The sequence below is a fragment of the Mycolicibacterium sp. lyk4-40-TYG-92 genome (assembly GCF_030209435.1).
Lineage (GTDB): Bacteria > Actinomycetota > Actinomycetes > Mycobacteriales > Mycobacteriaceae > Mycobacterium.
In genome coordinates this window covers 1-57,671 of the sequence record NZ_JARVRX010000004.1, presented here as the reverse complement: position 1 = coordinate 57,671, position 57,671 = coordinate 1, and the positions used below count along the sequence as shown (strand labels likewise).

The window sequence follows — 57,671 nt, the reverse complement described above, 5'->3', positions numbered from 1 at the left end:
GTGGCCCTTCTTGATGACGTAGTAGTCGATCAGGTTGACGATGCTCCACGGGATCAGCAGGTAGATCAGGATGCTGATGAAGTTGGAGTACTCGACGAGGAAGTCGTCGGAGAAGCCGATGGCGGCGACGAACACCACCGCCGCGATCACGGTCGCCACGATATTCCGGGCCGAGGACTTCGGTGACCACTTCAGTTTGAACGCCTGGATGCAGGTCAGCGTGCACAGCGACGATCCGTACATGTTGATGACGCCGGCGTCGATGGCACCGAAGAAGAACACGAGCATGACGAAGACGAACAGCGGGCCGGGCATGATGCGCGACAGGCTGGCCAGCGAGGCGTCGGAGCCCAGCCCGGCGACGAGGAGCGCACCGACGATCATCGCGCCGACCGCGCCGAGCAGCGTGCCGAAGTACGTGTACCAGAAGGCCGAACGCGAAGACGTCGAGCTCGGCAGATAGCGCGAGTAGTCCGAGACGTACGGCGCGTACGACAGCTGCCAGATGCCGGCGACCGAAGCCATGCCCAAGAACCCGATCCAGTTGAAGGTGCCGCCGGCACTGCCGACTCCCCCGTCACCGTGGCCGGCAGCGACGGCGGTGTATCCGAGGGTCAGCACCAGGGCAAGGCCCGAGAGCCAGACCATCACGCGGTTCATCCGGAGGATGAGCTGATACCCCACGACGACGGTCACCAGCGTTGCGAGAGTGCTGACGGCAAGCGCCACAGTCGTATTCAGCGACGGGAAGACCGCGCACAGCGTCTGCTGTGCCAGCACCATCAACGACACGATCCAGCCGACGTAGGCAAGGATGACGACGACGATCACGAGTAGCGATCCGTACATGCCGAACTGCGCGCGCGCCTGGATCATCTGCGGGACCCCGAGTCCAGATCCCTGCACTGAGTGCAGCGCCATGAAAACGGCACCGACGACGCTGCCGACGATGATGGCGATGACGGTCGATGTGACATCCAGCTTGTAGATCGTCGGTCCGAGAAGGCCGGTCACCACCGCGAGCGGGATGATCTGGACGGTGAACCAGAACGAGAACAGGTGTCGCACCTTGCCGGTGCGCTGCGATTCCGGCACCGGTTGGATGGTCAGATACTCGACCCTCGAGCCACTGTCATGCGGCATGAGACACGTCCTTACACGTTGGGGTGGTGGTGCTTTCGGGATGTTCCGGAGGGAATGGCAGGATCAGCGGATGACGAAGCCTCTGTCGACGACGTGCTCGAGCATGTCGATGTAGGTGTCCATGTCGTCGCGCGCCGCGCGCGGGGCCGCGTCGTAGGGCATCGCGGATTTGACTGCGGGACTGAGGAAATAGGCCCCGGCGGCGAGGACGGTGAGCGCCTCGAACTGCTCGGGCCGCCCGATCGCGAGATCGTCGAGTGCGACCTCGGGGTCCTTGCCGGTGCTGGCATCCAGCGCCGCGGTGAGATCGTCGGCGAGGTCATGCCGGTACCGCAGCACCTGGTCGAGCAGAGCACCAGAGACGTCGGCGGTGGTGGCCGACGGCATGGTGTCGCTGGCCGGGATGAGTGCTTCGGCCAAGGCGGCGAACACCTGGCGCTGTTCGGAAGTGAGCATGGGGCTTCCTCAGAATGCCGTCGGGATACTGGAGCGGGTTTCGGCCAGATGCCGCATGGAGCGCAGGGCAACGGCCATGATCGTGGCGGTGGGATTTATACCGGTCGAGGTGACCATGGTGCTGCCGTCGATGATGAACAGGTTCGGGATGTCGTGGGTGCGGCCCCATTCGTCGACGACGGATGTTGCCGGGTCGGTGCCCATCTTGGTGGTGCCCAGGAGGTGCCAGGCGCTGTGCCGCACAACCGGAACGGGGTGCACCTCAACCGCGCCCGCGGCCTCGTGGGCTTCCATGGCACGGGCAACATTGAAGTCGAGCATCCGCCGGCAGTTCTCGCCGATCTCATAGTGGATTTTGGCGGCGGGGATGCCGTCGGAGTCCGTGATATCGGGATCCAGTGTGACCGTGTTGGATTCGTCGGGCAGGTCTTCGGTGGTGATGCCCCACTCGGTGTAACGACCGAACGTCCGCTTCAAGTGCGGATGGAAGTTCGCGCCGAAAGTGTCGCGCCAGTTGTTGCCCGGCTCCCACAAGGTCTGGGCGAGCGGACCGCCGGTGGGCATCAGGTTCCACTTGGCTCCGCGCACGAAGCCACGGCTGGTGTCGGTCTCGTAGAACTGCAGCGACTGCAGTGCCTGGCCCGCCGGACCGAGCCAGGTCTCCATGTCCTCGTCGTACGCACCGTAGACCGACGCGTAGGGGTGGGTCATGAGCCGCTTGCCGACCAGCCCCGACGAGTTGGCCAGACCGTCGGGCGCTGAGTTCAGCAGCAGCCGCGGCGTGCCGATTCCGTTGGCCGCCAACACCGTTACCCGTGCGCGCTGGTGCTGCAGGGCGCCCATACGGTCGATGTATTCGGCGCCGGTGACCAGGCCCTTCTGGTTCGTCGTCAGGCGGCTCACGCGGGCGCCGGTGACCAACTGCACGCCGAGCTTGATCGCGTCGCGCCAGTGGGTGATGTCGGTGCTGGCCTTCGCGCCGACCGGACAACCGGATTCACAGGCGCCGTAGCGCTGGCAGCCTTCCTGGTTCTTGTACTTGCGGGAGGCGATGGCGTTGGGCGCGGGCCACCAGTGCCAGCCCAGCTTGTCCATGCCCTTGGCGGCGACGAGGCCGTACTTGCCGATGGGCAGTGGCGGCAGCGGGAACGTGTGCGAGTCGGGATACGCCGGATCGCCTTCCAGACCGGAGGCGCCGATGTGGTGGGTGACCTCGTCGAGGAACGGACGCAGATCGTCGTACGTGAACGGCCAGTCCTCAGCGACGCCATCGAGGGTCTTGACCCGGAAGTCCGACGGCATGGGACGTACCCAGTGCCCGGAAAACATGATGGTGCTGCCGCCAACTCCGTTGAACATCAACGGTTCTACCGGGCTCTCACTGCTGTCGATCGGGTAGTCGGCCTGGTTCTGCCGGACATTGGGGCTGGCGTTCCACTGCTTGAGCCGGGTCAGTTCCCACTCGGGCTTGCCGGCGGTGAAATCGTCGGGCAGGTTCCAGCCGCCCTGTTCCAGGCAGACGACCTTGAGGCCCTGCCGAGCCAGTTCGAGGGCTGCCACCCCACCGGACGCGCCGGCCCCGACGATCAGGACGTCGGGCTCGTCATCGATGTTCTGTGTGTTCACCAGTCGCACTCCAAGTCGGTCACTGCTGTTGGTCAATGATGCGTGGATCACACCCGGCCAATGGCCTCGAATCCGCACAAGCCCATGAAGTCGCCTTGTGCAATCGCACAAGGACAGACAACGAGCATCGACAGTTCACGCGTTGCCGCCCATGGAGCTGCGACGGCATTGTGATCAGCACGGCGAACGCCAAGGAAAAGGAAGACAACGATGACCACACTCGTCACCGGCGGCCGCGGCTTCGTCGGCCGCCATCTGGTGGAGCAACTACTGGCCGGCGGCGAGCGGGTCATCATGTACAACCGCGACTACTCCGTAGACCCCCGAGCCGGAGTAGTCGCGGTCCTTGGCGAGCTCTTCGACATCCCACGCCTCACCGAGACCCTGCGCGCCTACGACGTGGATCGCGTCATCCACACCGCCGGCCAGAGCCATCCCGCGCTTTCGATCGAGCTGCCGGTCACCACGTTCGCCGCGAACGCCGATGGCACACTTGCCGTTTACGAAGCAGCCCGGATGACGGGCGTCCGTCGCATCGTCTTCTTCTCCTCGGAGTGCGCCCTGGGCAACATCGCCGAGCCGGGTCCCATCACCGAGGACATCAAGCCCGCGCCGACCACGGTGTACGGCGTGACCAAGGTGACCGGCGAACTGCTGGGCAGTGCCTACAACTCGCTGTACGGCATGGAGATCGTGTCGCTGCGCATCACCGAGGTGTACGGCCCCGGGTTGTGGATGCCCAGCCTGCTCGGTGACATGATCCGGGCCGGGCTGCGCGGCGAGACGTTCACCCTCGAATCCGGTGGTGACCACGGTTTCCAATTCGTGCACGTCGAGGACGTCGCCACCGCGGCCCGGCTGGCATCCACCACCGATACGCTGACCCAGCAGGCCTACTTCGTGTCGGGCGGCGATCGGAGGACGGTGTTCGAGACCGCCGAGCTGCTCCAGAAATACCTGCCGGACGCGCGGTTTGAGATCGGCCCGGGCTACCTACCCGCCTGGGACCGCCAGGTGCAGTTCGATCTTTCCCGCTCCAGCCGCGACCTCGGTTACCAGCCGGCGTGGGAGCTCGAGAAAGGGCTGCAGGCACAGATCGAATGGATCCGGTCCACTGAGCAACTCTGACGGAACGAAGGGACAACGCGTCATGGGAGAGATGACGAACCGCATTGCACTGGTGACCGGAGCCTCGTCCGGGATCGGACTCGCCACCGCCGCGACGCTGGCCCGGGAGGGCGCCGATGTAGCGGTGCTGGCCCGCCCGGAGGACGACCTGTCGGAGGCTGTCCGGCAGGTGAGTTCGCGTGGCAGACGGGCACTTCCGGTGAGTGTCGACGTGCGTGATTCCGCAGCTGTGCGGGCTGCGTTCGATCGCGTCGAAGCCGAACTCGGGCCTATTGACGCCGTGCTCAACAACGCCGGAATCTCCCGTGTCGCACCGCTTGTCGACACCACCGACCGGGATTTCGACGATCTCATGGCGATCAATGTCGCCGGGTCGTTCTACGTGCTGCGCGAGGCGGCCCGGGTCATGCAGCCGCGCGGCACGGGCGCCATCGTCAACACCGGCTCCGAACTCGCTCTCATGGGCCAGCCCGGCTTCGTCGCCTATACCGCCACCAAGGGTGCCATCGTCGCGATGACCCGCAGCGCCGCAGCGGAATTGGTGTCCTGGGGAATCCGGGTCAACTCAGTGTGCCCCGGCACGACCCGGACACCGCTGCTGATGGTCGAATTCTCCGGCAGCGCCGATCCCGAGGCCGAGATCGCCGAAATCGCCTCCAGTGTCGCGGCGGGACGGTTCGGCGAGCCCCAGGAGATCGCCGAGGCCGTGGTGTTCCTGCTGTCCGACCGCGCCAGCTACGCGATCGGCACCCATCTCGTCGTCGACGGCGGACGATCCGCCTGTATTCCCGCCGGCAACATCGGCGTCTCCCAGAACGTCTGACCCGCAAGGAGCGTCACATGACAGAGCAGAAGCCGTCCCGGCTGTACCGGGAGATGACGTGGCCCGAGATCACTGCGGCCGCCCGCGCCGATATCCCGGTGGCCATTCCGATCGGCTCGACCGAACAGCACGGCCATCATCTGCCGGTCTGCACCGACTGGCTGATTCCCGAGAAGCTGCTGGAAGCCGCCAGCGAGCGGACCGATCTGATCGTCGGGCAGTTCGTGCCGTTCGGCTACCGCAGCCGGCCGGGAAGCGGTGGTGGACAACATATCCCGGGAACCCTGTCGTTGCGGGCCACCACCTACATGGCGCTGCTCGAGGACATCCTCAGTGAGCTGAAGCGCGCCGGCTTCCGCAACATCGTGCTCTACAACTGGCACTACGAGAACAGCGGCTTCATCTACGAGCCGGCATTCCTGATCTCCGAGCGGCATCCCGAGCTGAAGATCCTCGTGATGGAGGACGCCAACCCGGAATTCACCGCCGACCGCCAGCACGCCATCTGGCCCGAGGGTTTCCCGGGACTGGCGCTGGAACATGCCGCCGTCATCGAGACGTCGCTGCTGCTTCACCACGCACCGCATCTGGTGCGGCCCCAGCACATCAAGGCCGATTCCCCCGAACGCGTCGTGAACTACGACGTCCTGCCCATCGATACCCGGATGTCGACCGCGAGCGGCACGCTGTCCTCACCCGAGGCAGCCAGTGCCGAGAAGGGCAAGCTGCTCACCGACTGGATGGTGGACCGGTTGGTCGCCATCTTGGACGAGGAGTTCGGGGACCGCCGCGGAGGCGCGGTCTAGGGGCGTTGTCTCGGTCGTGCGGCGGCCGGGCGCGTCGCCTCTCTCTGGGACATGTCGGGCCTGGACCTGTCAGCAATCGCTGACATTGTCAGCATGTGGTGACGATGTCAGCGCATGTTGACGGCTCCCAGCGCGGACCAGGCATGAGAGAGGTGGCGACAGCACGTCCGGGGCGGACATGTCGGCCCCGGCGGGCATACTCGCAGCTCTCCGCCAAGTTGACCGGTCCGGAAGGAACACGACATGACCCCACCGGGTGAGCGTTTGTGGTTCGAGCCCACGCTGCGCCGTGGGACTGGAAGCCGAGATCGAAGCCGCCGCCCGCGCGTACCGAGAGGCAAACGGCATCGAAGACGACGATGACGATTGGTCGTTCGAGGACGAGCCTGCACCGCCCGACCCGATAGCCGCCGACGTGTTCGGCGGCATCAGCCGCCGTGCGCTGGCTCAGGCCCGCGACGATCTGGCCAGCGCCACAACGCAATACGAGCAGGCGGTGCGAAGGGCCCGCGCCAACGGCTGGACCTGGGCCGAGATCGGACGGATCCTGGGTGTGTCACGACAGGCGCTGCACAGACGATTCCGGCAGCACCCGTCGGACTGATCACCCGTGCAGGTGCAGCGGTGCTCCGGCCACTGCCATCAGGGCCTCACCCAATGCCTCGTTCTGTGTCGGGTGGGCATGGACGAAGCGAGCGGCCTCGGCGGCCTTGACGCCCAGGTTGTACAGCAGCTGGGCCTCACCGATCAGCTCGGAGACCCCGGCGCCGATCATGTGCACGCCCACCACCGTGCCGGCGGGGTCGACGACGAGCTTGACCGCGCCGGACGCCTTGAGGATCTGACTGCGGCCGTTGCCCGCCAGGTCGTAAGTGACGGTCTCCACGCCCTCGCCGTACTGTTCGCGGGCGGCATCTTCGGTGAGACCGACCGACGCGATCTCCGGATCGCAGTAGGTGACCCGCGGGATGCCGAGCTCCGCCACGGCCTCGGGATCCCGTCCGGCGATCTGCTCAGCGACGAAGAGGCCCTGCTGAAACGCTCGGTGCGCCAGCTGAAGTCCGGCCACGATGTCACCGATCGCGTACACGGTCGGCACGCTGGTGCGCAGCTTGTCGTCGGTGACCACGAAGCCGCCGTCGAGCTCCACACCCGCCTCGACCAGACCGAGATCCGCGGTACGCGGGCCACGACCCACGGCGACCAACAGCACGTCTGCGGAGAGCACGTCCCCGGATTCCAGGGTCACTTGCACGGACTCCTCGCCGGAGGTGACGCCCGTGACCAGAGCGCCGGTCTTGGCGGTGATCTTGCGGCGACGGAACAGCCGCTCGAGGTACGCCGAGATGGCGGCATCCTCGTTGGGCACGAGCCGCGGCAGGGCTTCGACGATCGTCACCTTGGCACCCAACGACGTCCACAGGCTGGCGAATTCGACGCCGATCACGCCGCCGCCGAGAATGATGGCCGACGACGGTATGTGGTCGAGCTCAAGTGCCTGGTCGCTGGTGAGCACCCGGTCCGAGGTCTCGATGATGCTCGGCACCTTGGGCGCCGATCCGGTGGCCAGGACAACAGCCCCGCCGGTGACCGTGGTGCCGTCGACTTCGACAGTCGTCGGCCCGGTCAGCCGACCGCGGCCGTTGATGACGGTGATGCCCAGGGCCGCAATCAAACCCGTCAAACCCTTGTGCAGACGGGACACCACGGTGTTCTTGAAGCCATGCAGCTTGGTCACGTCTACCCCATCGAACGATGCGGTGATGCCGAATTGTGCTGCGGTACGGGCAGAGTCGGCCACCTCCGCCGCGTGCAGCAGCGCCTTGGTCGGAATGCAGCCGCGGTGCAGGCAGGTCCCGCCGACCGCGGACTCGTCGATGAGCACGACCGAACGTCCGAGCTGCGCGGAACGGATCGCGGCGGCGTAGCCGCCCGGCCCACCGCCCAGGATGACAACGTCTGCCTCGGTCACTACTTGCTCCTCTGTTGTTGAATGACGGTGCGGGCCTGCGCGTAGAGCGCACCCGCCCGGTACGAGGACCGCACCAGCGGCCCGGACATGACACCGAGAAAGCCGATCTCGCGAGCGGCAGTGTCGAGGTCGTCGAATTCGGCTGGGGTGACCCAGCGTTCGACCGGATGATGGCGTGCGGACGGGCGCAGGTACTGGGTGATCGTGACCAACTCGCAGCCGGCCTCACGCAGGTCCCACAACGCCTGCAGCGCCTCTTGTGTGGTCTCCCCCATGCCGAGGATCAGGTTCGACTTCGTGATCAGGCCGGCGCGACGCGCCCGTGTCAGTACAGAGAGCGAGCGCGCGTAGTCGAAGCCCGGCCGGACCCGGCGGAAGATGCGCGGCACGGTTTCCAGGTTGTGTGCCAGCACTTCTGGTTCGGCGCCGAACACCTCGTCGAGCTGATCGGGTGTGCCGGTGAAGTCCGGGATGAGCAGTTCGACACCGGTGCCCGGGCACCTGGCGTGGATCTGCCGGACCGTCTCGGCGTACAGCCAGGCACCGCCGTCGTGCAGATCGTCGCGCGCCACACCGGTGACCGTCGCGTAGCGCAGCCCCATCTGCGCCACCGATTCGGCGACGCGCCTAGGCTCGTCGCGGTCGAGGTCTGTTGGCCGGCCGGTGTCGATCTGGCAGAAGTCGCAACGTCGCGTGCACTGGTCACCGCCGATCAGAAAGGTTGCCTCGCGCGACTCCCAGCACTCGAAGATGTTGGGGCAGCCCGCTTCCTGGCACACGGTGTGCAGATCGTTGCGCTGCACCAGCGCGGACAACTCGCGGTACTCCGGTCCGGTCCGGACCCGGGCCTTCATCCACGGCGGCTTGCGCTCCACCGGGGTCTGCGCGTTGCGAACTTCGAGCCGCAGCAGGCGGCGCCCTTCGGGGGCGATGGTCATGTCAACTCAGCATTCGACGACGTTGACGGTGACGGCGAGGCCACCGGTCGAGGTTTCCTTGTACTTGGAGCTCATGTCCATACCGGTGGCGCGCATGGTTTCGATGACCTGATCGAGGCTCACCCGGTGGGTACCGTCGCCACGCAGTGCCATGCGCGCGGCGTTGATGGCCTTGCCGGCCGAGATGGCGTTGCGCTCGATGCACGGGATCTGGACCAATCCTCCGATGGGATCGCACGTCAGCCCGAGGCTGTGCTCCATCGCGATCTCGGCGGCATTCTCGACCTGTTGCGGTGTACCACCGAGGATTTCGGCGAGACCGCCGGCAGCCATGGATGCCGCCGATCCGACCTCACCCTGACAGCCGACCTCGGCGCCCGAGATGGACGCGCGTTCCTTGTACAGCGACCCGATGGCACCGGCGGTCAGCAGGAACCGGACGGTGGCATCGTCTGGATCAGCCTTGCCCGCCGCGGTGTAATGCAGCGCGTAATACAGCACCGCCGGGATGATGCCGGCGGCACCGTTGGTCGGTGCGGTCACGATGCGCCCACCCGAGGCGTTCTCCTCGTTGACGGCCAGCGCAACGAGATTGACCCAATCCTCCGCGAAGGCCGGATCCCGCTGCGGGTCTTCGGCATTCAGCCGCAGGAACCACTCCTTGGCCCGCCGTCGCACCTGCAGGTTGCCGGGCAGGTAACCGTCCCGGGACATCCCGTTCGCCGCGCAGGCGACCATCACGTCCCGGATGTGCAGCAGTCGGTCCCGCACCTCGCCTTCGGCGCGAGTGGCGGACTCCTGGCGCATCATCGCCGCGCTGATGGAGATGCGCTCGCGGTCGGTGAGCGCCAGCAGCTCCGCCGCTGATGTGAAACCGTTGGCGCTGCCGTCACATTCGGTCGGCCGTGCCATGTCCGCTTCGGTGACCACGAAGCCACCGCCGACCGAGAAGTACGTCTGGCTGTAGAGCACCCCGCCGTGTACCGAGGTGGCGGTGACCGTCATCGCGTTGGGATGGCGATCGAGCTGTTGCGCTGGGTGCAGGGCGATGTCGGATTCGGTGAGCGCGAGGACGATTCGGCCGGCCAAGCGGACCTTGCCGTCGGCCCGCATGACCGCCAGCCGCTGTTCCATCTCGTCGGTCTCGAGGGTCTCGGGGCGGTAGCCCTCCAAACCGAGCAGGATGGCCGGCATGGTCCCGTGGCCGCCGCCGGTGGCGGCCAGCGACCCATACAGGTCGACGCGGACATCGGTGACGTGGTCGATCACACTGCGCGCGATGAGTTGGTCGACGAACATGCCGGCTGCCCGCATCGGGCCGACGGTGTGTGAACTCGACGGCCCGATCCCGATGGAAAACAGGTCGAACACGCTGATCGCCATTACAACTCCGGGTAGAGCGGGAACTGTTCGGCCAGCGTACGCACCTGGGCGGCAAGATGTTCGGTATCGGCGGCACTGTCTGCGACGAGTGCCGCGGCGATGACCTCGGCGACGCGCGCGAACTCCTCATCACCGAACCCGCGTGCGGCCAATGCCGGGGTCCCGATGCGCAGCCCCGACGTCACCATGGGCGGCCGCGGGTCGAACGGCACTGCGTTGCGGTTGACAGTGATGCCGACGGCGTCGAGCCGGTCCTCGGCCTGCTGCCCGTCGATGTCGGCGTTGCGCAGGTCCACCAGCACCAGATGCACATCAGTGCCGCCGGTGAGGACGGTGATACCCGCCGCCTTCACATCGGGTTGGCTGAGCCGGTCGGCCAGGATCTGCGCACCCCGCAGCACCCGCTGCTGGCGTTCGGCGAATTCGGGCTGGGCAGCCATCTTGAAACCGACTGCCTTGGCGGCGATCACGTGCTCCAGCGGGCCGCCCTGCTGACCGGGGAACACCGCCGAGTTGATCTTCTTGGCGATATCGGCCTCGTTGGTCAGGATCACGCCGCCACGCGGGCCACCGAGCGTCTTGTGCGTCGTCGAGGTCACCACGTGGCTGTGCGGCACCGGGGACGGGTGCAGCCCCGCAGCCACGAGCCCGGCGAAGTGCGCCATGTCCACCATGAGGTAGGCGCCGACCTCGTCGGCGATCTCGCGGAACCGGGCGAAATCGAGCTGGCGCGGGTATGCCGACCAGCCGGCAATGATCAACTGCGGTTTGTGTTCCCGTGCCGCTTCGGCGACCGCATCCATGTCGACGAGGTGGTCCTCTTTCGACACCCCATAGGCAGCGACGTTGTAGAGCTTGCCGGAAAAGTTCAACCGCATGCCATGGGTGAGGTGGCCGCCGCAGTCCAGGGACAGCCCGAGGATGGTGTCACCCGGCTTGATCAGCGCATGCATCACCGCTGCGTTGGCCTGTGCGCCGGAATGTGGTTGCACGTTGGCGAATTCGGCGCCGAACAGGTCCTTCACCCGGGCGATGGCGAGCCGTTCGATGACGTCGATGTGCTCGCAACCACCGTAGTAGCGGCGCCCCGGGTAGCCCTCGGCGTATTTGTTCGTCAGCACGGACCCCTGCGCCTGCATCACTGCCAGCGGCGCATGGTTCTCCGAGGCGATCATTTCCAGGCCGAGGCGCTGGCGGTGCAGCTCGTCACCTATCGCCGCGGCGATCTCCGGATCGAAATCAGCGAGCCGTTCATCCAGGATGCTCATGGCTGGCTCTCGTTCCGTGCGGCGTATTCGGCTGCGGTCAGCAGGTTTCCGGCACCGGTGGGCCGCACTTCGAACAGCCAGCCCGCGTCATAGGGATCGGCGGTGATGATGCTGGGATCGTCGACAGCGTCGGAGTTGACGGCCGTGACGGTGCCGCTCACCGGCGGGTACAGCTCGGAGACCGTCTTTGTCGATTCCACCTCGCCGCACGTTTCGCCGGCGGTGATGGCAGCCCCGACCTCGGGCAGGTCGACGTACACCAGGTCGCCCAGCGCCGCCGCGGCGACCGAGGTGATGCCGATCCGAACCGGACTATCGGGAAGTGCCGCTCCGGTAGCGATGAGCACCCACTCGTGTTCCTCGGTGTAGCTGCGGTCATCGGGAATGGTGTTGGTGGCCATGGTGATTCCTTGTCTGAAGTAGGAGTGTCAAGCGCGGCGGTAGAAGGGCGCCGGGGTGACTTCGAACGGTTCTTTGCGTCCGCGAACGTCGACCTGGACCTTGGTGCCGGGCACGGCCAACGCCGCGTCCAGGTAGGCCAGTGCGACGGGGTACCCCAGGGTCGGCGACAGCGTGCCCGACGTCACGGTGCCCACGACGATGTCGTTGCCGTGGTGCACGGTGTAGCCGGCACGCGCGGCCCGGCGGGTGTCACCTCTGAGTCCGACCAGGACCTGCGGCACGGGCTGCTCGGAAAGCTCCTGCAGCGCCGCACGCCCCACGAAGTCCTTCCCGAGCCGCACGACCTTGCCCAGGCCCGCCTGGTACGGATTGGTAGCCAGGTTCAGTTCGTGCCCGTAGAGCGCCATACCGGCCTCCAGACGGAGCGTGTCGCGGCACGCGAGGCCCGCGGGTACGCCGCCGGCTTCGGTGGTGGCTGCGAGCAGTGTCTGCCACAGCGCGACGGCGTGGGCGTTGGGCACGTAGAGCTCGAAGCCGTCTTCACCGGTGTAGCCGGTACGGGCCAACAACACCTCGATGCCGCCGACCTGCGCTTCGGTCACCGCGTAGTACTTGAGGTCGGTGACCGCGACGCGCTGTTCTTCCGGTACGAGTGAGCTGACGATGGCTTCGGACGCCGGCCCCTGCACCGCGAGCAACGCGGTGGCGAGCGACTGGTCGTCGACCTTCGCGCCGAACTGCTCAGCCCGGCCGGCCAATTCACGCGCCACCGTCGGGGCATTGGCAGCGTTGGCGACGACCAGGAAGTACTCATCGCCAAGTCGGTACACCACAAGATCGTCGATGACTCCGCCGTCGGCGTCGCACATCAGCGAGTACTTGGCCCGCCCGACGCCGATCTTGGAGGCTTCACCCGCCAGCGCGAAATCCAGCGCGGCGGCCGACTGCGGTCCGGTGACCGCGATCTCGCCCATGTGCGACAGGTCGAACAGGCCCGCGACCTCGCGCACCGCCCGGTGCTCGGCGAGCTCGCTGCCATACTTCAGCGGCATCTCCCATCCGGCGAAGTCGGTGAAACTGGCTGCCAGGGCACGATGTTCGCCCCGCAGAGGAGAAGCCGGAATCGCGGTCATACTCTTCTCATTCATGCAAAAGCCTCCTCGAGGATGTCGGCGGATTCGATCTGGAACGCTTCAGGAGCGGGGCAGGAACAGGCCAGATTGCGGTCACCGTGGGCGCCGTCGATGCGGCGCACCGGTGGCCAGTACTTGTTGCGCCGCAGCGTCGCAACGGGATACGCCGCGTACTGCCGGCTGTACGGCAGTGTCCACTCGGCATCGGTGACCTGCTCGGCGGTGTGCGGGGCCTGACGCAACGGGCTCCGCTCCAGCGTCCACTCCCCTGCACCGACGCGGGTGATCTCGTCGTGGATGCCCACCATCGCCGCGATGAACCGGTCCAGCTCGGTCAGGTCCTCGGACTCGGTCGGTTCGACCATCAGGGTGCCGTTGACCGGGAAGGACAGCGTGGGAGCGTGGAAACCGTAGTCGATCAACCGTTTTGCGACGTCCTCGGCCGTCACCCCGGTGCGCTTGGTGATCTCCCGCAGATCCAGGATGCATTCGTGCGCGACGAGCCCGGTTTCGCCCGTGTAGAGCACCGGGTAACGGTCGCTGAGGGAGGCGGCGACGTAGTTGGCGGCCAGCACCGCGTTCTTGGTGGCCGCCGTCAGTCCGTCCGGTCCCATCAGGGCGAGGTAGGCCCACGTGATCGGGAGGATGCCGGCCGAGCCATAGTTGGCTGCCGACACCGGTCCGGGACCATCGACGGCGAGCGGATCGCCCGGCAGGAACGGCGCCAGGTGTGCCCGTACCGCGACCGGCCCGACGCCGGGCCCGCCGCCGCCGTGCGGGATGCAGAACGTCTTGTGCAGGTTCAGATGCGAGACGTCGCCGCCGAACTCGCCCGGTTTGGCCAGGCCGACAAGGGCATTCAAATTGGCACCGTCGACGTAGACCTGACCGCCGGCGGTGTGGACGAGGTCGCACACCGCGCGCACGTCGGCTTCGTAGACGCCATGGGTGGACGGATAGGTCAGCATGATTGCCGCGACCCGGCCGGCGTGGTCGACGAGCTTGGCCGCCAGATCGTCGTGATCGATGTTGCCGTTGGGTGCCGTGTCGACCACCACGACACGCATCCCCGCAAGGACCGCCGACGCGGCGTTGGTGCCGTGTGCCGACTGCGGGATCAGGCAGATGTCGCGGTCTGCGTCGCCGCGGGACCGGTGGTAGGCGTTGATGGCGAGCAGGCCCGCCAACTCGCCCTGCGATCCGGCGTTCGGCTGCAACGAAACCCGGTCATAGCCGGTGATCTCGGCCAGCCAGTCCTCCAGGTTGCCGATCAGCTCGAGATACCCGGCGGTCTGCTCAGCCGGAGCATAGGGATGGATAGCGGCGAATCCGGGCCAGCTGATCGGTTCCATCTCCGCGGTGGCGTTGAGTTTCATGGTGCAGGAGCCCAGCGGGATCATGGTGCGGTCCAGCGCGAGGTCCTTGTCCGACAGTTCACGCAGGAACCGCAGCATCGCGGTTTCGGAGCGGTGCGCGTGAAACACTGGGTGCTGCAGGTATTCCGAGGTACGGAGCACCGCCTCGGGCAGCGCGACCGCGTACGAGGAGACAGGCTCCGCGCCGAAGACCGCGAGCACCTGCCGGATCACATCGTCAGTGGTGCACTCGTCGCAGGCGACGGCGACGTGATCGGCGTCGACGAGGCGCAGGTTGATGCCGGCGACATCGGCTGCTGCCACGATCTGCGCTGCCGCACCCGGCGCTCGCACCAGGACGGTGTCGAAGAAGTTCTCGTGCACGACCTGCCGGCCGGCTGCCCGCAGCCCGGAGGCCAGAGCCACGGCGTGTCCGTGCACCTGAGATGCGATGGCGCGCAACCCTTCCGGACCATGATAGACGGCGTACATCGCGGCGACGTTGGCCAGTAACGCCTGTGCGGTGCAGATGTTGCTGGTCGCCTTGTCCCGGCGGATGTGCTGTTCGCGGGTCTGCAGCGCCAACCGGTAGGCAGGCTTGCCGTCCACGTCGACCGAGACGCCCACGAGACGTCCCGGCAGCATTCGCTCGAGACCGGATCGCACCGACATGTAGCCGGCATGCGGACCACCGAAGAACAACGGCACCCCGAACCGTTGGGCAGAACCGACGGCGATGTCAGCGCCGAGTTCACCGGGGGCGGTCAGCAGCGTCAGGGACAGCAGGTCGGCGGCGACCGTGGTGAACATGCCGCGAGCACGTGCGGCCGCGATGAGCGGGGAGAGATCGCGGACGCCGCCACTGGCGCCCGGCGACTGGAAGACGACGCCGAAGGCATCACCGTCGGGCAGGGTGTCGGTGAGGTCGGCGAGCACCACCTCGATGCCGACCGATTCGGCCCGCCCGCGCACCACAGCGAGAGTCTGGGGCAGGCAATCCGCGTCGAGCACAACACGATTGGACTTCGAGGTCTTGTTGGCCCGCCGCATCAGCAGCACGGCTTCCATGACTGCGGTGGCCTCGTCCAGCAGTGACGCGCCCGCGACAGGCAGCGCGGTGAGGTCTTCGATGACGGTCTGGAACGTCAGCAGGGCTTCCAGGCGGCCCTGCGAGATCTCGGGCTGGTACGGCGTGTAGGCGGTGTACCAGGCCGGAGATTCCAGCATGTTTCGGCGCAGCACCGGCGGCGTGATGGTGTCGTAGTACCCCAGGCCGATCATCTGGATTCGCGTCTGATTGCGGTCTGCGAGCGCACGCAGCGCGCCGAGCACCTGCTGCTCAGATCGCGCGGCCGGCAGGTGCAGAGCCTGCGCGCTGCGAATCTGTTCGGGCACGGCCGCGTCGATGAGATCGTCTATCGACACATATCCGAGAACGTCGAGCATATGCCGTCGGCCGGCGTCATCGGTACCGATATGACGGTCGCGAAAGCTGCTGTGGGCCTTACTGATTACACTGCGGTCAGACATGAGGTGACTCCGGTTCGCGGGGCGTCGCTGACTGCTCGACGCGTCGTTGGGTAGCACCTCCCCGCTCTGTCCTGAAACCTGAGAGTTTTGACGCGTGCGCGCCGTTCACCTTCGGTAAGCGTGGATCGAGGATCCGCACTGTTCTCCAGAGTTGCCTCGACGCTGCGGTATTTGGGCCTGAGAGTTTCCCGGGGAGGAATTGCTCCTACGGCGCCTCCGTTTCCAGAGGTTCTCCCACAGCGCGTTATCGGCGTATTGAATTGTCTGCGGCAATCGTAGCCTGTCAGGTCAATGCGTTCGCAACCTCACCGCCCACCGGCAGACCGGTGCGCGCGCCGGCGGCCATCAGCGAGATGATGTCGAACACGAGCGTTGCCGCTGCGACACAGGTGATTTCGGCGTGATCGTAGGCCGGGGCGACTTCGACGACGTCGGCGCCGACGATGTTCAGGCCGGTCAGCTTGCGCAGCATCTTGAGCAGTTCGCGCGAGGTGAGACCGCCCGCCTCAGGCGTGCCGGTACCCGGCGCGAAGGCGGGGTCGAGCACGTCGATGTCGATGGACAGGTACACCGGCACGTCCGCGACGCGACGCCGGACCACGTCGATGGCCGCGTCGATACCGATCACATCGAGGTCTCCGGCGCGGATGATCTTGAACCCCATGCGGGCGTCGTCGTCCAGGTCGATCTGGTCGTAGATCGGGCCCCGGATGCCGACGTGGATCGAGTGGTCCTCGATCAGCAGACCTTCCTCGAACGCACGCCGGAAGATGGTGCCGTGCGTGACGGGCGCGTTGAAGTAGGTGTCCCAGGTATCCAGGTGCGCGTCGAAGTGCACGAGCGCGACCGGACCGTGTTTGGCATGCAACGCACGGAGATTCGGCAGTGCGATGGTGTGGTCACCACCGATCGACACGATGCGCCGATCGCCGCCGCGGAGGATCTCGGCGGCATGATCCTGAATCTGTTGGCAGGCTTCGTCGATGTTGTACGGCGTGACGGCTACGTCGCCGGCGTCGACCACCTGCAGTTCCTGGACCGGCGCGACGCCGAGCTCGACGTGGTAGCCAGGACGCAGGGTGCGGGCGGCCTGCCGGACCGCCATGGGGCCGAACCGGGCGCCGGGCCGGTACGACGTTCCGCCGTCAAAGGGCACCCCGAGGATCGCGATGTCGTAGTCGGACACCTCGTGGATGTCGGCGATACGGGCGAATGTGCCCTTCCCCGCGTACCGGGGCACCTTGGTGGCAGGAACTGCGCCGATGATGTCGTTTCGCGTGCTCATCTGTCGTGTTCAGCCTCTCGACTCGCGGGGTGTTCGATTGTCAGCATCGCTGCCCGAGACGGTGGGTTGCGAGCAGTTTGTGCCATAAGCCGACGAGCCCGGTTTGAGCATTCGCACAACCGGAGTGTTCACAGGCGCTCGCCGACGGGTTCGGTGATGCGGTTGCGGCAGCGGGCGTACACGACGACACCGATGGCCCCGAGGCTCACCAGGCTGATCACCATGCTCCAATTCACGAACCACGGCTGGCCGGGCTGTGTGCGCGGCCACAGGACATTGATCACCTCGAAGGCCAGCCACGCGGCCGCTGCATACGTCACGGGGGCGCCCCAGCGACCCAGCGAGAAGACGCCGGGTACCCAGCGGCCGGCGAGTCGGGTGAGCGCGGCCGCGAAAACCGGTACGGCAAAAGCGATGTAGGGACCCATCACCGAGAAGTTGACGAGCACGTTGTACAGATCCGAGCCGGCGAACAACAGGAAGAACGCAGCGACGACAGCCGTGAGCCCGATGGCCCGGATCGGCATACGTTCGGGCCCACCGAGCTTGGACAGGAACTCGGCGCCGGGCAGGGCACGGTCACGCGCCATGCCGTACACAGCCCGCGAGACCGCCGACTGTACGGCCAGGCACGCGGACATGAAGCCGATGACGAACATCACCAGTAGCGGTTTGGCGATCGCCGAACCGAGCTGCGCGGTCAGCGTCGCCGACACCGGATCACCGCTCTGCGCGGTCAGCACGGCCGGCAGATCCGGGATGGCGAGGATTACCGCGGCCGCCGAGTACATGACGATGACGCCGACCAGCAGCAGCGCGAAGACGATCGCCTTGGGCACGTTGCGCTCGGGGTTCTCCACCTCTTCAGCGATCGAACCGGCAGATTCGAAGCCCAGGAAGGCCCACCCCACGAACGCGACGGCGATGAGCATGGTGCTCGTGGTGCTTCCCGAGCTGTCGGGTAAACGGTCGAACAGCGTGGAGATCGGGTTCACGCGATGAAAGAGCAACAGCACCGTGCCCAGTCCCACGGACCCGACGATCTCGCAGATGATGCTGGCAACGATCATCACCTTGAGGACCTGCCGGCCGATCATGTTGGCCGCGGTGGTGAAGCAGATGACGCCGATCGAGACAGCGGCGAGCAGCCACCGGCTGGGCGACTCGACCCCGATCACCTCGAGCAGGAATCCCGCAGCGGCGTACGCCATGGTGGACAGCGTCAACGTCAGGCCCCAGATGTACGCCCACGCGGCTGTCCACCCCCACGTCGTCCCCTTGGCGTGCCGCGCCCACTGGTAGACACTGCCGGCGTACGGGAAACGCGATGCCAACTCGCCGAAGACGAGCGCCACCAGCAGCTGACCGCACAGCACGATGGGGAACGCCCAGAAGAATCGAGGCCCCGCGGCGAACAGACCCAGCGCGAAGATGGCGTAGAGGGCCACGATCGGTGAGATGTCGGCGAAGGCCAGCGACAGCGCGGCGCGAAATCCGAAGCCGCGGTTGAGAATGTCGTGGCCGCGCTCGCGGGGACGGGCCGCCGCGTCGTCGGCAGTGCTGTCCAGGCTCTGAATTCCCACCAGTGTCCTTCCGGTTCATGCGCAAGTAGCCCCAGCGTGCTGAACACCGCGTGTCCGCAATACCCATCGATAGATAGATGCGAGGCCGGTCTCTTTGTGCGAACGTCTAATCCCGGGGCGGGCAGGTGCGCAGATGGATTACCGCGCTAAGCCAAAGACCGCAACCACATCCGGGTGGGCACCCTGCCCCTCAGCAGCGATCCCGACCACTTCGTGATCATCAACGGCGATCTGGCGAAGGACGACAGGGCTGTCTACTGCAAGAACCGTGAGATTTCCGACGAACCAGCACATCGAGAGCCTGCGCCTCTCCCCCGGCGATCGAAACCCGGACTACACCAGGGACATTCACACCGTGCACGACCGGTGCGACGCGATTCCCGGCGCCGACCCGCATACGTTTCGGGTGCTGTACGACACCGCCAACGAAGGCTGCGCCGGCGACGCGCAACATGCGTATCGCTGGGACACGGTCATCCCGCAAGCTACGTTCGGGCCATGACAGGTGACCACGGAAAGCCTCGCCGCGCGCGATTCCTCGTCGTCGGGACGGTGTGCGTACTGGCCGTCGTGATCCTCGCGCTGATCGGCGTGAAAACACGCGGTTTCGGCCTCATCGGTCCCTCGCCGCGGCCGGCGCAAGACGTGGCGAGGGAGCGATGCCAAGCTGACGTGCGCAAGCAATTGGCATCGCCCGAGTCGGCCCAGCTTTCCGACGTGCGCTCGGCCGCCGGCGGGCTCCAGGCGGATGGGCAGGACATGTTCCCACTGATGACGGATGAACCACTGAAAGGCGTCGACCCCAGTCGCATCACGGTGTGGAACGTGTCGGGGATGATCGACGCCAAGGCCGAAGCGGGCGGCACGATTCACGATCCCTTCACCTGCCGCGCCTACTTCGTCGACGGCAATCTGGCCGACACCTTGGTGCTGTTCGACCACGCACACTAGAAAGCTCATTCACTGCGGCGGCGGGATGTCTTGCTGGTCTGCGGATTCGGCGGCCTCTGCGGCTTCGCGTTCTTGGCGTTCTTTGCGTAGGCGGTCGAAGGCTTCTTGGGCGGCCTTGCACTCGTCGATGTCGGCTTGGTTGAGGGCGCGCTCGTAAGCGATCTGTTGGGCCTGGTTTTGCGCGCGGGTGCGGCGGCGGATGGGCATCATGACGCCCCGGCCGGGAGCCGGTGGGCTGTCCATGTCGGTGGCATCCGGAGGTGGCCGGTCCGGTAGTGGTGTGTCGGTGACTTTGCGGGGGAACAAGATTCGACTTTCGGGCACGCTGATGTAGGTGTGGCCGGTGGGCGCGGTCCACACAATGCTGCCGTCGGGCTGCTGACGGTCCCGCCACCCATCGGGCCCGCCGTAGAACGTCTTCAGAAGGTGGTGTTTGCGGCATTTCGGGCTCAGGTTCCCCGGATGGGTCGGCCCGTCCGGCCACGCAATCGTGTGGTCGATATCGGAGGCGGTGGCCGGGTGATCGCAGCCCGGGAACATGCACGTCATCGCCCGCATCCGCACGAATTCATCCATCGCAGCCGACGGCCGGTACCGCGGCACACCCTCGAGGTCGCCGGCCGTGGCGACGGTGCGGACTTTCGCGCCGCGGGCCACCAGGTCCGCCAGCACCGCCGGCGGCACCACGCCGCCCCCGAGGACATAGCCGACCGGGGAACGCACCGGCGCCGCGAGTTTAGCGGAAGTCGGGACCGGCGTGGGCGCCGCGTCGGCCACCGGTGTGGACGCGGGGTCGCTGGCTGGTTCGGCCGCAGCAGGGGTCGGGGTGTCGGCGGGCCGCGAATCGGCCGCCGGTGCCGGGTCGGGCATGGGCGTCGGCGCCATGTCATTCGCCGGCACGGGCTCAGATTGGGCAGTGAAGAAATGCTCGGGCGCAGGCTCGGGTGTGAACACCGGCTCAGACGCTGACCGGGTCGGTGCCGGAGTCGCAGGCGCGGCCGGATCCCCGTGCAGCAGCGGATCAGCCACCAGCGCCGGCCGGCCATCGGTGAGCACATGAATCATCACCGCCGCCGCCCGCGCATCAGGCCCCGCCGCCGGGCAATCCGGGCCGCCGCACTGACAGACCAACCGATCGCCACGCGCCGCCAACACCCCCAACGCATCCGCGCGGCGCTGCCCGAACGTACGCGGATCGTTCTCGCACACCTGACGGGCCATCTCGGTCAACACCCGATCCAACAACTCCGCATCAGTGGCCAGCAACGCACCCCAAATCGACGCCACCCCCGTCTCATCATCAGGCTTGCCGACACCCACCCCACGACGACGCGCCGCCGAGCGCACCTTCAACACCGCAGCCGGGTCGAACTTGTGCACCCAGCCGTCGATCTTGCGCTCAATCTTCTTGCGCGACAACCCCGCCCACTCCGACAACGCCCCCGCCAACGCAGCATCGATCACGGCCAGCGTGTTCGGGTCCTCCACCAGACGAGTACGCCAACAGATCGTGCCCACCGTCCGCGCCGACACCCCACCATCGGCGAACACCGCCGCCACCCGCGGAAGCCGGAACCGCAACGCAACCGCAATCGACAACTGCCCCGACGCTTCACGCTTCCCGATCCCCAGCGCCGCCCCCACCTCAGCGACCGCGGCGTCCCAGCCATCACAAGCCCACCACTGCCGGCCCGCCTGGTCATCGACACGCAACATAGCCAGATCGGCGATGGCCGTCAGCCGACCCGCAGCGCTCTGGTTTTCTACCCGCGCAAAATGGATCATCAAGTCGACCACGCCAACATCGTGGACCAGCACGCCGCCGGCCCCGATACCAGAACGTTCGAACATAATTTCGATTGTGCCAGACGGGTATGACAAGTGGCATGTCTCAGGACATCGGTGACACATCTGCCAGGGCCCCGTGGACAATCGGTGCGTGACCGGCCGACCACTCAAACCCTGGCACTTCGTCCTCGTTTTCGGTGTGGTGAGCCTGCTCGCGGACATGGTGTACGAGGGTGCCCGCAGCATCATCGGCCCCTACCTGGCCACGCTCGGCGCGTCCGCTGCCCTCGTCGGCCTGGTCGCGGGCGCAGGCGAATTCATCGGATATGGACTGCGCGTTGTTGCCGGCTACGCCGTTGCGCGGACTCAGCATTACTGGGCCTGGACGATCACCGGCTATGCGTTGACGGTGTCGAGTGTGCCGTTGATCGGTGTCACCGGATCGCTTGTGCCGGCGCTGCTGCTGTACGGCACCGAACGACTGGGCAAGGCCGTCCGCTCACCGGCGAAGGACACTCTGCTGTCGCATGCCTCGACGAGCACGGGGCGCGGCAGCGCGTTCGGTGTACACCAGGCCCTCGACCAGACCGGCGCCATTGCCGGGCCGCTGCTGCTGGCCGCGGTGTTGAGCGCCTCCGCGGGCGACTACCGAATGGCCTTCGGAGTACTGATCTTTCCCGGTGTACTGGTCCTGATCCTGCTGGGCTGGCTGCGATTTCGCGTTCCCGACCCTCGGAGCTACGAAGAAGCGGCCATTCGCGAAGCCGCGGAATCCACAGCTGGCAGCCCCGCGGCACCGAACCGATTGCCCGCACAGTTCTGGCAGTACGTCGTCACGATCGGGGTGTTGTCGTGCGGCGTCGCATCGTTCCCGTTGCTCGCGTTCCATGCCCAACGCACCGGACTGCTCTCCGACGCCCAGGTCCCGGTGCTGTTCGCGGTCGCGATGGCTGTCGACGGCGCGACCGGTCTGGTCATGGGCCGGATCTACGACAAGCGGGGGCCCGTCACTCTGGTCGCAGTGCCCATTGCCGCCGCTCTCTCCGCGATCGCCTTCACTGGCGACCGGACACTGGTGTGGATCGGCGTCGCGGTGTGGGGCATCGTCAATGGCGTCCTCGACTCGACGGTGAAATCAGTCGTCACCGAGCTGGTGCTGGCGAACACGCGAGCTGTCGCCTTCGGGTGGCTGGCGCTGTTGCGCGGCGTCGCGTTGCTCATCGCGGGTGGGCTGCTCGGCGCCGTCTACGACATCTCCCCCAGCTACACCATCGCGCTGATCGTGGTGGCGAACGTCATCGCACTCGTCGGTTTGGTGCCGATCCTGCGTCGGATTCAGCCTGCGGCCCACTGAGCACCCGCCGAAAACGGCATTCCTGCAGCAAAACGGGAGTCGACGCCTGGCGGGGTGCCCCCCGAACGCGAGCAGTGCCGCCGGTTTCAGCGCACGCGCGACGGCGGCTGTCAACCCCTACGTGACCTGCCAGCGGGACGACCTGCAGAGCCGGAAATGCCGATCGCTAACATGAATGCGCTGCTCAGCGCGATCGGCCAAGCGACCCGTAGGACAGATGAGTTGAATACACCAGAACTTGCCAATTGGAACACCCAGGAAGCCCTGGCGGAGGCGATGATTCCGATCGTCGGCACCCTGCACCGCACGCGGGGCGTCACCGTCCTGCTGCACAGCCGGTCGCTGGTGAACAAGTCGGTGATCAGCATCCTGCGCACCCACCGCTTCGCCCGGCAGATCGCCGGCGAAGAGCTGTCGGTGGTGGAGACCTTCCCGTTCCTCGAGGCTCTGGCGAACCTGGACCTGGGTCCGGCCAAGATCGACCTCGGCCTGCTGGTGCACGCCTACCGCGCGGACGAGCGGGGCCTGTCGGTCGCCGACTTCGTCGCCGACGCGCTGTCCGACGTCACAGGCGACAACAAGGCCGAGCCACAGGGCCCGCGTGACGTCGTGCTCTACGGCTTCGGCCGGATCGGTCGCCTCGTGGCCCGCCTGCTGGTCGAGAAAGCCGGCGGAGGCAACGGCCTGAACCTCCGGGCCGTCGTGGTCCGCAGCGGTGGCGCAGACGACCTGAAGAAGCGCGCGTCGCTGCTGCGCCGCGACTCGGTACACGGCCACTTCAACGGCACCATCAAGGTCGACAAGGAGAACAACCTCCTCATCGCCAATGGCAACGTCGTCAAGTTCATCTACGCCAACGACCCCTCTGAGGTCGACTACACCGCGTACGGCATCAACGACGCCATCCTCATCGACAACACCGGCAAGTGGCGCGACCGTGCCGGCCTCGAGCAGCACCTGCGTCCGGGCATCTCCAAGGTCGTTCTGACCGCACCGGGCAAGGGCGACGTGCCGAACATCGTGCACGGCGTCAACCACCTCGGGCAGGACGTCAGCCAGCAAATCTTCTCGTGTGCGTCGTGCACCACCAACGCGATCGTGCCGCCGCTCAAGGCGATGGACGAGAAGTTCGGCATCATCCGCGGCCACGTCGAGACGGTGCACTCGTTCACCAACGACCAGAACCTGCTGGACAACTACCACAAGGCCGACCGTCGAGGCCGTTCCGCGCCGCTGAACCTGACCATCACCGAGACCGGTGCGGCCTCGGCCGTCGCCAAGGCGCTGCCGGAGCTCAAGGCCAAGATCACGGGTAACTCGATCCGCGTCCCCACCCCAGACGTCTCGATCGCCATCCTGAGCCTCCAGCTCAAGAAGGAGACGACGAAGGACGAGGTGCTCACGCACCTGCGCGAGACGTCGCTGTCGGGCCCGCTGAGCCGCAACCTCGACTACACCGCGGCGACCGACGCAGTGTCGAGCGACTTCATCGGTTCGCGTGCGGCGTCGATCATCGACGCGAACGCAGCCATCGTCGACGGCGACCAGGCGATCCTGTACTGCTGGTACGACAACGAGTTCGGTTACTCGTGCCAGGTGGTCCGCGTCGTGCAGTTCCTCTCGGGTATCGAGTACCCGACGTACCCGCGGAGCTGACGAACCCGCAAAGCTGACGGCAATACGGCCTGTCTCGGTGCTGCTACGGCACCGAGACAGGCCGTATTCGTTTCGCCACCAGGCGGATTGGGCGGTGCTAGTGTGACGCCTCGCCAGGAGAACGCCGACGTTTGGACCAGATGCGATGAGTGCCACCCCACTAGATGCCATCAAGACCTACATCGATGCCTTCAATGCCGGTGACGCTGACGGCATGTCGGCGGTGTTCTCCCCCAACGGTTCGATCCTGGACGGCATGGCACCGCACCAATGGCTGGGTCCGACGGCCGCAGCGGACTGGTACCGCGACGTCCTGACCGAGGGCGAGCACCTGGGGACGTCCGGCTACCACGTGACCGTCGGCGAACCACTGCACAACGACATCAACGACGACGCCGCCTACGTGGTGCTGCCCGCGTCGATGACGTTCGACCTCAAGGGCACTCAGATCACGCAGACCGGCGCCGTCCTCACCTTCGCCATGCGCCGGGAGGGCATCAGCTGGCGCATCGCCTCCTGGGCGTGGGCGAAGGGCCAGCGTGCGACGTGACGCCTCGCGCCTAGACCGGCTCCGGCGGTAGCCCGTAATGCGCCGCAATACCGCCCAGCAACAACGTGATTCGATGCTGGAAGGCCTCGTCACCGAACGGATCGTCACCCGATTTGGCAATGGCGCGCAATGTCGGAAACTCTGACGGTGGACGCTTGGTGGTGAGCGCGAGGATCCGGGCCAGCCACGGCTGTCCACTCTCGGAGTACAGGTATTCGCGATGGGCCTCGGTGACACTGCCGACTGCCATTGTGCTCACCGCCGCCCACACCGCAAGGGCATCGCTCGGCGACAAGCCCTGTGCGGCAAGAGTTTCCACCGCCTCCGCGGTGTACTCCATCTCCACGTCATGGCCGACAGCACCACTGACGAACTTCTCCACCAACGCGGGTTCGGCGGCCAGCACCGTCCGGATGTAGGACGCGTAGTCGCGTAGCCAGGTGGCCCAGTGTCCACCGGTGTATCGCGGCGGCGGTGAATTCGTCAGGGCACTGACGGTGGCCAGGCGCAGCAGGTCGTGCTGGTTCTTCACGTGATGGTAGAGCCCCGGGAGGCTGATGCCGAGATGCTCGGCGACCCGCCGCATGGTGGCGTTCTCGGTGCCGATCTCCAAAACCGCTGCGGCGATGGCGCTCTGGTCGATGCGCGGCGGCCGCCCCCGGCGGGGGGCTGCGTTACTGACGCTCATCGGACTCTCCTGGCGACCACTCTCACATTCGGGGTTGACGATAACCGAGAGGACTTTTAATAATCAATATGAAAACTCACCGGCACCCACAGAAACGACACGATGAACCGAGATAACCGTCAGATCCTGCTGCGGCGCCGCCCCAACGGTCTGGTCTCCCCCGACGACACCGAGATGGTGACGGTGCCCGCACCGGTCCCCGCCGAGGGTGAAGCACTGCTGCGGACGACCTATGTCGGCATCGATGCCGCCGCCCGGACCTGGCTGGACGGCGAACCCGGTTATCTTCCGGCACTGGAACTCGGCGAGGTCGTGCGCGTGGCCGGCATCGGCGAGGTCGTCGAATCACGTTGCGCCGCCTACAAAGTCGGCGACCTGGTCACCGCGCTCACCGGGCTGCAGGACTACGCCATCATCCGTGACGATCTGTTCAGCACGCCGGTGCTCGGGTACACCGATCCACTTGCGGTGATGTCGATCTACGGTCCCACCGGGGCGACCGCCTACTTCGGCATGACGGGCGTCGGAAAGCCTCAGCCCGGCGAGACGGTCGTCGTCTCGGCCGCGGCAGGCGCCACCGGATCGGTCGCCGGACAGATCGCAAAGATCGCCGGCGCGCGCGTCGTCGGCATCGCGGGCGGTCCGGAGAAATGCCGCGTCGTGGTCGAGGAGTTCGGTTTCGACGCCTGCGTCGACTACAAGGCCGACGATTTCCCGGCTGCCCTGAAGGCGGCGTGCCCCGGCGGGATCAACGTCTACTTCGACAACGTCGGTGGAGACATCCTCAACGCCGCGCTCGGCAACCTCGCGCACCGGGCCCGCGTGGTCATGTGCGGCATCATCACCACCTACCTCAACGGCGACCACCCCGGTCCGTCCAACTACGTCAACCTGCTCTCCACGGCGTCGACGATGCAGGGCTTCATCGCCCTCGAGGAGTGGGCACGCTTCGACGAGGCCTTTGCCGCGCTGAGCGGCTGGGAACAGCAGGGCCTGCTGGTGCATCGCGAAACTGTTTACGACGGACTGGAATCCAGCATCGACGCGCTCAACGGCCTGTTTACCGGAGCGAACATCGGCAAGATGCTGGTGAAGATCAACGAACCCGAGCGGTGACGCCAGCGTGCTGACTCCGTTCGACGACTATCCGATCCACGCCTCCGCCGACCCGGTAGGCGTGCCGGCCAGCGGCGACCCCAACCACTATGACCGCTACTGGTTCAACGGCCACCAGCGTGACGGCGATTTCTACTTCGGTGCGGCCATGGGGCACTACCCCGTTCGCGGCATCATCGACGCGGCGTTCAGCGTGGTTAAAGGCGGTGTCCAGCATTCGGTCTTCGCGTCGGGCGCGATGCCCCTGGACCGGTCGGCAACCATCGGCCCCTTCCGCATCGAGGTCGTCGAGCCGCTGCGGACCATCCGCTATATCGTCGAAGCCAACGAGCAGGACATCTCCTGCGACCTGACTTTCCGAGCCACCACCGTGGCCGTCGAGGAGCCGCGTCAGCAGCGCCGCACCGCTGAGGGCATCGTGCTGACCGACCACACCAGGCTCACGCAATGGGGGTCGTGGGAAGGGACGATCACTGTCGACGGCGAAGACGTTGCGGTCGCTACCGGTGACGTGCCGGGGACCCGGGATCGGTCCTGGGGCATCCGGCCGGTCGGCGAACAACTCGCCGTGCTGCGCCAGCCCATGCCGTTCCAGGTTTTCTGGCTCTGGGCGCCACTGCATTTCGGGGACCGGTTCACCCACTACGCGTTCCACGAGCACGAGGACGGACGCCGGTGGCTCGAGACCGCCGCGATCCTGGACCCGCTGCCGGACGGTGCGTCACCGTGCAGCCGGGTCGGGGTACGCGAGTGCTACGACATCGGCTACGAACTCGACTGGGAGCCGGGGCGGCGCGAAATCCGGCGGGCTCAGCTGTGGTTCACCGACCCCATCGAGGGCGAAACCCACATCGAAGTGGAGAAGCTGTACACGTTCCGGATGCGCGGCATCGGCTACTGGCACCCGCACTGGGGACACGGATCGAATCACGGCCAGTACGAAATCGGACGGGAATCAATCCGTTTGGACGACTTCGATCCGACGGACTTCACGTCACTGCACCTGCAGAACGTAGTGAAGGCGACCATGGGTGAGCGCACCGGGATCGGCGTCGTCGAACAGATCGCCATCGGTCCGCACACCCCGTCAGGACTCACCGGATTCCTGGACGGGTACCGGGGCGGCACCGCATAGTCCCACCCGCTGACGTGGCCGTCAATGGAGTACGGCACAGTAGAGCCACGTTCGGGAAACTTTGCTGGTGGCCATCCGGGGAAAGAGGGATCGAGTTGTCTGACACGCGTGACGATGTAGTGGCACCGGTGCTGCCGAATGGTGGTGTTCTGCCCTTCCCGCCGGTGCCGTCGGGCAGTGTCGCCGGCCGGACGTTGCAGGAGTCGACGTACCAGCCGCGCTCGGTCCCCAAGCGCCTGCACGATGATTCGCCGAACATCGTCATCGTGTTGATCGATGATGCCGGCCCGGGTCTGCCCTCGACGTTCGGCGGTGAGGTCACCACCTCGACACTCGACCGCGTGTGCGCTGAAGGCGTGTCTTACAACAGGTTTCACACCACGGCGATGTGCTCGCCGACGCGGGCGTCACTGCTGACGGGCCGCAACCACCACGAGATCGGTAACGGGCAGATCGCCGAACTCGCCAACGACTGGGACGGTTACGCGGGCAAGATTCCGCGGTCAAGCGCCACCGTCGCCGAAGTCCTCAAGCAGTACGGCTATGCCACATCGGCTTTCGGCAAGTGGCACAACACCCCGGCAGAGGAGACCACCGCGGCCGGCCCGTTCGAAAACTGGCCCACCGGTTTGGGTTTCGAATACTTCTACGGTTTCCTGGCCGGCGAGGCATCCCAGTACGAGCCCAACCTGGTCCGCAATACCACCGTGGTGGCGCCGACCAAGACAGCCGAAGACGGTTACCACCTGTCCGAGGATCTGGCCGACGACGCGATCTCGTGGCTGCGCCGGCACAAGGCGTTCAACGCCGACAGGCCGTTCCTCATGTACTGGGCCAGCGGCGCAGTGCACGGCCCGCACCACATCATGAAGGAATGGGCGGACAAGTACGCCGGCAAGTTCGACGACGGCTGGGATGCCTACCGGGAGCGGGTGTTCGAGCGCGCCAAGGACAAGGGCTGGATCCCGCAAGACTGTGAGCTCACCGAGCGGCATCCGCAGATGCCCGCCTGGGACGACATCCCCGACGATGAGAAGCCGTTCCAGCGGCGCCTGATGGAGGTCGCGGCCGGCTTCGCCGAGCACGTCGACGTGCAGGTCGGCCGGATCGCCGACGAGCTGGACGCGTTGGGCTATGCCGACAACACACTGTTCCTGTACATCTGGGGCGACAACGGTTCCTCGGGTGAAGGCCAGAACGGCACCATCTCGGAGTTGTTGGCACAGAACGGAATTCCGACGACCGTCCGCCAGCACATCGACGCACTCGATGAGCTCGGCGGGCTCGACGTGCTGGGCTCGCCGCTGGTGGACAATCAGTACCACGCGGGCTGGGCCTGGGCCGGTTCCACGCCGTACCAGGGCATGAAGCTGATGGCCTCGCATCTGGGCGGTACCCGCAACCCGATGGCGGTCCGCTGGCCGGCCAAGATCACGGCTGACCCCGCGCCGCGCCCGCATTTCCTGCACTGCAACGACGTCGTGCCGACGATCTACGAGGTCGTCGGGATCGAGCCCCCGCGCACTGTGTATGGGGAACCCCAGATGCCGTTGGCGGGGGCGAGTTTCGCGCACACGCTGGCGGACCGGAATGCCGAGGGCGGCAAGAAGACCCAGTACTTCGAGATCATGGGTAGCCGCGGCATCTATCACGACGGCTGGTTCGCCGGCGCCACCGGGCCGCGGCTGCCGTGGGTGCCCGGCCTGCCACCCGGGATGGCCACCTGGACCCCCGACAACGACGTCTGGGAACTGTACAACCTGGACGAAGACTGGTCGCAGGCCAATGATCTCGCCGCTGACCAGCCGGAGAAGCTCGCGCAGATGCGGGAGATGTTCGCCATCGAGGCGGCCCGTAATGCGGTGCTGCCCATCGGTGGTGGGCTGTGGGTGCCGGTGTATCACCCTGAACTGCGGATCGCGCCGCCATTCCGCGAGTGGGAGTTCTCCGGTGACATGATCCGCATGCCCGAGTTCTGCGCGCCGGCACTGGGCAACAAGAACAACGTGGTGACCATCGACGCCGACATCCCGGACAACGCCAATGGGGTGCTGTACGCCCTGGGCAGTGGCGCCGGTGGCCTGACCTGCTACCTCGAGAACGGCCACGTGCGTTACGAGTACAACCTGTTCATCCTGCAGCGCACCAAGATTCAGTCCGAGGCCGCCATCGCGCCCGGCCGGCACACCATCACGGTCACGACCCAGTACGCCGAGCTGCGCCCCGGTGGCCCGCTGGACATCACCGTCGCGGTCGACGGCTCCGAGGTCGCCTCCGGCACGGTTCCGGTCAGCGCCCCACTGCTGTTCACCGCCAACGACTGCCTCGACATCGGCACCTGCCTGGGTTCACCGGTGTCGATGGACTACCGCGAACGTGCGCCTTTCCCATTCGAAGGGCACATCCACAAAGTCCACGTCGCGTACACGTAGGTAGGCCTACCATCCGGCGAGTTACCGGTTGATCGAATGCACCAGGTCGATCGCCGCTCCGAGCGTGGCGAACCGTTCCTCGAGCGTGTCGCCCGCCGGGTAGATCCGGACGGTGTCGACGCCGGCGTCGCACCACACCTGCAGGCGATCACGCACCATGTCGGCGGTGCCGATCAAGGTGGTGGCCAGGATCATCTCGTCGGTGATCAGCGTCGCCGCACCGTCGCGGTCGCCGGACTGCCAGCGTTCGCGGACCGCCGCCGCGACCTCGGCCCAGCCCTGCCGGCTGTACGCCTGGTTGTAGAAATTGGTTGAGGCCGAACCCATTCCGCCGAGGCTGAACGCCAACTCGGACTTCCGGGCGTCGATCAATGCCTTGAGGTGGGCTTCGTCACGCGCAAAGGACACCTCGGCGCCCTGGCAGATGTCGAGATCGGCACGCGTTCGGCCAGAGCGACCGAGACCGTCGTCAAGATGGGCGAAGTAGGCGACGTCGGCACCTTCGGGCACGAAGCTGGTGCCGAGCCAGCCGTCGGCGACCTCGCCCGTCAACCGCAGCATGGCGGGCGTGAGACTGGCGATGTACAGCGGGATTTCGTGCTCCGCCCGCATCGACAACCGCATCGGCTTCACGTCACCGCCCGGCAGCGGAATCTGGAACTGCCTGCCGCTGTACGAGACCCGGTCGCCCGCGATGGCTTGGCGGATGATGTCGATGGTCTCGCGCATCCGGGCCAGCGGCTTGGCGAACGACACACCGTGCAGTCCCTCGATGACCTGGGGTCCCGATGCGCCGAGACCCAACAGGAAGCGTCCGCCCGACAAATTCGACAACGTGATCGCGGCCTGCGCGATGGCCACCGGAGTGCGGGTACCCAGCTGAATGATGCCGGAACCCAACAACATCCGTTCCGTGCATGCCGCGTAGTACCCCAGTGCGGACGGTGCGTCGGATCCCCACGCCTCGGCGACCCAACAGATGTCCAGACCCATCTTCTCGGCCTCGGAGACGAAAAGCCTCTGGTAGTTCCAGTTTCCGAGGCTGGCGGCCTCGACCGTCGTCGCCGCGCGCATCAGCTCTCGGCCCGCTGCTTGATGTATGCCAGTGCGCACTGCATCCCGGACTCGAATTCGCGGAGCCGGTTGAAGACGATCTTCTGCTCCTTGTCGGGCATCCTCTCGATGGCCAGCGACAGACCCGAGGGCGCGGGGCCCATCTGAGCCCATTCCGCCAGCCGGGTTCCGGTGCCCTCGGGACGCAGGCTCAAGCGCCACGTCGCGGTCGGGTTGCCGGCATCGCCGATGGCCCAGGCCATCACGTGCTCGGGTTCGTACTCGACGATCTCGCACTCCGTCGACCACTCCCCGAGTGCGGGATGGCTGTTGTGGCCGGTGAAACGGGCACCCACACAAGGTGAGTCACAGTCCCCGAGCCACTCGACCCGCTGCAACTCGGGGCTGCACTCTGGCATCACCGTGATGTCCGAGGCCACTTCCCAGACTCGTGCCACGGGCGCGTCGATCCACGTCGACACCTCGACGGTCGGGGCGTCGGCATACACCGCACCGGTCCACTCCATGATCTCAACTTCCCTTCGGGGTAGGTGTGCCGGCGGCAAACAGCGTCCGGGCTGCCAACAGCAGCTTCAGCTCGGCGTCGACATCATCGAGTGGCTGCAGGCTGGATGTGGCCCGGCACATGGTGATCGCACCTTCAATGGCGCCGAGCGACATGGTGGCCAGGCGGCGGGCGGCCACGGAGTCGAGGCCGTCGGTCACCAGGCAATCGGTGACGAGCTGATGCCAGGTGCGGAAAATCTGATTGGCGTGCCGAGCCAGCGGCGATCCCGGGGCGGCACTGACGGCGATGGATACGACCGGGCAACCCACGGCAAACTTGTTCTGACGCAGCAGTTTTCTCCAGAAATTGGTGACGGCGTCGACAACGGCGGCAGGTCCGTCGGGTGCCGCCTTCGAGATGAGCCGTGAGATGGCATCGCCGCTGAGCTGCGCGGCCTCGTCGATGATCTGGGCACGCCCGTCGGGAAAGTGGTGGTAGATCGAGCCGCGCGGCGCGCCGCTGCGGCTCAACACATCGTCGAGCGTGACCCCGTCGACGCCGCGCTCCCGGAGCAGCTCGACGGCGGCGAGCACCATCGATTGGCGAGTGTCGGGCGGCATCGGGCGACTCCAGGCTGAGCGGAACAATCGAGCCGAATTATGATCCGATTCATAATCATGAGTCAAGACCCACGGCTCGTCCGCGCTCGGCTATCTCAGCTGCGGGCGTCCACGGAACTGAATATGATGCCGTTCATAGCGGAACGGGACTACAGCGTGCCGTCCAGATAGGCGGCTCGACAGGCGCGGCGCGCCAGCTTCCCGCTGGTAGTGCGCGGGATGCCGCCGGCCGGAAGCAGTCGCACGTCGGCGACGGTCACGCCGTGACGCTCCGAGACCAGCGCATGGACCGACTCGATCGCCGGCTGCGGATCATGGCGGGCCGTGCCCGACGCCCGTTCGGCGATGATCACAAGCTGTTCGCCACCGTCGGCCGGCACGGTGAAGGCCGTCACGTAGCCGCGCCGCACCAGGGGTGACGCGTCGGCGGCCGTCGTCTCGATGTGCTGCGGATAGTGGTTCTGCCCACCGAGCGTGAGCACGTCGGCAAGACGACCCGTGACGTACAGCTCGCCGTCGAGGTAGAAGCCCAGATCGCCTGTCCGCAGCCAGGATCCGTCGATATCGGAGCCGTCGGCGTGACTGTTCAGCGACAAGGCACTGCGCAGCCGAGCGTGGAAGACCTCTCGAGTCTCCTCCGGCAGCCCCCAGTAACCACGGCCGATGTTGTTGCCCTGCAACCAGATTTCGCCGACTCGACCGTCGGGCTGTTCGGCTCCGGTGGCCGGGTCCACCAGCACCACCCAGAGACTGCTCGCCGGCTGCCCGCAGGCCACCTGCGCAACCGCACCCGGTGCGTCCTCGGACACCGGCACCGCCGCGCCGGACGCTAGCGGGTCGCGGTCGAAGTAGCGCACCGTCGCTTCCGCGTCGGGCGCGATGTTGGAGACGAAAAGCGTCGCCTCGGCGATGCCATAGGACGGCTTGATCGCCGTCTTCGGGAGTCCATACGATTCGAAGACCGAGTTGAAGCTCTTGATGGCGTCCATGCTGACCGGCTCCGAACCGACGATCATCACCACATTCGCCAGGTCGATGTCGTCGCCCGGGCTCGGCGCACCCCGATGCGCCGCCCACTCGTAGGCGAAATTCGGTGCGGCAGTGACCACGCGGCCGACCTTCGAGCAGTCCGACAACGCCTTGATCCACCGCAGCGGCCGGCGGACGAACGCGGTGGGCGACATCAACGTCGAGTGACCGCCGTACACCGTCGGAAACCCGATCATCGACAGGCCCATATCGTGATACAGCGGTAGCCAGCTGACGCCATGCGTATTGCGGTCCAGCATGTCGATGGACAGGATCATCTGAATCAGGTTGGTGCCCACCGCTTTATGGGTGATCTCCACGCCGACCGGCGGCCGGGTCGCCCCCGAGGTGTACTGCAGGTGGGAGACGTCGTCGATCTCGAGGTGGACAGGTTCGAAAGAGACGCCCGCGTCGTCCGGCACCTCGTCGATGGCGACGACTGTCGGGGTACCCAGGTCCGGGTGCTGGGACAGAAATTCGGTGACGGCCGAGCGCGCCGCGGCCGTCGTCAAGATCGCCGCCGGTCGCGCGTCGTGGAGCGCGGTGTCCAAACGCTCGGCATGCCCCGGCAATTCGGGCGCGAACAACGGGACCGCGATGGCGCCGGCCTTGATCGCCGCGAAGAAACCGGCGACATAGTCGAGCCCCTGCGGCGCCATGATGGCAACTCGATCACCGCGCTGCGTGACGGCCTGCACCCGGGCCGCGATGGCCGCGAGCCGCACCCCGAGCTGCGACCAGGTCACTTCAAAAGTTCGCGCATCGGCACCGGAGTAGTCCAGGTAGCGGTATGCCACCATGTCGGGCAGATGGGCGATGTTCCCGTCGATCAGGGCGATCAGCGTCGCGCCGGGCGGCAGCGTCACCGCCCCCGATTCGTCGACGCAGTCCTCGATCTTGAAAAGGCCGCTGCCCGGTGTCATGGCTCCAGCCTAGGCACCAGCGCCAGTCACCGAATGTGGGGCTCACCACGCCCGTCGGGACCACTCCTCGGCCAACAGCTCGTAGGAGCGCACCCGATCCCGGTGCTCGTGGGTGATGGTGGTGATGATCAATTCGTCGGCCCCGGCGGCGTCGCGCAGCCGCTCCAGCTTGTCGGCGACCTGCGTGGCGGTTCCGACGAACTGGGTGTCGACGCGGTCCGCCACGAGCGCGCGGTCGGCCGCGGTCCAGTCGTGGGCCCGCGCTTCGGCCGGGGTCGGAAACGGGATGGCGCCTTCGGCCGTGCGGATGCTGCGCACCCACAGGCCGTATCCGGTGGCGAGCTCGCGGGCCGTCGCCTCATCGTCGGCGACGACGACATCCGCCGAGACGGCGACGTAAGGCTCGTCGAGTTCGGCCGAGGGACGGAACGCAGCCCGGTAGGCGTCGGTCGCCTCGAGGACCGAGGACGGAGCGACGTGGTAGTTGCTCGCGAACCGCAGTCCTCTGGTGCCGGCGACGTCGGCGCTCTCACCGCCGCTGCTGCCCAGAATCCAGATTTGCAGGTCGGCGCCTTCCCCTGGCACGACCCGCGCAGCCAAGCCGTCCGCGTCGCGGTAGACCCCGGCGATCAACGCCAGGATGTCGTTGATCTGATCGGTGTAGTCCTGCGATTGCGCGCCGGGCAGCTGGAGCAGGGCCCGTTGGAGGGCGAACCGTGGAGACTGCAGCAGCGGCCGGGGATCGAACTTCGGCGGAATCAGTAGCCCGTTCGAACCATTGCCGGCGGCGCGAGTGCCCACCGAGGCACTCACCGGCACCTTGGGTTCGCGCGGCTTCCCTCCAGAGCGCCCCAGACCGAGGTCGAACCGGCCCGGATGCAACGCGTCGAGCAGGCCGAACTCCTCCACCGTCGCCACCGCGGTCCGGTGACCCATCTGCACCGCCCCCGATCCCAGACGGATCGTCGAGGTCTCCGCAGCGGTCAGCGCGAGAAGCACAGCCGGTGAGGTTCCGGCGATACCGGGATTGAGGTGGTGCTCGGCGAACCAGTAGCGCGCATAGCCAAGCGCCTCCGCCCGCTTGGCGAGGTCGACACTGTTGCGTAGCGCCTGCGGCGCAGTCGAACCCGACGAGATCGGCACCAGATCGAGCACTGTCAGTGGAGTCGCCATGTTCTACGACGCCACCTCAGCTGAGAGATTCGCGCGCGTCGCCGGCCGCGGCGGCGGCGCCAGTCCCAGGTGGTCGCGCAACGTGACACCCGTGTAGTCGGTGCGGTACGTGCCACGCTCCTGCAGTAGTGGCACCACCCGGTCGACGAACGGATCGAGCCCGCCGGGTGTGATGTGCGGGACGAGGATGAATCCATCACTGGCATCGGCCTGAACGAATTCGTCGATCGTCGCCGCGATGGTGTGGGGCGATCCGATGAATGATTGCCGCCCGGTGACCTCGACGATCAGTTCGCGGGTGGTGAGCTTCTGTGCCTCCGCCTTGGCCCGCCACTCGGCGGCGATCGCGAGCGGGTCCCGGAACATACGGACACTGGCCCGGCCGCGCGCGATGGTGTTCTCCCCCACGACCGGGTCGACCGCAGGCAGCGGCCCGTCGGGGTCATGGTCGGAGAGGTCGCGATTCCAGAGCTGTTCGAGAAACTTGATCGCGGTCTGTCCGGACACCTGGGCGAGCCGGATCTCGTGTGCGAGGTCGGCAGCCTCGTCGTCGGTGTCCCCGATCACGAACGTCGCGGCCGGCAGGATGAGCAATTCGTCATGGCGCCGCCCGTAGCGCGCCAGCCTGCCCTTGACATCGGTATAGAACGCCTGCCCGGCCTCCAGGGTGCTGTGCCGCGAGAAGATTGCGTCGGCAGCGGACGCCGCGAACTCGCGGCCTTCGTCCGAGTCGCCCGCCTGAAAGATCACCGGGCGGCCCTGCGGGCTACGTGGCACGTTGAACCGGCCGTGGATGTCGAAGTGACTGTCCGTGTGTTCGAACGCGCCGGCGTCGGGATCGGACAAGAAGACACCGCTGGACTTGTCGGCCACGATCTCGTCGCCGCGCCATGAGTCGAACAGCTCCAGCGTCGTCTGCAGAAACGTCTTGGCGCGTTCGTATCGCTGGTCCTCCGCCAGGAACCCGCCACGGCGAAAGTTCTCGCCCGTGAACGCATCCCACGATGTCACGACGTTCCAGGCCGCGCGCCCCGCGGAGAGATGGTCGAGCGAGGCGAACTGCCGAGCCACCTCGTAGGGTTCGTTGAAGGTCGAATTGATGGTGCCGGTCAAGCCGATTCGCTCGGTCACCGCGGCCAGCGCGGCCAGCACGGTGAAGGTGTCCGGACGCCCGACGACGTCGAGGTCGTAAATCTGACCGTTCTGCTCGCGCAGGCGCAATCCCTCGGCCAGGAAGAGAAAATCGAACTTCCCGCGCTCGGCCGCTCGCGCGAAATGCGCGAAGGAACTGAACTCGATGTGGCTGCCGGCCGCCGGGTCACTCCACACCGTCGTGTTGTTGACGCCCGGAAAGTGCGCTGCGAGGTGAATCTGCTTGACTGGCTTGCTCATTGGCTGATCCTTGCGTAACGGTTGGACGGACGCGGCAGCTCGAGCAGTCCACGCAACGTGCTCGATTCGTACGCGTCGCGGAAGAGTCCGCGGCGCCGCAACTCGGGCACCAGCTGCTCGGTGATCTGGAGCAGGTCATGTGGGAGGGCCGCCGGCCGTAGTCGAAACCCGGTCAACCCGGCGCTTTGCCAGTCCGTCAGCAGGTCGGCCAATTGCGCGGCGGTTCCGGCGAAAATCACTGCATCGCTGCGATATTCGGCTCCGGCAACGTCATCGAGTCGCCGCCGGCGGGCCTGTGCCGCCGACGCGCTGTCATCGAGGAACACCACCACATCGCCGAAGATGTGCAGGGCCTCGGCCCCACGGCCCACCCCCTGTTGCAGCGCGCGGATCTCCTCGACGATTTCCGCCGCCTGTTCGGCATCCCGAGGCGTGACGAACCCGATGTCGGTACTCGCGGCGATCAACTCGTGGCCGGCTTCGCCGTGGCCCAATGCCGCGACGATCGGCTGGCCCTGCGGTGGGCGCGGTGTGATGGACGGGCCTTTGACAGAGAACCACCGACCGGTGAAGTCGATGTAGTGCAGCTTGTCCCGGTCGATGAAGCGCCCGGTCGCGGCATCACGGATCTCGGCGTCGTCCTCCCAGCTGTCCCACAAGCGGCGCAGTACCTCGACGTAATCCGCAGTCTCGGTGAAGTATTCGTGAGCCCGCGACCGGTCCGCGGCCTCGCGTCGCCCGAAGTGCGCAGCGACATCCGGACGACCGGCGATCTGGACGCGCACGCCGGCCCGGCCGGTGCTCACGTAATCGAGGGTCGCGATGGCCTTCGACACATGGAACGGCTCAGTGTGGGTGACGACGGCCGTCGGCACCAGTCCGATCCGCTGGGTATGCGGCGCGACCCGCGCCGCGATCAGCACGGCGTCCAACCGGCCCCGGACCCGATCGAGGCGACGGTCCGGCACGAAAGGATCGTCGGATTGAACTGCCAACGAATCCTCGATGGTCACAAAGTCCAGCGCGCCGCGTTCAGCCTCGAGGACCAGGTCCGCCCAGTAGCCGGCGCCGAACAGGTCGCCGGGGCGGGCGTCGGCCTCGCGCCACGCGGCCGGGTGCCAGCCGGCGCCGTCCAACGCCACGGCCAGATGAAATCGATCCGACATATGACCACTGTGCCGAGCCGTGCGCACATCGCAGCGGCTGCGGCTCCGTCGGTGCCGGGGAAGGGAATAGTTGGGCGGCTGTGCGGAAGCTCCGGTCCGGCTCAGAGTGCCGGCGGCAGCGCCGCATCCGTGGCCATGCCGATCGGATCACCGAGGACCCGCGAGCAGCATGACGCACGCCATCAAAAAGGGCTGCTGCCAATGGCTTTCACATGGCGCGTCGCCATCCTGGTGGCGCACCTCGTGTCGACGGGCAGCTCGTACCGGGGACCCGACACGAGTCGCATCCGCGCGGGTCGCCGCGGGGTCCTCCCGCGCCGACGCCGCACGGAAGGCACCGCGACGCTCCTGAAATCATCAGGATTCCAACCCCGCTACCTGATACCGCGGACCAGCCGGCCCGGCCGCGCGCCGGTGTCGGCGCCGTGCCGGCGCGTGACGGTGCCGCTGACGATCGTCGCGTCGTAGCCACTTGCGTCCTGCACCAGGCGTTTCCCGCCGGCGGGCAGGTCGTGCACCATCTTCGGGGCGTGCAGGGTCAGCGCGTCCAGGTCGATGACGTTGAGGTCGGCCTTCTTGCCGACGGCGATGACGCCGCGGTCGGACATCCCGTACAGCTGGGCGGTGTCATGCGACTGTTTCCGGATGACGTACTCCAGCGGCAGCTTCTCGCCGCGGTGGCGGTCGCGGGCCCAGTGCGTCAGCAGGAACGTCGGGTACGACGCGTCGCAGATCATGCTGCAGTGCGCGCCGCCGTCCGAGAGGCCCAGCACCCCGGCCGGGTGCGTGAGCATCTCGCGGATGGCGTCGTGGTTACCGTTCGAGTAGTTGAACATCGGGTACATCAGCATGGCCCCGGCGCCCGCTTCGAGCATCAGGTCGTACATCGCGGCCAACTGGTCCACGCCGCGGCGTTCCGCTATCGCCGCGACCGTGCGCTCGACGGTGGGCTCATAGTCCGGCGGTTCACCGATGTGGTACAGGCGATTTGCCGCATTCTGCGCCAGCATGAACATGCCGTCGAACAGCTTGGTGGGGTCGATCGGTAGGTCGTCCTCCGCCAGGATCGCGGCCCGCACCGCGGGCTCGGCCAGCTTCTCGGCGAGCTCTTCGCGCGTACATTCGGCGGCCAGCCGGCGGTAGGTCGGCCGGTGGGTGAAGGCATGGTGGCCCGGGAAACCCAGCAGCATGCCGAAGGGCCGCGCCGCCACCTGCGGGAACAACCGACTACCCGCCTGATGGGCCGCCGCGGACAAGTCGAGTTGCTCGCGCCACAGATTCGGATCGGCGTCGACCTGGATCAGCGCGAAGCTCAACGCGCAGTCGATCTCCTCGCCGAGCCGCCGCATCCACTCGAGTTCCTTGCGCGGCGCGACGATGTCCTCGCCGGCAGCGCCCTGCGGAGCCAGCTCGAAGACCGCCGCCCCGCCGGCCGAGGCGGCGCGTCCCAGAGCGAACAGCTCGTCCTCGGCGGCGAAGGTGCCGGGCACCGGTTCGCCGTCCATGGCTCGGTGCGCCACGGTGCGTGACGACGAAAAGCCCAGGGCCCCAGCCTCGATCGCCTCCCGGACCAGTCTTGCCATGGCCTTGATGTCATCGGGGTCGGCGGGTTCGTTGCGGGCGCCGCGCTCCCCCATCGCGTACGCGCGGACCGCGCCGTGGGCGATCTGAGTGCCCATGTCCACTGCCAGTTCGCGCTGACCGACGATGTCGAGGTACTCGCCGAAAGTCTCCCAGCCCCACGTGATGCCCTCGGTCAGGGCAGTACCCGGGATGTCCTCGACACCCTCCATGAGCGCGATCAGCCATTCCTCCTGGCCGGGGCGCACCGGCGCGAAGCCGACGCCGCAGTTGCCCGCGACGACCGTCGTCACCCCGTGGTTGCTCGACGGCTCCAGCACGCTGTCCCAGCTGACCTGGCCGTCGTAGTGGGTGTGGATATCCACGAATCCAGGCGCGACGATCTTGCCGCCGGCATCGATCGTCTCGGCTGAATCACCGGACAGCACAGGGTCGTTCGGACCGCGGCGGTGAACCTCCACGATCTTGCCGTCCTTGATCGCGACGTCGGCGGTGAACCGGTCGGCGCCGGTGCCGTCCACGACCGTGCCTCCGGTGATCTTCAGATCGAACACATCTGCTCCCTCATTGCTAGCGCACGTCCATCAGTGGCAGTACTGTAACACCGTTACAGGCGAACGGAACAAGGTTCCCACGACCGGACCCGACGCGACTGCGGTTAGGGTGATCGACATAAGCGGAAAGGAGGTGCTCATGGTTGAGTTGAACCAGCGGGGTCTCGGCGGCTCGCCGAAAACTGTTGATGCTCAAATGATCCTGGATACCGCGGCAGCCTTGCTGGAACGCGACGGCGTCGAGGGTTTCTCCATGCGTAGCCTGTCCGAGCATCTCGGCGTCGCCGTCACGTCGATCTACTGGCACGTCGGCGGCCGGGACAAACTGTTCGACCACCTGATCGACCGGCTGATCGAGGTGATGGCCAGCCTGCCCGCCACCGGCGACACCCCGACAGAACGCATCGTCTCGCTGACCCGCGCGCAGCGCACCGCACTCATCGAACGCCAGCACCTGATGGCCATCGCGCACGAACGCGACCGGACTCCGTCACTGTTCCAGTCGGTGCAGCAGACCCTGGCCGCCGAGCTCGCCGCGCTGGGAATCACCGGCAATCAGGCGGCCCTGGCCCTGAGGTCCATCGAGGTCCACGTGATTTCGTCTGCGCTGATGCAGTTTTCGGCCATCCGCAGCGGCGAGCACGAGGAAGAGGACCCGTCGCTGTGGGGCGATGACTGGCCCGACCAGGAACTGGTCGAGGCCCTGCGCTCGCCCACGGACTACGACGCGGTGTTCGAGTACGGACTGGCCGCACTCCTGGCCTCGCTGGCGTAATGGCTACTCGGTAGCGAACCGGCGGGTCCGCAACTTCGGGATCGCCTGCTCGCTCAGGACCCGCGCGCGTTCGGCCATGGCGCCGGCGACGGCCTCGGGATGCGTGGTCAGGTAGAAACCACCGGCCGCCGACTGCTCGAAGATGGCTTCGGCCGCGGCGAGGGGATCCATTGTGGTGATCTGGTACATCGCCGCGCGCTCGGAATCTGAGGCGGCGGCGGCGTCCCCACTTTGGCTGTCGACCCCGCCGGCCGCGGCGAAGATGTTGGACTGCACCGGGCCGGGCAGCACCGCCTGCACGCAGACGTGGTTGTCGTGGCCGGCCAGTTCGACCTCGACGCGCAGGCACTCGGTCAGGGCCAGCACGGCATGCTTGCTGACGATATACGGCGCTTGCAGTTGCACTGTCGACACACCACCGACCGACGACATGTTCCATACCCACGCGGGTTCGTCCGACGCCAGCATCGCCGGCAGGAACGCCCGCACGCCGTGGAACACACCGCTGACATTGATGTCCATGACGCGCTCCCAGTTGGCGACCGGGGTATCCCACAGGTAGCCGAACTGCTCGATGCCGGCGTTGTTCACCAGCAGGCGCACCGGCCCGATCTCGCGATCGACGCGGTCGGCCAGCGCCTGCACGGCCTCGGCGTCCCGGACGTCGCACACCGCGTCAACGGCAGTTGCGCCGGCCGCGGACAGCTCGTCGCGCAAGGCGGCGACCGCGGCGGCGTCGACGTCGACCAGCACCGTCGTCATACCGAGCTTGGCCGCATGCCGGGCCAGGCCGGCCCCGATCCCCGAGCCGGCACCCGTGATGACCGCGACCCCACCAGCGAACAGTTCCTGTGCACCCATGGCCGAAGTAGATCGCAGGGCGCGGGCCCGGACCGGCCCAACGTCCGATCAGTGGAATACCGGTCAGGCCGGCTGGACCTCAGCTTCGGCCCGCGGCGCCGCGCGCAGCACGCACCGTGCGTAGCCGATCCAGGACACCACGGCGGCCACGAAGGCGATGGCGATCATCGGGTGCACCGCCTGGCCGAGAACCACTGCGACAGAGTCACTTCCGGCCAGCCGCCGGTCAACCGCGCCGCCCGTCATCAACGGCAGCAGACTCACCACGAAGCAGGCGATCGCCGCGGCCAACGCGGTGCCGAACATTGCGCGCACCGCGGCGACGATCATGGTGCCGGCCGCGAGCAGGATCAGGACGGCGAAGGGCAGCGGCCGCAGCTCGGCGCCGAGGCTCCCGGTGATGTCCCAGATCCCCCAGCCGCTCATGGCACCGTGGCCATGGTCGTTGTGCGCGGTGTACCACGGCAGGACAGCCGCGACCACGATCATCGCGAAGGCGATGACCCCGATCGCCCAGCGCGTCACTACGTTCTCGATCTCGACTCCTCATACCCCCGTGAACGTGGGCTGCATCAGCGTCAGTATGGCCATCGCCAAACTGATGAGCAGACACAGACTCAACACGATCATCGCACCCACCAGCAGCCAGCGGCCCATCCGGCGGCGCATGCGCGTCAATTTCGCGTTCCGGCGGTCTGCGACATAGCTCAGGGCAACCATGGCGAACGCGACGTCGATGTGTTCGTCACCGACGGTTGCCGCGCCTGCCGCGATCTCCTGCAGGCGTCCGGGCTCAATCTGCACTCCCGCCACAGCGAAACGCCGGCTGAGCCGGCGCGCCTGTGCCCGCGTGAGCGGGTGGTCGCACACATGCACGTGATGCCGCGGGGCTGCCACTTGCGTCATTCCCTCGATTCGGGCGCCTCGCCGAGCCCGAAATTGCCGAAGGCGCCCGGGAATCAAATTACTCCGACGGGCGCCTTCGCACACTGCGACAGCAGGATTTTTAGAGGCCCATGTCCTTGGCGATGATCATCTTCATGACCTCACTGGTTCCGCCGTAGATGCGGCCGACGCGATTGTCGGCATACAGCCGGGCAATCGGGTACTCGTTGATGTAGCCATAGCCGCCGTGCAATTGCAGGCAGCGGTCGATCACGCGCGCTGCCGTGTCGGTGCAGAACAGCTTGGCCTTGGCGGCGTCGGCCGCCGACAGCTCGTCGAGGTCGTGGGCTTCCATGGCACGGTCGACGACTGCTTCCATCGCGTCGACGTCGGCCTGGCAGGCGGCGAGCTCGAACTTCGTGTTCTGGAACGAGGCGACCGGCTTGCCGAACACGGTGCGGTCCTTGGTGTACTGCACGGCGAACCGGACGGCCGCCTTGGCCTGCGCGTAGGCGCTGACGGCGATACCGAGCCGCTCGCGCGGCAGGTTCTGGCCGAGGTAGTTGAAGCCCTGGTCGGCCTCGCCGAGGATGTCCTCGACCGGGACCTTGACGTCGGTGAAGTTGAGCTCGGCGGTGTCCGAGCAGCGCAGGCCCAGCTTGTCGAGCTTGCGGCCGACCGAGTAGCCCTCCAGCTTGGTGTCGACCACGAGCAGCGAGATGCCGAAACGACGGTCGTCTTCCTTGGGGGCCGACGTGCGCGCGCAGACGATCACGCGGTCGGCGTGCACGCCACCGGTGATGAAGGTCTTGGAACCGTTGAGGACGTAGTGGGTGCCGTCCTCGGAAAGCTTTGCGGTGGTGCGCATTCCGGCCAGGTCGGAACCGGTGCCGGGCTCGGTCATGGCGATCGCGAACATGATCTCGCCGCTGAGCATGCCGGGGAACCAGCGCTTCTTCTGCTCTTCGTTGCCGATGTCGCGGATGTAAGGCAGACACAGGCCGACGTGCACGCTGGAGCCACCGAACGACACCGCGGCACGGGCGAGTTCCTCGGTGAGAATCGCCTGGAACTTGTACGAGGTCAGACCCTCACCGCCGTACTCGGTCGGAATCTCCGCGCCGAAGATGCCGAGTTCGCCGAGCTTGTAGTAGAACTCGCGCGGCACGAGGCCCTTCTCGAACCACTCGTCATAGACCGGGCTGACCTCCGATTCCACGAACGCGCGGATCATCTTCCGGTAATCCTCGTGTTCCTCGCTGTAGATCTCGCGTTTCACAGACAGCTCCTCAAAAGTGGTGAACAGTGTTAGCTTGTTGCTGTCACAATAAGCTAACAACGTTCGCTAATTCAAGGGAGACGCAGATGGGCAGGCCCCGCGTACCGCTGCTCAACCGCGAACTCATCCGTGACACCGCACTGGAATTGATCGATCGAGACGGCCTCGCCGAAATGTCGATGCGCAAGCTGGCCGCCGAACTCGGCGTGCAGGCGTCGTCGCTCTACAAGCACTACCCCACCAAGGACGAGGTACTCGACGCCGTCGCGAGTCGCGTCGCCAGGGAAATCGACACCTCCGGTTTCGACCGCGGCGACGACTGGCAGGACGCGCTGGCGGCGTGGGCGCGCTCCCACCGCGCCGCGCTGGCGGCGCACCCGAATCTCGTGCCCTACCTGGCCACCGGGCCGGGCCGCCGCGATGTCAGTCTCCGGATCGCCGACGCCGTACACGGCGGCCTGGTCGGCGCCGGCTGGCCGCCACGTGAAGCGACCTTGATCGGCGCCGCCACCCGGTCGCTGGTGCTCGGGTCGACCGTCGGCTCCTTCTCACGCGGGTTCACCGACGATGTGCAGGTCTACCGCGACCGCTACCCGCACATGGGCCAGGCGCATCTGCTGCGCGGCAAGGCCGACCAGATCGACACGGCCGGTTTCGAGCTGGCGCTGACCGCATTCATCGACGGCCTGGCGCTGCGCTTCAACGCCCTCCCCTGACAAATCACTTCGCCGGGGGCGGCGGCTTTGGTGCACCGAAGGGGTTCAGCCTCGACACTCCCGGGATGTTCGACAGCAGCCGGAACACCTCGTTGCCGGTGTTCACCAGGGCTTCGAGTTGCGGCAGCAGGGCGTCGAGCGTGCGGAACATGGGATCGGCCATGGCCATGACACGTTCGGTGCGATCGATCGTCGTGTTGAGCCGCTCGGTGGCCACCGCCAGATTCTCGATGAGATCGGGTACCTGGGCGGCGAGCTGGACGGAGGCCGGTGGAATGCGCAAAGCACCGCTGGCCACCGCCTGCGTCATCTCGACGGCGGACTGGGCAGCATCGACGGCGGACTGGGCCGCGGCCTTCAGGTCGCTGGGCTTCGGAATCATTTGACCGGCCATACAGTTAACTGTGCCGCACCCGGGCCCGCCTGTCCCGTGATCGACACGGCTACGCGTCGGTAACGGTCCTCACGATCTCTGACGGCAGTACCAGGATCTTGACGTGCTCGTCCGGATTCCGCAGTGCTGTGAAGGCATCTGCGATGCCATCGAGCCCGGTACGTCCGGTGATCAGCGCCTCGGCGTCGACCTCGCCGGCCGCCAGTCGAGCCAGCACCTTTTCGTAGGCCTGCTCGTACGGGCCGTGGCCGAAGTTGATCGCGATCTGCCGCATCTGCGCCACCACCGGGATGATGGTCTCCTCTGCGAACGGGGAGGCCACCACCTGAATCCGCGAACCCCACGGCAGCGTGTGCGTCAACGTGTTGAGCGTGCCGACCCGGCCGCTGCACTCGTAGGCGATCAGCAGGCCGCCGCCGGTCCTGCCGCTGCCCAGTAGGTCGTTGTAGACCTCGATCGGGTCCTGCTCATTGGGGTCGACGACGATGTCGGCGCCCATCTTCGCGGCGAGCTCGCGCCGCTTCGGCGACGGCTCCGAGGCGATGACGAGATGCGCGCCGGCCGCCTTCGCGGCGAGGATCGTGCCCAGACCGATCGAGCCGCAGCCGATGACCAGTGCCGTGTCCGCGGGCGTCAGCCCCGACTGTTGCATGTGCATCTCGCCGACGTGCAGCGGCTCGGCGAGGGACGCGTGTTCGAGCGAGAGGCCGTCGGGCACATGCCGCACCCAGAAGGCGTCGACGACGATGTACTCACCGAACGCCCCGTGGTAGTCGTTCGAGTAGCCGATGATGGTCGGCATCCCGTCCTGCTCGGTGGTGATGCCCAGACCGGTGACGCGGTCGTCGACCTTGAAATCTTCGACGCCCGCGCCGGTTTCGACGACGACGCCGGCCCACTCATGACCGAGCACCACCGGACGGGTGGCGTCGAAGACGGCGAACGGGAAACCCGCGCCGGCGGCGACCGACACGAACCGGCACGGATCCTTGGACATGCTCAGGTCGCTGCCACAGATGCCGCACGCGGCCACCTTGATCCGCAGCTGACCAGGACCGGTGGCCGGGGGCTCCGGCACGTCGGTCACGGTGAACTGGCCGTCGATGAACTGTGCTGCCCTCATGCGTGCGCTCCTGCGGTATTGAGTTCGTTGGCGGGCGCCGGGGTGGCCGGCAAATCGGTCGGCTGCCCGTAGTAGTCGGTGTACGCCTTGGTGATGGCGCCCACGAGGTTGCCGATCAGCAGCTCGGAGTTGTCCTGCGCGAACTGCAGGCTGGCCTGCCGGGCGACGTTGCGACGGCGGAGGTGCGGGATGACCTCCGAGGCGAACAGCTCGTAGCTGCGCTTGGTGTTCTCCCAGTCAGCCAGGTCCACGTGCATGATCAGCAGGGTGCCGAAGCCGCCGGTCTTCTCGATCAGGCGATCGATCTGCGCGATGGCGTCTTCCGGGGTGCCGATGATGGCCTGACCGAACTCGCCGAGCGACTCACCCCGCCAGTAGTCGATGATGCCGGCCGGGGTCCGCGCCCAGTCCGGGTTGATGTTCTGCTGCCGGTTGACGTACGCCGCGATGTGATTGATGCGACGGCTGACGGCGCGCTCGGCCTCCTCGCGCGTCTCGGCGATGAACATCGGATTGACCAGACGCCACGTCGACCGGTCGGCCACGTAACCGTTCTCGGCCGAAACCTGTTCGTACACACCCCAGTTGCGGTCGAGCGACTCGTAGCCGGCCTGCGAGCTGGCGGCCAGCGACAGCAGCGACAGACCGTGCTTGCCGGCCAGCACCGAACCGTTGGGCGAGATGGTCGACGCGGTGGCGACCTCGATACCGGCCGGGTTGTACGTGGGCAGCTGAGCGCGGGCGTCGCGCAAAGTGAACCAGTCCGTCTCCATGTTGACGACCTCGCCGCGCAGCAGACGCAGCACGGCCTCGAGGGCCTCGCCCTGCATGCGGCGCTGGTTGGTGGTGGTGATGCCCATCATGTGCGCGTCCAGCGGAACCTTGCCGGGGCCGGTACCGACGATCAGCCGGCCGCGGGTCTGCAGGTCCAGCTGCGTGATGCGGTCCGCGGTGATCAGCGGGTGGTGGTACGGCAGCGACATCACGCCGGTGCCGAAGCGGATGCGTTCGGTGCGCTCGGCCGCGGCGGCGATGAAAATGTCAGGGGCCGGGACGATCTCGGCGCCGGTCGAGTGGTGCTCCCCCATCCATGCCTCTTCGAAACCGAGGTGGTCCAGGTGCGTCATCAGGTCGATGTCGCGGCGCAACTGCAGCGCCGGGTCGGCGTCGAGCGGATGGTACGGGGCGAGGAACGCCCCGAATTTCATGGACGTCGGGCTCCACTGGGCAACGCTGCTCACGGTGGTCTCCTGGTTCTCGTGGGGCTGTCGAGGCTTGCTCGGCCGACTGTAATCAGAACAATAGATTGAATCAAGTGATCCATAAATTTCGGCACGCTCGTCAGCCGTGAACGCAACGAAAATGCCCGCTGTAAGCGGCGTGTTGCCGTACAGACCCGGCCGCTCGCGGGAATCAGGAAATCAGGAATTCAACAGGCGCTCGGTGCCGCCGACGACGAACGTCACGAGGTCCTCGTAGAACGCCTCGAGGGCCGGGGCCGACAGCTTGGCGCGGTCCCATTCGTCGGCACGGCTGAGCCCCTGCACGAAGCCCATGATCGACACCGCCCAGCGGGCCTCGAGCCGGTCCGCGTCGGCGTTCGGGAAAGCCCGCCGAACCTGAGCCAGCAAGGCGACGCGCAGCTTGGGCTCGATGGTTTCGTCGGCCGGGCCGGCCTGGGTGATCTGGGCCATGATCTTGATCCAGCGCATCCCGCGGGTGCGCTGCCGGCGCAGCAGATCCAGATACGGCGCGGTGACGGCGCGCACCAACGCGTCGGGCGAAGGCGCGGCCGAATCCGCCGCCAGCACATCGACATTCGCCTGGATGGCCGAGCCCACCGCGGCGCCGAGGTCCAGCACCACCGCGCGCAGCAACTCGTCCTTGGAACCGAAGTGGTAGTGCACCGAGGCGGCGCCGAGGCCGGCCGCGGCATTGACCGAGCGCACCGATACGGCGTCCACGCCCTGTTCGGCGAAGAGTTTCTCAGCCGTCTTCACCAGCTTGGCGCGGGTGGCATTGCCCTGGCGGTTCTGCGATGTGCCCGACACGGTCAGAAGCATGTCACAGCGGTGCGCCGGCGCCACCGAAAGCGTTGCGTGTCTCCAGGATCAGCAACGCCACATGCAACGAGGTCACCGACTCGCCGTCGGCGAGATCGACGCCGAGAATCTGCTCGATGCGGTTCAGCTTCGCGTAGAGCGACGGGCGGCTCAGGTGCAGGCGCGACGCGAGCGCCGACTTGTTGCCACCGAGTTCCAGATATCCGCGCAACACATCCAGGAGCCGCTCACCACCACTTTCCATGTCGTGCAGGATCAGCGCGCGCAACTCCCCCTCGGCGAACCGCTGCACCCGCGGGTCTGTCCGCAGCATCGACAGCAGCCCGCGCAGCCGGATGTCGGCGACCCGGAAACAGACCCGCTGCGAGGCGGGCAGCGACAGGGCCGCGTCGGCGACGTGGGCCGCATCGGTGATGCGGTGGATGGCGTCGATCAACCCGGGTGCGGGCGTGCCGACGCCGAGTACCAGGCCGTGCGCGTCGACGGCGCGCTCGGCATCGCGCCGCAATGCCCGGCCCAGTGGTTCCAGCGTGCCGCCCGCGCGCGTGTTGAGCGACAGCACCATGGCGATCTCGCCGGGCCCGCGCAGCGAGAACAATCCGCTGTGGCCCAACGCTTTCACCGACCGGGTGACGACGTCGAGCAGGCGCGCGCCGCGGCGTTGTTCCGAGACCGGGTCGGTGTCGGCCGCCCAGCCGGCGATCCGCAGTGTCGCAGGCTGGTACTGCGCCGCCGGCCGCAGGCCCAGCGCGAAGGCGCGGGCGGTCGCCTCGTCCTCGAACCGGATTCGTTCGCGCGCAACGTCCTCCAGCAGACCGGCCTGCGCCTGATGCTCAATGTCGGTGCGGCCGCGCTCGGCCATGCGGTGCAACACCAGCGCCTGGGACGCCCGCTCCAACACCATGGTGAACCTGGCCGCGACATCCTCGGCGGGGCTCAGCGCGATCAGGCGGCCCCACGCATCCTCGCCGCGACCCACCTCGCTGATCACCCAGCCGTCGGTCCGTTCGGCGCCGGTCTCGTGCTGACGGGAGCGACGTTGCCAGTCCCGCAACACATCTGGCGTCGGCCGCCCGGCCGTCGCCACTGCGATCGCCTGGTGGGTGAGATCCTCGAGGACGACGGGCGCGCCGAGTAGGTTCGCCGCCGCCTCGGCGATCCCGGTGGGTGTGGCCCGGCGCATGCTCAGGTCGGTGAACACCTCGTGCGTCTGCCGCGCGAAGTCGACCTCCTGGTACTGGTCGGCGACGATCACCCGGTGCACCTGTTCGGTCACCTCGACGAACTTGATCACGCGGCGCACCGCCACCAGGGCCAGCCCGAGTTCTTCCGCGATCGCGCCGACGTTGACCGGCAGTGGCACGGCACCCGCACCGAGTTCGACGACGACACCGACGGCATGCGCGGCGGCCACCGAACGCAGGTAATCCAGGGGCGCGGCCCGCAACGCGGCACCGGTCGTCAGCACCAGCTCGCCACCCTGCAGGACTTCCGAGAGGTCCGGGACATCACTGACGTGGACCCAGCGGATCGGGCGGTCGAATCCCGTCGCGCAGAGAATCTCGGGCTCCCCCTGCTGGATGACCGGCAGGGCGACGATCTCGGCAACGGTCGGCATTTACAAAGTGTAAATCGAGAGATGGAACTGAATACAGATTGTCGGCCGATTCGAGGGCCCCACGGGGGCAAGCTGAGTGCACACCCCGCCCCGACCAGGAAGGCCAACTTCGACGATGACCACCTCGCAGACCATCTCGCACTGGATCAACAACGACGTCTTCACCGGATCCTCGGGACAGTCGGCACCGGTCACCAACCCGGCCACCGGCCAGGTCACCGGCCAGGTCGCACTGGCCAGCGTCGAGGACGCCCAGACCGTCATCAACGCCGCCGTCGCCGCGTTCCCGGCCTGGCGCGACACCTCGATCACCAAGCGCGTGCAGACCCTGTTCGCCTTCCGTGAGCTGCTCAACGCCCGCCGCGAGGAGTTGGCCGCGATCATCACCGCCGAGCACGGCAAGGTGCTCTCCGACGCCCTGGGCGAGGTGGCCCGCGGCATCGAGGTCGTCGAATTCGCCTGCGGTATCCCGCATCTGCTCAAGGGTGGCTACGCCGAGAACGCCTCCACCAACGTCGACGTCTACAACATCCGGCAGGCCCTCGGCCCCGTCGCCATCATCGCGCCGTTCAACTTCCCGGCCATGGTGCCGATGTGGTTCTTCCCCATCGCCATCGCCGCCGGCAACACCGTGGTCGTCAAGCCGTCCGAGAAGGACCCGTCGTCCTCGCTGTGGATGGCCGAACTGTGGAAGGAAGCCGGTCTGCCCGACGGCGTCTTCAACGTCCTGCAGGGCGACAAGACCGCCGTCGACGAGCTGCTGACCAACCCCGCCGTCAAGGCCGTCTCGTTCGTCGGCTCCACCCCGATCGCGCAGTACGTCTACCGGACCGCCACCGCCTCCGGCAAGCGCGTACAGGCGCTCGGCGGCGCCAAGAACCACGCGGTCATCCTGCCCGACGCCGACCTGGACTTGGCCGCCGACAGCATGGTCAACGCCGGTTTCGGCTCGGCAGGTGAGCGCTGCATGGCCATCTCGGCGTGCGTCGCGGTCGGCCCGATCGCCGACGACCTCGTCGCCAAGATCGTCGAACGCGCCGCCTCCATCAAGACCGGTGACGGCGCGAAGGGCTCGGACATGGGCCCGCTCATCACCAAGGTGCACCGCGACAAGGTGGCGTCCTACATCGACGCCGGCGAGGCCGAGGGCGCCAAGGTCGTGCTCGACGGCCGCAATGTCACCGTCGAAGGTGCGGAAGGCGGCTTCTGGCTGGGCCCGACCCTGCTGGACAACGTCACCCGCGAGATGAGCGTCTACACCGACGAGATCTTCGGCCCGGTGCTGTCGGTCGTCCGCGTCGAAACCTACGACGAGGCACTGGAACTGATCAACAACAACCCCTACGGCAACGGCACCGCGATCTTCACCAACGACGGTGGCGCGGCCCGCCGCTTCCAGAACGAGGTCGAGGTCGGCATGGTCGGTATCAACGTGCCGATCCCGGTTCCCATGGCGTTCTTCAGCTTCGGCGGCTGGAAGGCCTCGCTGTTCGGCGACACCCACGCGTACGGCCCCGAAGGTGTGCAGTTCTTCACCCGCGCCAAGGCCGTCACCCAGCGCTGGGCCGACCCCAGCCACGGCGGCATCAACCTGGGCTTCCCCGAGAACAACTGACCACGCCCCACAGACAGAGGACCTGATATGACCCTCGCCGCAGACCACATCCTGCCCGCCGGCCACACCATCGACTCGATGCGTGCCGAAGCCGAACGCGCCTACGCGCTGGACCGCGCCCACGTATTCCACTCGTGGTCGGCCCAGGCCGCGCTCAACCCCATGACCATCACCGCGGCCGAAGGCAGCTACTTCTGGGACGGCGACGGCAACCGGTTGCTCGACTTCTCGTCGCAGTTGGTCAACACCAACATCGGCCACCAGCACCCGAAAGTCGTTGCCGCCATTCAGGAACAGGCCGCCAAGCTGTGCACCATCGCGCCGCAGCACGCCAACGCCGCGCGTTCCGAGGCAGCCCGGCTGATCGCCGAGCTGACCCCCGGCGACCTGAACCACATCTTCTTCACGGGCGGCGGGGCCGACGCCAACGAGCACGCCGTGCGCATGGCCCGGCTCCACACCGGCAAGCACAAGGTGCTCGCCCGCTACCGCTCCTACCACGGTGGCACCGACCTGGCGATCAACCTGACCGGCGACCCGCGGCGGTTCGCCAACGATCGCGGCGCGGCCGGCGTCGTCCACTTCAACGGACCGTTCCTGTACCGCTCGGTGTTCCACGCCGAAACCGAGGAGCAGGAATCGGTACGGGCCCTCGACGAACTGCAGCGCGTCATCGAACTCGAGGGGGCGTCGACCATCGCGGCGATCATCCTGGAGTCCATCCCGGGCACCGCGGGCATCATGGTGCCGCCGCCCGGCTACCTGGCCGGCGTCCGCGCGCTGTGCGACAAGTACGGCATCATGATGATCGCCGACGAGGTCATGTCGGGCTTCGGCCGATCCGGAAAGTGGTTCGCCATCAACCACTTCGATGTCGTACCGGACCTGCTGACCTTCGCCAAGGGCGTCAACTCCGGCTACGTGCCGCTGGGCGGCGTCGCGATCAGCGACGCCATCGCCGCCACCTTCGCCGAGCGCGCCTACCCCGGTGGCCTGACCTACTCCGGGCACCCGTTGGCGACAGCGGCCGCGGTCGCGACGATCAATGCCATGCGTGAGGAAGGCATGGTCGAGAACGCCGCCCACCTCGGGGCGGACATCATCGGGCCGGCCCTGCGGGACTTCGCGCAGCGGCACCCCAGCGTCGGTGAGGTCCGCGGCACGGGCGTGTTCTGGGCCGTCGAACTGGTCAAGGATCGCGAAACGCGGGAACCGTTGGCGCCCTACGGTGGCAGCAGCGCCGCGATGAACGCCGTCGTGGCGTTCTGCAAGGAGAACGGCCTCATGCCGTTCACCAACTTCAACCGCATCCACGTGGTGCCGCCGTGCAACGCCACCGACGACGACGTCCGTGCCGGGCTGGAGATCCTCGATCGCGCCCTCGACGTGGCGGACCAGTACGCACAGTAAGCGCCTTTGCGCCGCACCGGCCGACATGAGCGGTACTGTCGGCCGGTGCGGATAGCCCTGTTCGCGACCTGCCTGGCCGATGCCATGTTTCCGGCTGCCGCCATCGCCACGGTGCGGCTGCTGGAACGGCTCGGCCATCAGGTGGAATTCCCCGCCGGGCAGACCTGCTGCGGGCAGATGCACGTCAACACCGGTTACCTGCGCGAGGCCGTCCCGCTGGTGCGCAATCACGTCACCGCGTTCACCGGCTTCGACGCCGTCGTGGCGCCGTCGGGGTCGTGTGTCGGGTCGGCGCGGCACCAGCATGCGATGGTGGCCCGCCGCGCCGGGGACGCCGGGCTCGCGGCTCGCGCCGAATCGGTTGCGGCACAAACCTTCGAGCTCTCGGAGTTCCTGATCGACGTGCTCGGCGTCGACGACGTCGGCGCCTACTATCCGCACCGCGTGACCTACCACCCGACGTGCCATTCGCTGCGGATGCTGGGTGTCGGCGACAAGCCGCTGCGACTGCTGCGCAACGTCCGGGGCCTGACCCTGATCGAGCTGCCCCATGCCGAATCCTGCTGCGGCTTCGGGGGCACCTTCGCCCTGAAGAACGCCGACGTGTCCACGGCGATGCTCGAAGACAAGATGGCGAACATCGCGACGACGGGCGCCGCGGTGTGCACCGCGGGCGACGCGTCGTGCCTCATGCACATCGGCGGTGGCCTGAGCCGGATCGGCAGTGACGTCCGCACCGTGCATCTGGCCGAAATCCTGGCGGCCACACCATGACCGCGGTGTTCCTCGGCCAGCCCGGCGTGGGAAATCTGCGCGGCGAGCAGAGTTTCCCGGCGGCGGCGCGGAAAGCGCTACTGGATCCGCAGCTACGTCACAATCTTGGCCATGCCACCGGCACGATCCGCGCCAAACGTCTTGCCGCCATTGCCGAATGCGACGACTGGGAACAACTGCGCGCCGCCGGCAGCGCGCTGAAACAGGATGTGCTGGCTCGGCTACCGGAACTGCTGGAGGAACTCGAAGCCAACGTCACGGCTCGTGGCGGCACCGTGCACTGGGCTCGCGACGGCGACGAGGCCAATCGCATTGTCGCTGAGCTGATCCGGGGAACCGGCAGCACCGAGGTCGTCAAGGTGAAGTCGATGGCCACGCAGGAGATCGGGCTCAACGAATACCTGGAGGCCCAGGGCATCACGCCCATCGAGACGGATCTGGCCGAGCTGATCGTCCAACTCGGACACGACAAGCCGAGTCACATCCTGGTCCCGGCGATCCACCGCAACCGCGCGGAGATCCGGGACATCTTCAAACGCGAAATTCCCGGCGCCGGTGACCTCACCGACGAACCCCGCGTGTTGGCGATGACCGCCCGCGCGCATCTACGGCGAAAGTTCCTGTCCGCCAAGGTCGCCGTCAGCGGCGCCAACTTCGGGGTCGCCGAGACCGGGACGCTCGCGGTCGTCGAATCCGAGGGCAACGGGCGCATGTGCCTGACGCTGCCCGAAACCCTGATCACCGTGATGGGCATCGAGAAGGTGATCCCGCGTTTCACCGATCTCGAAGTGTTCATGCAACTGCTGCCGCGGTCGTCGACCGCCGAGCGGATGAACCCGTACACCTCGATGTGGACCGGCGTGCACCCCGGCGACGGCCCGCAGCAGTTCCATCTGGTGCTGCTCGACAATGGCCGGACCCGCGCCCTAGCCGACGAGGTGGGACGTGCTGCGCTGCACTGCATTCGGTGCAGCGCCTGTTTGAACGTCTGCCCCGTGTACGAACGCACCGGCGGGCACGCCTACGGCTCGGTGTATCCCGGGCCCATCGGCGCGATCCTCAGTCCCTTGCTGACCGCGACCACCGGCCACGACGATCCGAACGCGAGCCTGCCGTACGCGTCCTCGTTGTGCGGCGCCTGTTTCGAGGCGTGCCCGGTGCTGATCGACATCCCGTCGATCCTGGTGCATCTACGTGCGGTGCAGGTGGATCAGGAAAGAGGAGTGCGCGGTGTCCTTCCCTCCGGACAGGATCTGGCGATGAAAGCCGCGGGCTGGGCCATGGGTTCGGCGGCGCGGTTCGGGCTGGCGGAAAAAGCCCTCGCCGCGGGCAGGCTGATCGCAGGCAACGATCACCGCATCAGCAGGCTGCCCTGGCCGGCATCCAAATGGACTGGCAGCCGTGACATTCCGGAACCGCCCAAGGAAACGTTCCGGCAGTGGTGGGCCCGCAACCGGGGCGGCGAACAATGACCGGCGCGCGGGCAGAGGTACTGGGGCGCATCCGCACCGCACTCGGATCGGCGCCGCCGGCCGCGGTACGGGTGCCACGCGACTACGACCGCCAGGCCCTCACCGGCCGCGGCGACGTCGAACGATTCGCCGAGACGGTGGCCGACTACCGAGCCTGCGTGCACCGCGTCAGACCGAGCGAGGTGGCGGTGACCATCGCGGCGCTCGTGGGCGCCGGAACGGCCGTGATCCCCGCGGAGCTGCCGCCCGACTGGGTCACCGGCATCCACACCGTCGTCGACGACCCGCCCGTCGGCCTCGACGTGTTGGACCGCGTCGATGCGGTCGTGACGGGCTGCGCCCTCGGGATCGCGGCGACCGGCACCATCGTGCTGGATGCCGGTGTGGCACAGGGACGGCGCGCGCTGACGCTGGTGCCCGACCATCACGTCTGCGTCATCCGGACCGACCAGATCGTCGATACGGTGCCGCAGGCCTTCTCGGCGCTCGACCCGTCGCGTCCACTGACCTTCATCTCCGGGCCGAGCGCGACGAGCGATATCGAACTGCAGCGCGTCGAAGGCGTGCACGGTCCGCGCACGCTCGACGTAGTGATCGTCGGAGTCGACCGGTAAGAATGGATCATTGTGACCGACATCGCACCCTTTCAGATCGCCGTCCCGGACGCAGTACTGAACGATCTGCACCGCCGTCTGACCAACACCCGCTGGCCGGAAGCCGAATGCGTCGACGACTGGAGCCAGGGCATCCCCCTCAGCTACACCCGCGCCCTGGCCGACTACTGGGCGGACGGCTACGACTGGCGGGCCCGCGAGGCCGCGCTGAACCGGTTCGATCAGTACGTCACCGAGATCGACGGCTTGGACATCCATTTCATCCACCAGCGGTCGCCGCACCCCGACGCACTGCCGCTGATCATCACGCACGGATGGCCCGGCTCCATCGCCGAGTTCCAGAAGGTCATCGGGCCGCTGACCGATCCGACCGCGCACGGCGGACGGGCGGAAGACGCGTTCCACGTGGTGTGCCCGTCGCTGCCCGGTTATGGCTTCTCGGGTAAACCCGCCGCGACCGGCTGGGGCGTCGAGCGGACCGCACGGGCATGGGACGACCTGATGGTGCGACTCGGCTACCCCCGTTACGGTGCCCAGGGCGGCGACTGGGGTGCGGCCGTGACCACCCAGATCGGCCGGAACGTGGGGCATTGCATCGCGATTCACACCAACATGCCGATGGCCCGTCCGCCGAAGGGCACTACGGAGTTCACCGCCGAAGAGCAGTCGGCACTGGCGGCGCTACAGCGCTATCAAGACCACGACTCCGGCTATGCCAAGCAGCAGTCCACCCGGCCGCAGACGATCGGGTACGGCCTGGTCGACTCACCCGTCGCGCAACTGGCCTGGATCGTCGAAAAGTTCTGGTCGTGGACCGACCACGACGGTGACCTGGAGAGTGCGCTGAGCCGCGACGAGATGCTCGACGACGTGATGATCTACTGGGCCACCGCCACCGGGGCATCGTCGGCGCGGCTGTACTGGGAGAGCTTCCGGGTGTTCGGCGGCGGGCAGCAGAAGGTCGAGCTGCCCACCGGCGTCGCATCGTTCCCGAAGGAGATCCTGCGAGCGCCGCGGTCCTGGTGCGAGACCGGCTACAACGTCACGCACTGGACGACGATGCCGCGCGGTGGCCACTTCGCGGCATTCGAGCAACCCGAGTTGTTCGTCGACGACGTGCGGACGTTTTTCGCGACGGTGCGCTGACAGCGACGAGTTATCCCCAGTGTGAGGTCTGTGCTCAAGACGACCGATATCGCAACCGTGGCCGACGCTCATCGCGGAATCGCAGGGGCGGCGAGGCTGCGCGCCATGCTCGAGCTTCTTGACGGTGATATGGGGTGGCCGGAGTGGCAGGTCGCAGTCGAATACGACGGCGTCCAGCATTGGACGGATCGTCGTCAGCGGTCGTGGGATATCGACCGGATCGCACTAATCGAGGCCTCCGGGTGGTCCGTGGTGCGGGCCAGTGCCGAGTTGATGTCGCGACCGCAGGTCATCATCGATCGAGTGCTGGCGAAACTACGCGCAGCCGGTTGTTCCATCTGACGACTGTGAGCCCTGTGCAGGGATCCTGCCGGGCGGATTCAAGGTTCCAGTGCAACAGCGGGTGAACTGAACGGATTGCACAGT

At 66.9% G+C, this 57,671-nt stretch carries 52 protein-coding genes and 1 riboswitch (1 of these 53 running past the window's edge); of the genes, 21 read left to right on the top strand and 31 right to left on the bottom strand.

The features are described 5' to 3' along the window. The 3 genes from QRN63_RS09840 to QRN63_RS09830 form a co-directional block, all read right to left on the bottom strand. Positions 1-1,143, bottom strand: the 5' portion of a protein-coding gene (locus QRN63_RS09840; RefSeq protein ID WP_285030614.1) for a purine-cytosine permease family protein. 276 nt of this gene lie to the left of the window's left edge; the window shows 1,143 of its 1,419 coding nt (coding positions 1-1,143); the start codon lies at positions 1,141-1,143; its stop codon lies off the left edge, out of view. Between the two features lie 63 nt (positions 1,144-1,206). After that, the gene (locus QRN63_RS09835; RefSeq protein WP_267317459.1) at positions 1,207-1,599 is read right to left on the bottom strand and encodes a hypothetical protein; all 393 of its coding nucleotides are present in this window, start codon (positions 1,597-1,599) and stop codon (positions 1,207-1,209) included. A 9-nt stretch (positions 1,600-1,608) separates the two neighbouring features. Next, on the bottom strand, positions 1,609-3,234 hold the full coding sequence (locus QRN63_RS09830) for a GMC family oxidoreductase (RefSeq protein WP_285030613.1): 1,626 nt from the start codon (positions 3,232-3,234) through the stop codon (positions 1,609-1,611). Between the two features lie 201 nt (positions 3,235-3,435). On the opposite strand from QRN63_RS09830, the gene QRN63_RS09825 reads away from it, so the two are divergent. The 4 genes from QRN63_RS09825 to QRN63_RS09810 all read left to right on the top strand — a co-directional run bounded on the left by QRN63_RS09825 (position 3,436) and on the right by QRN63_RS09810 (position 6,586). Further along, positions 3,436-4,353, top strand: coding sequence for an NAD-dependent epimerase/dehydratase family protein (locus tag QRN63_RS09825; protein ID WP_285030612.1), 918 nt, complete (start codon positions 3,436-3,438; stop codon positions 4,351-4,353). A gap of 31 nt (positions 4,354-4,384) precedes the next feature. Then, positions 4,385-5,176 carry an SDR family NAD(P)-dependent oxidoreductase gene (locus QRN63_RS09820; protein ID WP_267317456.1) on the top strand — a complete coding sequence of 264 codons (792 nt, stop codon included), beginning with the start codon at positions 4,385-4,387 and terminating at the stop codon, positions 5,174-5,176. Positions 5,177-5,193: 17 nt separating this feature from the next. Continuing rightward, positions 5,194-5,982, top strand: a complete 789-nt coding sequence (locus QRN63_RS09815; protein WP_285030611.1) for a creatininase — start codon at positions 5,194-5,196, stop codon at positions 5,980-5,982. Between the two features lie 289 nt (positions 5,983-6,271). Then, complete coding sequence (locus QRN63_RS09810; protein ID WP_285030610.1) at positions 6,272-6,586, top strand: hypothetical protein; 315 nt, start codon at positions 6,272-6,274, stop codon at positions 6,584-6,586. On the opposite strand, the gene lpdA is transcribed toward QRN63_RS09810, so the two are convergent. The 9 genes from lpdA to QRN63_RS09765 form a co-directional block, all read right to left on the bottom strand. Beyond that, complete coding sequence (gene lpdA, locus QRN63_RS09805; protein WP_285030609.1) at positions 6,587-7,954, bottom strand: dihydrolipoyl dehydrogenase; 1,368 nt, start codon at positions 7,952-7,954, stop codon at positions 6,587-6,589. After that, positions 7,954-8,892, bottom strand: coding sequence for a lipoyl synthase (gene lipA / locus QRN63_RS09800; protein WP_285030608.1), 939 nt, complete (start codon positions 8,890-8,892; stop codon positions 7,954-7,956). The genes lpdA and lipA overlap by 1 nt, the downstream gene beginning before the upstream one ends. Before the next feature lie 6 nt (positions 8,893-8,898). Beyond that, on the bottom strand, positions 8,899-10,275 hold the full coding sequence (locus QRN63_RS09795) for an L-serine ammonia-lyase (protein ID WP_285030607.1): 1,377 nt from the start codon (positions 10,273-10,275) through the stop codon (positions 8,899-8,901). Next, complete coding sequence (glyA, locus tag QRN63_RS09790) at positions 10,275-11,543, bottom strand: serine hydroxymethyltransferase (RefSeq protein WP_285030606.1); 1,269 nt, start codon at positions 11,541-11,543, stop codon at positions 10,275-10,277. Before glyA ends, QRN63_RS09795 begins: the two co-directional genes overlap by 1 nt. Continuing rightward, a complete protein-coding gene (gene gcvH / locus QRN63_RS09785) occupies positions 11,540-11,944 on the bottom strand; it encodes a glycine cleavage system protein GcvH (RefSeq protein WP_285030605.1) in 405 nt (134 codons plus the stop codon). Before gcvH ends, glyA begins: the two co-directional genes overlap by 4 nt. A 27-nt stretch (positions 11,945-11,971) precedes the next feature. Next, positions 11,972-13,093 carry a glycine cleavage system aminomethyltransferase GcvT gene (gene gcvT, locus QRN63_RS09780; protein WP_285030604.1) on the bottom strand — a complete coding sequence of 374 codons (1,122 nt, stop codon included), beginning with the start codon at positions 13,091-13,093 and terminating at the stop codon, positions 11,972-11,974. Further along, positions 13,090-15,963, bottom strand: coding sequence for an aminomethyl-transferring glycine dehydrogenase (gene gcvP / locus QRN63_RS09775; protein WP_285030603.1), 2,874 nt, complete (start codon positions 15,961-15,963; stop codon positions 13,090-13,092). The genes gcvT and gcvP overlap by 4 nt, the downstream gene beginning before the upstream one ends. A gap of 155 nt (positions 15,964-16,118) precedes the next feature. Further along, a riboswitch (glycine riboswitch) is annotated at positions 16,119-16,210 on the bottom strand. 36 nt (positions 16,211-16,246) lie between these two features. After that, the gene (gene speB / locus QRN63_RS09770) at positions 16,247-17,248 is read right to left on the bottom strand and encodes an agmatinase (protein ID WP_285030602.1); all 1,002 of its coding nucleotides are present in this window, start codon (positions 17,246-17,248) and stop codon (positions 16,247-16,249) included. Positions 17,249-17,376: 128 nt separating this feature from the next. Continuing rightward, complete coding sequence (locus QRN63_RS09765; RefSeq protein WP_285030601.1) at positions 17,377-18,831, bottom strand: amino acid permease; 1,455 nt, start codon at positions 18,829-18,831, stop codon at positions 17,377-17,379. Positions 18,832-19,099: 268 nt separating this feature from the next. On the opposite strand from QRN63_RS09765, the gene QRN63_RS09760 reads away from it, so the two are divergent. Next, on the top strand, positions 19,100-19,333 hold the full coding sequence (locus QRN63_RS09760; protein ID WP_285030600.1) for a hypothetical protein: 234 nt from the start codon (positions 19,100-19,102) through the stop codon (positions 19,331-19,333). Positions 19,334-19,401: 68 nt separating this feature from the next. Next, positions 19,402-19,782, top strand: coding sequence for a hypothetical protein (locus QRN63_RS09755; protein ID WP_285030599.1), 381 nt, complete (start codon positions 19,402-19,404; stop codon positions 19,780-19,782). A 9-nt stretch (positions 19,783-19,791) separates the two neighbouring features. Here the strand turns inward: QRN63_RS09755 and QRN63_RS09750 are convergent, their stop codons facing one another. Next, on the bottom strand, positions 19,792-21,633 hold the full coding sequence (locus QRN63_RS09750; protein ID WP_285030598.1) for a DUF222 domain-containing protein: 1,842 nt from the start codon (positions 21,631-21,633) through the stop codon (positions 19,792-19,794). Positions 21,634-21,721: 88 nt separating this feature from the next. On the opposite strand from QRN63_RS09750, the gene QRN63_RS09745 reads away from it, so the two are divergent. The 3 genes from QRN63_RS09745 to QRN63_RS09735 all read left to right on the top strand — a co-directional run bounded on the left by QRN63_RS09745 (position 21,722) and on the right by QRN63_RS09735 (position 25,130). Beyond that, positions 21,722-22,924 (top strand): MFS transporter, encoded by a 1,203-nt coding sequence (locus tag QRN63_RS09745; RefSeq protein ID WP_285030597.1) that lies wholly within the window; start codon positions 21,722-21,724, stop codon positions 22,922-22,924. Positions 22,925-23,146: 222 nt separating this feature from the next. Continuing rightward, complete coding sequence (locus tag QRN63_RS09740; RefSeq protein WP_285030596.1) at positions 23,147-24,580, top strand: glyceraldehyde-3-phosphate dehydrogenase; 1,434 nt, start codon at positions 23,147-23,149, stop codon at positions 24,578-24,580. A gap of 145 nt (positions 24,581-24,725) precedes the next feature. Continuing rightward, positions 24,726-25,130, top strand: coding sequence for a nuclear transport factor 2 family protein (locus tag QRN63_RS09735; RefSeq protein ID WP_285030595.1), 405 nt, complete (start codon positions 24,726-24,728; stop codon positions 25,128-25,130). 10 nt (positions 25,131-25,140) lie between these two features. Here the strand turns inward: QRN63_RS09735 and QRN63_RS09730 are convergent, their stop codons facing one another. Next, entirely contained in the window at positions 25,141-25,818 is a 678-nt protein-coding gene (locus QRN63_RS09730) for a TetR/AcrR family transcriptional regulator C-terminal domain-containing protein (RefSeq protein WP_285030594.1), read from the bottom strand. A gap of 102 nt (positions 25,819-25,920) precedes the next feature. On the opposite strand from QRN63_RS09730, the gene QRN63_RS09725 reads away from it, so the two are divergent. From QRN63_RS09725 to QRN63_RS09715, 3 genes are all read left to right on the top strand, one after another. After that, a complete protein-coding gene (locus QRN63_RS09725; RefSeq protein WP_285030593.1) occupies positions 25,921-26,934 on the top strand; it encodes an NADP-dependent oxidoreductase in 1,014 nt (337 codons plus the stop codon). 7 nt (positions 26,935-26,941) lie between these two features. Next, positions 26,942-28,069, top strand: coding sequence for an Rv3169 family protein (locus tag QRN63_RS09720; RefSeq protein ID WP_285030592.1), 1,128 nt, complete (start codon positions 26,942-26,944; stop codon positions 28,067-28,069). 95 nt (positions 28,070-28,164) lie between these two features. Next, a complete protein-coding gene (locus tag QRN63_RS09715; protein ID WP_285030591.1) occupies positions 28,165-30,501 on the top strand; it encodes an arylsulfatase in 2,337 nt (778 codons plus the stop codon). Between the two features lie 21 nt (positions 30,502-30,522). Here QRN63_RS09715 and QRN63_RS09710 read toward each other — a convergent pair whose 3' ends face one another. The 8 genes from QRN63_RS09710 to QRN63_RS09675 all read right to left on the bottom strand — a co-directional run bounded on the left by QRN63_RS09710 (position 30,523) and on the right by QRN63_RS09675 (position 40,500). Continuing rightward, on the bottom strand, positions 30,523-31,575 hold the full coding sequence (locus QRN63_RS09710; protein ID WP_267317434.1) for an LLM class flavin-dependent oxidoreductase: 1,053 nt from the start codon (positions 31,573-31,575) through the stop codon (positions 30,523-30,525). Next, the gene (locus tag QRN63_RS09705; protein WP_285030590.1) at positions 31,575-32,081 is read right to left on the bottom strand and encodes an SRPBCC family protein; all 507 of its coding nucleotides are present in this window, start codon (positions 32,079-32,081) and stop codon (positions 31,575-31,577) included. The genes QRN63_RS09710 and QRN63_RS09705 overlap by 1 nt, the downstream gene beginning before the upstream one ends. A 4-nt stretch (positions 32,082-32,085) precedes the next feature. After that, positions 32,086-32,682, bottom strand: a complete 597-nt coding sequence (locus QRN63_RS09700; RefSeq protein WP_285030589.1) for a TetR/AcrR family transcriptional regulator — start codon at positions 32,680-32,682, stop codon at positions 32,086-32,088. A 149-nt stretch (positions 32,683-32,831) separates the two neighbouring features. Then, positions 32,832-34,634, bottom strand: a complete 1,803-nt coding sequence (locus QRN63_RS09695) for a fatty acyl-AMP ligase (protein ID WP_285030588.1) — start codon at positions 34,632-34,634, stop codon at positions 32,832-32,834. A 42-nt stretch (positions 34,635-34,676) separates the two neighbouring features. Then, positions 34,677-35,807, bottom strand: coding sequence for an LLM class flavin-dependent oxidoreductase (locus tag QRN63_RS09690; protein ID WP_285030587.1), 1,131 nt, complete (start codon positions 35,805-35,807; stop codon positions 34,677-34,679). Between the two features lie 3 nt (positions 35,808-35,810). Continuing rightward, positions 35,811-37,199 carry an NtaA/DmoA family FMN-dependent monooxygenase gene (locus QRN63_RS09685; RefSeq protein WP_285030586.1) on the bottom strand — a complete coding sequence of 463 codons (1,389 nt, stop codon included), beginning with the start codon at positions 37,197-37,199 and terminating at the stop codon, positions 35,811-35,813. Beyond that, positions 37,196-38,365 carry an LLM class flavin-dependent oxidoreductase gene (locus QRN63_RS09680; RefSeq protein WP_285030585.1) on the bottom strand — a complete coding sequence of 390 codons (1,170 nt, stop codon included), beginning with the start codon at positions 38,363-38,365 and terminating at the stop codon, positions 37,196-37,198. Before QRN63_RS09680 ends, QRN63_RS09685 begins: the two co-directional genes overlap by 4 nt. Positions 38,366-38,739: 374 nt before the next feature. Continuing rightward, a complete protein-coding gene (locus QRN63_RS09675; protein WP_285030584.1) occupies positions 38,740-40,500 on the bottom strand; it encodes an N-acyl-D-amino-acid deacylase family protein in 1,761 nt (586 codons plus the stop codon). A gap of 139 nt (positions 40,501-40,639) precedes the next feature. On the opposite strand from QRN63_RS09675, the gene QRN63_RS09670 reads away from it, so the two are divergent. Beyond that, positions 40,640-41,275, top strand: a complete 636-nt coding sequence (locus QRN63_RS09670) for a TetR/AcrR family transcriptional regulator (RefSeq protein WP_267317426.1) — start codon at positions 40,640-40,642, stop codon at positions 41,273-41,275. Between the two features lie 3 nt (positions 41,276-41,278). Here QRN63_RS09670 and QRN63_RS09665 read toward each other — a convergent pair whose 3' ends face one another. The 4 genes from QRN63_RS09665 to QRN63_RS09650 all read right to left on the bottom strand — a co-directional run bounded on the left by QRN63_RS09665 (position 41,279) and on the right by QRN63_RS09650 (position 44,300). Continuing rightward, positions 41,279-42,136: an SDR family NAD(P)-dependent oxidoreductase gene (locus tag QRN63_RS09665; RefSeq protein WP_285030583.1), complete on the bottom strand. Its 858-nt coding sequence runs from the start codon at positions 42,134-42,136 to the stop codon at positions 41,279-41,281. A gap of 63 nt (positions 42,137-42,199) precedes the next feature. After that, positions 42,200-42,661, bottom strand: coding sequence for a hypothetical protein (locus tag QRN63_RS09660; protein ID WP_267317424.1), 462 nt, complete (start codon positions 42,659-42,661; stop codon positions 42,200-42,202). Between the two features lie 21 nt (positions 42,662-42,682). Further along, a complete protein-coding gene (locus QRN63_RS09655; protein WP_285030582.1) occupies positions 42,683-43,042 on the bottom strand; it encodes a hypothetical protein in 360 nt (119 codons plus the stop codon). Positions 43,043-43,142: 100 nt separating this feature from the next. Continuing rightward, positions 43,143-44,300, bottom strand: a complete 1,158-nt coding sequence (locus tag QRN63_RS09650; protein WP_285030581.1) for an acyl-CoA dehydrogenase family protein — start codon at positions 44,298-44,300, stop codon at positions 43,143-43,145. An 86-nt stretch (positions 44,301-44,386) separates the two neighbouring features. Here QRN63_RS09650 and QRN63_RS09645 point away from each other — a divergent pair, with 86 nt between their 5' ends. Further along, positions 44,387-45,016, top strand: coding sequence for a TetR/AcrR family transcriptional regulator (locus QRN63_RS09645; protein ID WP_285030580.1), 630 nt, complete (start codon positions 44,387-44,389; stop codon positions 45,014-45,016). A gap of 4 nt (positions 45,017-45,020) precedes the next feature. Here the strand turns inward: QRN63_RS09645 and QRN63_RS09640 are convergent, their stop codons facing one another. The 5 genes from QRN63_RS09640 to QRN63_RS09620 all read right to left on the bottom strand — a co-directional run bounded on the left by QRN63_RS09640 (position 45,021) and on the right by QRN63_RS09620 (position 50,214). Further along, entirely contained in the window at positions 45,021-45,410 is a 390-nt protein-coding gene (locus QRN63_RS09640) for a hypothetical protein (RefSeq protein WP_267317420.1), read from the bottom strand. A gap of 49 nt (positions 45,411-45,459) precedes the next feature. Continuing rightward, positions 45,460-46,533 carry an alcohol dehydrogenase catalytic domain-containing protein gene (locus QRN63_RS09635; RefSeq protein WP_285030579.1) on the bottom strand — a complete coding sequence of 358 codons (1,074 nt, stop codon included), beginning with the start codon at positions 46,531-46,533 and terminating at the stop codon, positions 45,460-45,462. Continuing rightward, complete coding sequence (locus tag QRN63_RS09630; protein WP_285030578.1) at positions 46,530-47,774, bottom strand: LLM class flavin-dependent oxidoreductase; 1,245 nt, start codon at positions 47,772-47,774, stop codon at positions 46,530-46,532. The genes QRN63_RS09635 and QRN63_RS09630 overlap by 4 nt, the downstream gene beginning before the upstream one ends. Positions 47,775-47,954: 180 nt before the next feature. Then, the gene (locus QRN63_RS09625) at positions 47,955-48,584 is read right to left on the bottom strand and encodes a TetR/AcrR family transcriptional regulator (protein WP_267317417.1); all 630 of its coding nucleotides are present in this window, start codon (positions 48,582-48,584) and stop codon (positions 47,955-47,957) included. 13 nt (positions 48,585-48,597) lie between these two features. Then, on the bottom strand, positions 48,598-50,214 hold the full coding sequence (locus tag QRN63_RS09620) for a PucR family transcriptional regulator (RefSeq protein WP_285030577.1): 1,617 nt from the start codon (positions 50,212-50,214) through the stop codon (positions 48,598-48,600). Between the two features lie 115 nt (positions 50,215-50,329). Here QRN63_RS09620 and QRN63_RS09615 point away from each other — a divergent pair, with 115 nt between their 5' ends. The 7 genes from QRN63_RS09615 to QRN63_RS09585 all read left to right on the top strand — a co-directional run bounded on the left by QRN63_RS09615 (position 50,330) and on the right by QRN63_RS09585 (position 57,587). Continuing rightward, the gene (locus QRN63_RS09615) at positions 50,330-51,829 is read left to right on the top strand and encodes a CoA-acylating methylmalonate-semialdehyde dehydrogenase (RefSeq protein ID WP_285030576.1); all 1,500 of its coding nucleotides are present in this window, start codon (positions 50,330-50,332) and stop codon (positions 51,827-51,829) included. 27 nt (positions 51,830-51,856) lie between these two features. Continuing rightward, complete coding sequence (locus tag QRN63_RS09610; RefSeq protein WP_285030575.1) at positions 51,857-53,239, top strand: aspartate aminotransferase family protein; 1,383 nt, start codon at positions 51,857-51,859, stop codon at positions 53,237-53,239. A 45-nt stretch (positions 53,240-53,284) separates the two neighbouring features. After that, a complete protein-coding gene (locus QRN63_RS09605; RefSeq protein ID WP_285030574.1) occupies positions 53,285-54,013 on the top strand; it encodes a (Fe-S)-binding protein in 729 nt (242 codons plus the stop codon). Continuing rightward, positions 54,010-55,485: a LutB/LldF family L-lactate oxidation iron-sulfur protein gene (locus tag QRN63_RS09600; RefSeq protein WP_285030573.1), complete on the top strand. Its 1,476-nt coding sequence runs from the start codon at positions 54,010-54,012 to the stop codon at positions 55,483-55,485. The genes QRN63_RS09605 and QRN63_RS09600 overlap by 4 nt, the downstream gene beginning before the upstream one ends. Then, positions 55,482-56,099: a LutC/YkgG family protein gene (locus QRN63_RS09595; protein ID WP_285030572.1), complete on the top strand. Its 618-nt coding sequence runs from the start codon at positions 55,482-55,484 to the stop codon at positions 56,097-56,099. The genes QRN63_RS09600 and QRN63_RS09595 overlap by 4 nt, the downstream gene beginning before the upstream one ends. Before the next feature lie 21 nt (positions 56,100-56,120). Beyond that, on the top strand, positions 56,121-57,245 hold the full coding sequence (locus QRN63_RS09590; RefSeq protein WP_267318007.1) for an epoxide hydrolase family protein: 1,125 nt from the start codon (positions 56,121-56,123) through the stop codon (positions 57,243-57,245). Positions 57,246-57,350: 105 nt separating this feature from the next. Beyond that, positions 57,351-57,587 carry a DUF559 domain-containing protein gene (locus tag QRN63_RS09585; RefSeq protein ID WP_285030571.1) on the top strand — a complete coding sequence of 79 codons (237 nt, stop codon included), beginning with the start codon at positions 57,351-57,353 and terminating at the stop codon, positions 57,585-57,587. Positions 57,588-57,671 lie beyond the last annotated feature (84 nt).

What these genes read in the sequence shown, in the direction of transcription:
- QRN63_RS09635 (WP_285030579.1), bottom strand. Translation starts at nt 46,533, where the DNA reads ATGAGGGCAGCACAGTTCATCGACGGCCAGTTCACCGTGACCGACGTG.
- QRN63_RS09710 (WP_267317434.1), bottom strand. Translation starts at nt 31,575, where the DNA reads ATGCGCGCGGCGACGACGGTCGAGGCCGCCAGCCTCGGAAACTGGAAC.
- QRN63_RS09795 (WP_285030607.1), bottom strand. Translation starts at nt 10,275, where the DNA reads ATGGCGATCAGCGTGTTCGACCTGTTTTCCATCGGGATCGGGCCGTCG.
- QRN63_RS09725 (WP_285030593.1), top strand. Translation starts at nt 25,921, where the DNA reads ATGAACCGAGATAACCGTCAGATCCTGCTGCGGCGCCGCCCCAACGGT.
- QRN63_RS09585 (WP_285030571.1), top strand. Translation starts at nt 57,351, where the DNA reads ATGCTCGAGCTTCTTGACGGTGATATGGGGTGGCCGGAGTGGCAGGTC.
- QRN63_RS09825 (WP_285030612.1), top strand. Translation starts at nt 3,436, where the DNA reads ATGACCACACTCGTCACCGGCGGCCGCGGCTTCGTCGGCCGCCATCTG.
- QRN63_RS09640 (WP_267317420.1), bottom strand. Translation starts at nt 45,410, where the DNA reads ATGGCCGGTCAAATGATTCCGAAGCCCAGCGACCTGAAGGCCGCGGCC.
- QRN63_RS09730 (WP_285030594.1), bottom strand. Translation starts at nt 25,818, where the DNA reads ATGAGCGTCAGTAACGCAGCCCCCCGCCGGGGGCGGCCGCCGCGCATC.
- gcvT (WP_285030604.1), bottom strand. Translation starts at nt 13,093, where the DNA reads ATGAATGAGAAGAGTATGACCGCGATTCCGGCTTCTCCTCTGCGGGGC.
- QRN63_RS09610 (WP_285030575.1), top strand. Translation starts at nt 51,857, where the DNA reads ATGACCCTCGCCGCAGACCACATCCTGCCCGCCGGCCACACCATCGAC.
- QRN63_RS09700 (WP_285030589.1), bottom strand. Translation starts at nt 32,682, where the DNA reads ATGCCGCCCGACACTCGCCAATCGATGGTGCTCGCCGCCGTCGAGCTG.
- QRN63_RS09815 (WP_285030611.1), top strand. Translation starts at nt 5,194, where the DNA reads ATGACAGAGCAGAAGCCGTCCCGGCTGTACCGGGAGATGACGTGGCCC.
- QRN63_RS09685 (WP_285030586.1), bottom strand. Translation starts at nt 37,199, where the DNA reads ATGAGCAAGCCAGTCAAGCAGATTCACCTCGCAGCGCACTTTCCGGGC.
- gcvH (WP_285030605.1), bottom strand. Translation starts at nt 11,944, where the DNA reads ATGGCCACCAACACCATTCCCGATGACCGCAGCTACACCGAGGAACAC.
- lipA (WP_285030608.1), bottom strand. Translation starts at nt 8,892, where the DNA reads ATGACCATCGCCCCCGAAGGGCGCCGCCTGCTGCGGCTCGAAGTTCGC.
- QRN63_RS09595 (WP_285030572.1), top strand. Translation starts at nt 55,482, where the DNA reads ATGACCGGCGCGCGGGCAGAGGTACTGGGGCGCATCCGCACCGCACTC.
- QRN63_RS09600 (WP_285030573.1), top strand. Translation starts at nt 54,010, where the DNA reads ATGACCGCGGTGTTCCTCGGCCAGCCCGGCGTGGGAAATCTGCGCGGC.
- QRN63_RS09620 (WP_285030577.1), bottom strand. Translation starts at nt 50,214, where the DNA reads ATGCCGACCGTTGCCGAGATCGTCGCCCTGCCGGTCATCCAGCAGGGG.
- QRN63_RS09820 (WP_267317456.1), top strand. Translation starts at nt 4,385, where the DNA reads ATGACGAACCGCATTGCACTGGTGACCGGAGCCTCGTCCGGGATCGGA.
- QRN63_RS09735 (WP_285030595.1), top strand. Translation starts at nt 24,726, where the DNA reads ATGAGTGCCACCCCACTAGATGCCATCAAGACCTACATCGATGCCTTC.
- QRN63_RS09615 (WP_285030576.1), top strand. Translation starts at nt 50,330, where the DNA reads ATGACCACCTCGCAGACCATCTCGCACTGGATCAACAACGACGTCTTC.
- QRN63_RS09665 (WP_285030583.1), bottom strand. Translation starts at nt 42,136, where the DNA reads ATGGGTGCACAGGAACTGTTCGCTGGTGGGGTCGCGGTCATCACGGGT.
- QRN63_RS09695 (WP_285030588.1), bottom strand. Translation starts at nt 34,634, where the DNA reads ATGACACCGGGCAGCGGCCTTTTCAAGATCGAGGACTGCGTCGACGAA.
- QRN63_RS09705 (WP_285030590.1), bottom strand. Translation starts at nt 32,081, where the DNA reads ATGGAGTGGACCGGTGCGGTGTATGCCGACGCCCCGACCGTCGAGGTG.
- glyA (WP_285030606.1), bottom strand. Translation starts at nt 11,543, where the DNA reads ATGAGCATCCTGGATGAACGGCTCGCTGATTTCGATCCGGAGATCGCC.
- QRN63_RS09680 (WP_285030585.1), bottom strand. Translation starts at nt 38,365, where the DNA reads ATGTCGGATCGATTTCATCTGGCCGTGGCGTTGGACGGCGCCGGCTGG.
- QRN63_RS09670 (WP_267317426.1), top strand. Translation starts at nt 40,640, where the DNA reads ATGGTTGAGTTGAACCAGCGGGGTCTCGGCGGCTCGCCGAAAACTGTT.
- QRN63_RS09645 (WP_285030580.1), top strand. Translation starts at nt 44,387, where the DNA reads ATGGGCAGGCCCCGCGTACCGCTGCTCAACCGCGAACTCATCCGTGAC.
- gcvP (WP_285030603.1), bottom strand. Translation starts at nt 15,963, where the DNA reads ATGTCTGACCGCAGTGTAATCAGTAAGGCCCACAGCAGCTTTCGCGAC.
- QRN63_RS09835 (WP_267317459.1), bottom strand. Translation starts at nt 1,599, where the DNA reads ATGCTCACTTCCGAACAGCGCCAGGTGTTCGCCGCCTTGGCCGAAGCA.
- speB (WP_285030602.1), bottom strand. Translation starts at nt 17,248, where the DNA reads ATGAGCACGCGAAACGACATCATCGGCGCAGTTCCTGCCACCAAGGTG.
- QRN63_RS09750 (WP_285030598.1), bottom strand. Translation starts at nt 21,633, where the DNA reads ATGTTCGAACGTTCTGGTATCGGGGCCGGCGGCGTGCTGGTCCACGAT.
- QRN63_RS09655 (WP_285030582.1), bottom strand. Translation starts at nt 43,042, where the DNA reads ATGACGCAAGTGGCAGCCCCGCGGCATCACGTGCATGTGTGCGACCAC.
- QRN63_RS09690 (WP_285030587.1), bottom strand. Translation starts at nt 35,807, where the DNA reads ATGGCGACTCCACTGACAGTGCTCGATCTGGTGCCGATCTCGTCGGGT.